60 protein-coding genes (1 of these 60 running past the window's edge) are annotated in these 57,671 nt (G+C 47.0%); 23 read left to right on the forward strand and 37 right to left on the reverse strand.

The features are described from left to right. Positions 1-422 precede the first annotated feature (422 nt). Positions 423-971: a gamma carbonic anhydrase family protein gene (locus NB463_RS12555; protein ID WP_047010297.1), complete on the forward strand. Its 549-nt coding sequence runs from the start codon at positions 423-425 to the stop codon at positions 969-971. Between the two features lie 7 nt (positions 972-978). On the opposite strand, the gene NB463_RS12560 is transcribed toward NB463_RS12555, so the two are convergent. The 4 genes from NB463_RS12560 to NB463_RS12575 form a co-directional block, all read right to left on the reverse strand. Further along, entirely contained in the window at positions 979-1,242 is a 264-nt protein-coding gene (locus NB463_RS12560; protein ID WP_047010296.1) for a DUF1488 domain-containing protein, read from the reverse strand. A 3-nt stretch (positions 1,243-1,245) separates the two neighbouring features. Continuing rightward, positions 1,246-2,079: a shikimate dehydrogenase gene (gene aroE / locus NB463_RS12565; RefSeq protein WP_025796004.1), complete on the reverse strand. Its 834-nt coding sequence runs from the start codon at positions 2,077-2,079 to the stop codon at positions 1,246-1,248. Positions 2,080-2,180: 101 nt separating this feature from the next. Continuing rightward, positions 2,181-3,098 (reverse strand): oxygen-dependent coproporphyrinogen oxidase, encoded by a 918-nt coding sequence (hemF, locus tag NB463_RS12570; protein WP_045607943.1) that lies wholly within the window; start codon positions 3,096-3,098, stop codon positions 2,181-2,183. Positions 3,099-3,145: 47 nt separating this feature from the next. Next, positions 3,146-3,703, reverse strand: coding sequence for an L-threonylcarbamoyladenylate synthase (locus tag NB463_RS12575; RefSeq protein ID WP_047010295.1), 558 nt, complete (start codon positions 3,701-3,703; stop codon positions 3,146-3,148). 199 nt (positions 3,704-3,902) lie between these two features. On the opposite strand from NB463_RS12575, the gene purE reads away from it, so the two are divergent. After that, positions 3,903-4,388 (forward strand): 5-(carboxyamino)imidazole ribonucleotide mutase, encoded by a 486-nt coding sequence (gene purE / locus NB463_RS12580; protein ID WP_047010294.1) that lies wholly within the window; start codon positions 3,903-3,905, stop codon positions 4,386-4,388. A 4-nt stretch (positions 4,389-4,392) separates the two neighbouring features. Then, on the forward strand, positions 4,393-5,514 hold the full coding sequence (locus NB463_RS12585) for a 5-(carboxyamino)imidazole ribonucleotide synthase (protein WP_258431325.1): 1,122 nt from the start codon (positions 4,393-4,395) through the stop codon (positions 5,512-5,514). Positions 5,515-5,589: 75 nt separating this feature from the next. Here NB463_RS12585 and NB463_RS12590 read toward each other — a convergent pair whose 3' ends face one another. The 4 genes from NB463_RS12590 to NB463_RS12605 all read right to left on the reverse strand — a co-directional run bounded on the left by NB463_RS12590 (position 5,590) and on the right by NB463_RS12605 (position 8,905). After that, positions 5,590-6,159 (reverse strand): DNA topoisomerase family protein, encoded by a 570-nt coding sequence (locus NB463_RS12590; protein ID WP_258431326.1) that lies wholly within the window; start codon positions 6,157-6,159, stop codon positions 5,590-5,592. A 76-nt stretch (positions 6,160-6,235) separates the two neighbouring features. Continuing rightward, positions 6,236-6,715 (reverse strand): DUF494 family protein, encoded by a 480-nt coding sequence (locus NB463_RS12595; protein ID WP_005379074.1) that lies wholly within the window; start codon positions 6,713-6,715, stop codon positions 6,236-6,238. Between the two features lie 2 nt (positions 6,716-6,717). Further along, on the reverse strand, positions 6,718-7,827 hold the full coding sequence (dprA, locus tag NB463_RS12600; protein WP_258431327.1) for a DNA-processing protein DprA: 1,110 nt from the start codon (positions 7,825-7,827) through the stop codon (positions 6,718-6,720). Next, entirely contained in the window at positions 7,811-8,905 is a 1,095-nt protein-coding gene (locus NB463_RS12605; RefSeq protein ID WP_017635610.1) for a LysM peptidoglycan-binding domain-containing protein, read from the reverse strand. The genes dprA and NB463_RS12605 overlap by 17 nt, the downstream gene beginning before the upstream one ends. 138 nt (positions 8,906-9,043) lie before the next feature. On the opposite strand from NB463_RS12605, the gene def reads away from it, so the two are divergent. From def to NB463_RS12635, 6 genes are all read left to right on the forward strand, one after another. Next, complete coding sequence (gene def, locus NB463_RS12610) at positions 9,044-9,562, forward strand: peptide deformylase (RefSeq protein ID WP_005379068.1); 519 nt, start codon at positions 9,044-9,046, stop codon at positions 9,560-9,562. 33 nt (positions 9,563-9,595) lie between these two features. Then, entirely contained in the window at positions 9,596-10,543 is a 948-nt protein-coding gene (gene fmt / locus NB463_RS12615) for a methionyl-tRNA formyltransferase (RefSeq protein WP_005394039.1), read from the forward strand. 80 nt (positions 10,544-10,623) lie between these two features. Then, positions 10,624-11,907, forward strand: coding sequence for a 16S rRNA (cytosine(967)-C(5))-methyltransferase RsmB (gene rsmB, locus NB463_RS12620; RefSeq protein ID WP_025628789.1), 1,284 nt, complete (start codon positions 10,624-10,626; stop codon positions 11,905-11,907). A gap of 64 nt (positions 11,908-11,971) precedes the next feature. Further along, positions 11,972-13,348, forward strand: coding sequence for a Trk system potassium transporter TrkA (trkA, locus tag NB463_RS12625; RefSeq protein WP_005394041.1), 1,377 nt, complete (start codon positions 11,972-11,974; stop codon positions 13,346-13,348). 9 nt (positions 13,349-13,357) lie between these two features. Continuing rightward, a complete protein-coding gene (locus NB463_RS12630) occupies positions 13,358-14,803 on the forward strand; it encodes a TrkH family potassium uptake protein (RefSeq protein ID WP_006742925.1) in 1,446 nt (481 codons plus the stop codon). Between the two features lie 25 nt (positions 14,804-14,828). Next, on the forward strand, positions 14,829-15,413 hold the full coding sequence (locus NB463_RS12635) for a DUF3157 family protein (protein ID WP_185090727.1): 585 nt from the start codon (positions 14,829-14,831) through the stop codon (positions 15,411-15,413). Between the two features lie 38 nt (positions 15,414-15,451). Here the strand turns inward: NB463_RS12635 and trhA are convergent, their stop codons facing one another. Together trhA and NB463_RS12645 are read right to left on the reverse strand one after the other, a co-directional pair. Beyond that, entirely contained in the window at positions 15,452-16,105 is a 654-nt protein-coding gene (trhA, locus tag NB463_RS12640) for a PAQR family membrane homeostasis protein TrhA (RefSeq protein ID WP_005394044.1), read from the reverse strand. Positions 16,106-16,175: 70 nt separating this feature from the next. Then, positions 16,176-16,982, reverse strand: a complete 807-nt coding sequence (locus tag NB463_RS12645; RefSeq protein WP_005394045.1) for a sporulation protein — start codon at positions 16,980-16,982, stop codon at positions 16,176-16,178. Positions 16,983-17,278: 296 nt separating this feature from the next. Here NB463_RS12645 and NB463_RS12650 point away from each other — a divergent pair, with 296 nt between their 5' ends. The 5 genes from NB463_RS12650 to NB463_RS12670 all read left to right on the forward strand — a co-directional run bounded on the left by NB463_RS12650 (position 17,279) and on the right by NB463_RS12670 (position 21,291). Then, positions 17,279-17,446: a hypothetical protein gene (locus tag NB463_RS12650; protein ID WP_005379043.1), complete on the forward strand. Its 168-nt coding sequence runs from the start codon at positions 17,279-17,281 to the stop codon at positions 17,444-17,446. 166 nt (positions 17,447-17,612) lie between these two features. After that, positions 17,613-17,879, forward strand: a complete 267-nt coding sequence (locus NB463_RS12655) for a YihD family protein (RefSeq protein WP_048625604.1) — start codon at positions 17,613-17,615, stop codon at positions 17,877-17,879. 313 nt (positions 17,880-18,192) lie between these two features. Continuing rightward, the gene (gene ccoG / locus NB463_RS12660; RefSeq protein WP_258431328.1) at positions 18,193-19,614 is read left to right on the forward strand and encodes a cytochrome c oxidase accessory protein CcoG; all 1,422 of its coding nucleotides are present in this window, start codon (positions 18,193-18,195) and stop codon (positions 19,612-19,614) included. Positions 19,615-19,667: 53 nt separating this feature from the next. Further along, positions 19,668-20,654, forward strand: a complete 987-nt coding sequence (locus NB463_RS12665) for a serine/threonine protein kinase (protein WP_258431341.1) — start codon at positions 19,668-19,670, stop codon at positions 20,652-20,654. Between the two features lie 34 nt (positions 20,655-20,688). After that, positions 20,689-21,291, forward strand: coding sequence for a thiol:disulfide interchange protein DsbA/DsbL (locus NB463_RS12670; protein WP_005379036.1), 603 nt, complete (start codon positions 20,689-20,691; stop codon positions 21,289-21,291). Between the two features lie 45 nt (positions 21,292-21,336). On the opposite strand, the gene NB463_RS12675 is transcribed toward NB463_RS12670, so the two are convergent. Next, positions 21,337-22,215, reverse strand: coding sequence for an acyltransferase (locus tag NB463_RS12675; protein ID WP_046874593.1), 879 nt, complete (start codon positions 22,213-22,215; stop codon positions 21,337-21,339). Between the two features lie 149 nt (positions 22,216-22,364). Here NB463_RS12675 and NB463_RS12680 point away from each other — a divergent pair, with 149 nt between their 5' ends. Continuing rightward, a complete protein-coding gene (locus tag NB463_RS12680; RefSeq protein ID WP_258431329.1) occupies positions 22,365-23,321 on the forward strand; it encodes a DUF2860 domain-containing protein in 957 nt (318 codons plus the stop codon). Positions 23,322-23,378: 57 nt separating this feature from the next. Here the strand turns inward: NB463_RS12680 and NB463_RS12685 are convergent, their stop codons facing one another. Continuing rightward, positions 23,379-24,902 (reverse strand): YifB family Mg chelatase-like AAA ATPase, encoded by a 1,524-nt coding sequence (locus NB463_RS12685; RefSeq protein ID WP_006742918.1) that lies wholly within the window; start codon positions 24,900-24,902, stop codon positions 23,379-23,381. 464 nt (positions 24,903-25,366) lie between these two features. On the opposite strand from NB463_RS12685, the gene ilvG reads away from it, so the two are divergent. The 5 genes from ilvG to ilvA are packed head-to-tail and all read left to right on the forward strand — an operon-like array spanning position 25,367 to position 31,666. Further along, positions 25,367-27,013 (forward strand): acetolactate synthase 2 catalytic subunit, encoded by a 1,647-nt coding sequence (ilvG, locus tag NB463_RS12690; RefSeq protein ID WP_005394061.1) that lies wholly within the window; start codon positions 25,367-25,369, stop codon positions 27,011-27,013. Between the two features lie 11 nt (positions 27,014-27,024). Beyond that, positions 27,025-27,309, forward strand: coding sequence for an acetolactate synthase 2 small subunit (gene ilvM, locus NB463_RS12695; protein ID WP_005378958.1), 285 nt, complete (start codon positions 27,025-27,027; stop codon positions 27,307-27,309). Positions 27,310-27,321: 12 nt separating this feature from the next. Continuing rightward, positions 27,322-28,260: a branched-chain-amino-acid transaminase gene (ilvE, locus tag NB463_RS12700; RefSeq protein ID WP_005378953.1), complete on the forward strand. Its 939-nt coding sequence runs from the start codon at positions 27,322-27,324 to the stop codon at positions 28,258-28,260. A gap of 14 nt (positions 28,261-28,274) precedes the next feature. After that, entirely contained in the window at positions 28,275-30,116 is a 1,842-nt protein-coding gene (gene ilvD, locus NB463_RS12705; protein WP_176319953.1) for a dihydroxy-acid dehydratase, read from the forward strand. Positions 30,117-30,118: 2 nt separating this feature from the next. Then, positions 30,119-31,666: a threonine ammonia-lyase, biosynthetic gene (gene ilvA / locus NB463_RS12710; RefSeq protein ID WP_134648225.1), complete on the forward strand. Its 1,548-nt coding sequence runs from the start codon at positions 30,119-30,121 to the stop codon at positions 31,664-31,666. A gap of 55 nt (positions 31,667-31,721) precedes the next feature. Here ilvA and punR read toward each other — a convergent pair whose 3' ends face one another. Beyond that, positions 31,722-32,624, reverse strand: a complete 903-nt coding sequence (gene punR / locus NB463_RS12715) for a DNA-binding transcriptional activator PunR (RefSeq protein WP_005394068.1) — start codon at positions 32,622-32,624, stop codon at positions 31,722-31,724. A gap of 152 nt (positions 32,625-32,776) precedes the next feature. Between punR and punC the strand changes: the two genes are divergently transcribed. After that, on the forward strand, positions 32,777-33,982 hold the full coding sequence (punC, locus tag NB463_RS12720) for a purine nucleoside transporter PunC (protein WP_031780373.1): 1,206 nt from the start codon (positions 32,777-32,779) through the stop codon (positions 33,980-33,982). A gap of 45 nt (positions 33,983-34,027) precedes the next feature. On the opposite strand, the gene NB463_RS12725 is transcribed toward punC, so the two are convergent. Further along, positions 34,028-34,804, reverse strand: a complete 777-nt coding sequence (locus NB463_RS12725) for a transporter substrate-binding domain-containing protein (protein WP_005394073.1) — start codon at positions 34,802-34,804, stop codon at positions 34,028-34,030. Positions 34,805-34,919: 115 nt separating this feature from the next. Here NB463_RS12725 and NB463_RS12730 point away from each other — a divergent pair, with 115 nt between their 5' ends. Beyond that, entirely contained in the window at positions 34,920-35,660 is a 741-nt protein-coding gene (locus NB463_RS12730) for an amino acid ABC transporter permease (RefSeq protein WP_006742913.1), read from the forward strand. Between the two features lie 81 nt (positions 35,661-35,741). Here the strand turns inward: NB463_RS12730 and glmU are convergent, their stop codons facing one another. The 23 genes from glmU to NB463_RS12845 all read right to left on the reverse strand — a co-directional run bounded on the left by glmU (position 35,742) and on the right by NB463_RS12845 (position 55,980). Beyond that, entirely contained in the window at positions 35,742-37,103 is a 1,362-nt protein-coding gene (gene glmU / locus NB463_RS12735) for a bifunctional UDP-N-acetylglucosamine diphosphorylase/glucosamine-1-phosphate N-acetyltransferase GlmU (protein WP_005394079.1), read from the reverse strand. A gap of 149 nt (positions 37,104-37,252) precedes the next feature. Beyond that, entirely contained in the window at positions 37,253-37,675 is a 423-nt protein-coding gene (locus NB463_RS12740; protein ID WP_005378937.1) for a F0F1 ATP synthase subunit epsilon, read from the reverse strand. An 18-nt stretch (positions 37,676-37,693) separates the two neighbouring features. Continuing rightward, the gene (atpD, locus tag NB463_RS12745) at positions 37,694-39,097 is read right to left on the reverse strand and encodes a F0F1 ATP synthase subunit beta (protein ID WP_005383849.1); all 1,404 of its coding nucleotides are present in this window, start codon (positions 39,095-39,097) and stop codon (positions 37,694-37,696) included. A gap of 35 nt (positions 39,098-39,132) precedes the next feature. Continuing rightward, a complete protein-coding gene (gene atpG / locus NB463_RS12750; RefSeq protein WP_005394082.1) occupies positions 39,133-39,999 on the reverse strand; it encodes a F0F1 ATP synthase subunit gamma in 867 nt (288 codons plus the stop codon). Positions 40,000-40,043: 44 nt separating this feature from the next. After that, positions 40,044-41,585 (reverse strand): F0F1 ATP synthase subunit alpha, encoded by a 1,542-nt coding sequence (gene atpA, locus NB463_RS12755; protein WP_005394084.1) that lies wholly within the window; start codon positions 41,583-41,585, stop codon positions 40,044-40,046. Positions 41,586-41,598: 13 nt separating this feature from the next. After that, positions 41,599-42,132, reverse strand: coding sequence for a F0F1 ATP synthase subunit delta (atpH, locus tag NB463_RS12760; protein WP_005394085.1), 534 nt, complete (start codon positions 42,130-42,132; stop codon positions 41,599-41,601). 14 nt (positions 42,133-42,146) lie between these two features. Beyond that, a complete protein-coding gene (gene atpF, locus NB463_RS12765) occupies positions 42,147-42,617 on the reverse strand; it encodes a F0F1 ATP synthase subunit B (RefSeq protein WP_031780375.1) in 471 nt (156 codons plus the stop codon). A 74-nt stretch (positions 42,618-42,691) separates the two neighbouring features. Then, a complete protein-coding gene (gene atpE / locus NB463_RS12770; RefSeq protein WP_002540812.1) occupies positions 42,692-42,946 on the reverse strand; it encodes a F0F1 ATP synthase subunit C in 255 nt (84 codons plus the stop codon). Between the two features lie 57 nt (positions 42,947-43,003). Further along, entirely contained in the window at positions 43,004-43,816 is an 813-nt protein-coding gene (gene atpB, locus NB463_RS12775; protein WP_005378922.1) for a F0F1 ATP synthase subunit A, read from the reverse strand. Positions 43,817-43,824: 8 nt separating this feature from the next. After that, the gene (locus NB463_RS12780; RefSeq protein ID WP_005378921.1) at positions 43,825-44,214 is read right to left on the reverse strand and encodes a F0F1 ATP synthase subunit I; all 390 of its coding nucleotides are present in this window, start codon (positions 44,212-44,214) and stop codon (positions 43,825-43,827) included. Positions 44,215-44,403: 189 nt separating this feature from the next. Further along, positions 44,404-45,285 carry a ParB/RepB/Spo0J family partition protein gene (locus NB463_RS12785; RefSeq protein WP_005394090.1) on the reverse strand — a complete coding sequence of 294 codons (882 nt, stop codon included), beginning with the start codon at positions 45,283-45,285 and terminating at the stop codon, positions 44,404-44,406. 24 nt (positions 45,286-45,309) lie between these two features. Then, positions 45,310-46,083 carry a ParA family protein gene (locus NB463_RS12790; protein WP_005383838.1) on the reverse strand — a complete coding sequence of 258 codons (774 nt, stop codon included), beginning with the start codon at positions 46,081-46,083 and terminating at the stop codon, positions 45,310-45,312. Positions 46,084-46,093: 10 nt separating this feature from the next. Further along, positions 46,094-46,729 carry a 16S rRNA (guanine(527)-N(7))-methyltransferase RsmG gene (rsmG, locus tag NB463_RS12795; RefSeq protein WP_005378902.1) on the reverse strand — a complete coding sequence of 212 codons (636 nt, stop codon included), beginning with the start codon at positions 46,727-46,729 and terminating at the stop codon, positions 46,094-46,096. A 1-nt stretch (position 46,730) separates the two neighbouring features. Further along, positions 46,731-48,626, reverse strand: a complete 1,896-nt coding sequence (gene mnmG, locus NB463_RS12800; RefSeq protein WP_258431332.1) for a tRNA uridine-5-carboxymethylaminomethyl(34) synthesis enzyme MnmG — start codon at positions 48,624-48,626, stop codon at positions 46,731-46,733. A 477-nt stretch (positions 48,627-49,103) separates the two neighbouring features. Next, positions 49,104-49,538 (reverse strand): FMN-binding protein MioC, encoded by a 435-nt coding sequence (gene mioC, locus NB463_RS12805; protein ID WP_005394096.1) that lies wholly within the window; start codon positions 49,536-49,538, stop codon positions 49,104-49,106. Between the two features lie 100 nt (positions 49,539-49,638). Beyond that, a complete protein-coding gene (mnmE, locus tag NB463_RS12810; protein ID WP_012841264.1) occupies positions 49,639-51,000 on the reverse strand; it encodes a tRNA uridine-5-carboxymethylaminomethyl(34) synthesis GTPase MnmE in 1,362 nt (453 codons plus the stop codon). Positions 51,001-51,117: 117 nt separating this feature from the next. Next, on the reverse strand, positions 51,118-52,740 hold the full coding sequence (yidC, locus tag NB463_RS12815; protein ID WP_258431333.1) for a membrane protein insertase YidC: 1,623 nt from the start codon (positions 52,738-52,740) through the stop codon (positions 51,118-51,120). Between the two features lie 2 nt (positions 52,741-52,742). Continuing rightward, complete coding sequence (yidD, locus tag NB463_RS12820) at positions 52,743-53,000, reverse strand: membrane protein insertion efficiency factor YidD (protein ID WP_005378822.1); 258 nt, start codon at positions 52,998-53,000, stop codon at positions 52,743-52,745. Continuing rightward, on the reverse strand, positions 52,967-53,290 hold the full coding sequence (gene rnpA, locus NB463_RS12825; protein WP_005394102.1) for a ribonuclease P protein component: 324 nt from the start codon (positions 53,288-53,290) through the stop codon (positions 52,967-52,969). Before rnpA ends, yidD begins: the two co-directional genes overlap by 34 nt. A gap of 46 nt (positions 53,291-53,336) precedes the next feature. Beyond that, positions 53,337-53,471 carry a 50S ribosomal protein L34 gene (gene rpmH, locus NB463_RS12830; protein WP_005378825.1) on the reverse strand — a complete coding sequence of 45 codons (135 nt, stop codon included), beginning with the start codon at positions 53,469-53,471 and terminating at the stop codon, positions 53,337-53,339. A gap of 242 nt (positions 53,472-53,713) precedes the next feature. Beyond that, entirely contained in the window at positions 53,714-54,451 is a 738-nt protein-coding gene (locus tag NB463_RS12835) for an amino acid ABC transporter ATP-binding protein (protein ID WP_005378827.1), read from the reverse strand. Continuing rightward, on the reverse strand, positions 54,448-55,119 hold the full coding sequence (locus NB463_RS12840) for an amino acid ABC transporter permease (RefSeq protein ID WP_005378829.1): 672 nt from the start codon (positions 55,117-55,119) through the stop codon (positions 54,448-54,450). Before NB463_RS12840 ends, NB463_RS12835 begins: the two co-directional genes overlap by 4 nt. A gap of 114 nt (positions 55,120-55,233) precedes the next feature. After that, positions 55,234-55,980 carry an amino acid ABC transporter substrate-binding protein gene (locus NB463_RS12845; RefSeq protein ID WP_005378831.1) on the reverse strand — a complete coding sequence of 249 codons (747 nt, stop codon included), beginning with the start codon at positions 55,978-55,980 and terminating at the stop codon, positions 55,234-55,236. 412 nt (positions 55,981-56,392) lie between these two features. Here NB463_RS12845 and dnaA point away from each other — a divergent pair, with 412 nt between their 5' ends. After that, a protein-coding gene (dnaA, locus tag NB463_RS12850; protein ID WP_005378835.1) for a chromosomal replication initiator protein DnaA crosses the window boundary here: on the forward strand, positions 56,393-57,671 show its 5' portion. 128 nt of this gene lie beyond the right edge of the window; the window shows 1,279 of its 1,407 coding nt (coding positions 1-1,279); its start codon is at positions 56,393-56,395; its stop codon lies beyond the right edge, outside the window.

Genomic DNA, 57,671 nt, shown 5'->3' on the forward strand with positions numbered 1-57,671 from the left:
ATTCAATGGTCACTTCGTATCATTGAAACCTAATTTGATACCGAAGTATCGAATTGGATTATCATCAACGAGTGCCCACACAGATTGATAGGTCTATATTGTTAAAGAGCTTTTCCTGTTGAGCTTTGCTCAAAACAGGACGGCCATTTTAGCGAGTTAAAGTTTAGTGTCAATCACTTTTTTCAAACTTTCTTCAAGCGTTTCCGCTTGGCTAATTTGGCTTGCTAACCTCAACTTCGTTTCTTTCGAAGCGTTGCCGTGTCAGCGAGGTGGCATTATAGAGATTGCGATCACATTGGCAAGCCCTTTTTCACGTTTTTTTTGATTTTTTTATCGTTTGGGTGTTTTTTATTCTAAAAGGCGAGTTTTCACTACTATTCTACCTCCATGTCCCCTGTACTCGCCTCTAATAAGGAGAAAAGATGAGCTCAATTAGAAGCTACAAAGGTATAAAGCCTCAACTTGGTGAGCGTGTTTACGTTGACTCAACCTCAGTGTTAGTCGGAGATATCCGTATTGGGGACGATTCTAGCATTTGGCCATTAGTAGCGGCACGAGGCGATGTGAACCACATTCACATTGGTGATCGAACTAATATTCAAGATGGCAGTGTTTTGCATGTCACCCATAAGAACGCCGAAAACCCAAACGGCTACCCACTTATCATTGGCAATGACGTTACGATTGGCCACAAAGTGATGCTGCACGGTTGTGAGATCCACGATCGTGTTTTGGTTGGTATGGGAGCTATTGTTTTAGATGCTGTTGTAATTGAGTCAGAGGTGATGATCGGAGCAGGCAGTTTAGTGCCACCTGGGAAAGTATTAGAAAGTGGCTACTTATATGTTGGAAGCCCAGTAAAGCAAGCTCGCCCTCTATCAGAAAAAGAACGAGCTTTCTTGCAAAAGTCTGCCAATAACTATGTTCAAAACAAAAACGACTACTTACATGAAATAGAAGACTTGAACTAAAGGTCTGTTAGCCGATGATAATATGGCCTTCTTCGTTGAAGGCTTCACCTTCTATTAACTCTTCTGCTATTTCTTCCAGATCAAATCGGTAGTCAATAAAAGCAGAGATCACGGCCTGCTCCGTATCTAACTCTGAGCCAGATAACTTTTCTAACTTTTGTTTCGTCACAAAGCATTCTATTAGCGCACCAGATTGTTGCGCCGCAAAGTTTACTGATTGTGATACTTCATCCCATGATTGCATGTCTGGGAATAAGATGGATTGATTCATCGCTTATTGACCTTCAAGGTTCTTTCTTAATTCACGCAAAATCTGTTTGGCTCCAGGACGAAGACCGCGCCATAACATAAAACTCTCAGCAGCTTGGCCAACTAACATACCTAAACCATCATAAGCATGTGCCGCACCGTGTTGCTTAGCCCATTGGTTAAATGTGGTATCACCTTTGCCATACATCATGTCGTAGCTTGTACTATTGGCGGCGAACACCGAGGAAGAGATCGCAGGTAACTCACCACTCAATGATGCAGACGTAGAGTTGATTATGACATCGAACTCTTCAGCAATGGTATTCATCTCTTTTGCTGTAACAGGGCCATACGCAGAAAACAATTCTGCCAATTCTTCGGCTTTAGAAAATGTACGATTAGTTATCGTTAGAGATGTTGGTTTTTGATCGAGCAATGGTTTAATCACACCTCGAGCGGCACCACCAGCTCCTATGATCAGGATACGTGCACCTTCTAAAACGACTTGATGCTGCAACAAGTCTTGCACTAAGCCTGCACCATCGGTGTTATCACCAATGATTTCACCATCATCAAGCTTCTTAAGTGTATTCACTGCTCCAGCAAGCTGAGCACGCTCGGTCAAACGGCTGGCAAATTGATAGGCATCTTCTTTAAAAGGCAAGGTCACGTTACAGCCTTTGCCGCCGTCAGCAAAAAATGCTTTCGCCGCCTCGATAAATCCACCCACAGGCGCACATTCTGCGGTGTATGTTAGGGACTGATTAGTTTGGCGAGCAAAGAGTGTATGGATAAATGGCGACTTGCTGTGCCCGATAGGGTTACCAAACACGGCGTAACGATCGATTTGCAGGGTCATTTCCTTACCTTTATTCCTTACTTAGATATAGAGAAAACAGGGCCATCTGATTACAGATGACCCTATCACTATCTATCTATATAGAAAAGGAGATTCCGTGCTTACCATTCGCGTGGTTTCAGGTATCGATCGTAAAGTTCGGCTTCAGGCGTTCCTGCTTCTGGTTCGTAGCGGTACTCCCATCGCGCTAACGGCGGCATCGACATCAGAATCGACTCGGTACGCCCACCACTTTGTAAACCGAATAAAGTGCCACGGTCGTACACTAAGTTGAACTCAACATAACGACCACGACGGTAAAGTTGGAATTCACGTTCGCGCTCGCCATATTCGATGTCTTTACGACGAGACACGATCGGCAAATAAGCTTGGCAATAGCCTTCACCCACCGCTTTGATGTAATCAAAACACTTATCAAACTCCCAGTGATTCAAATCATCAAAGAACAAACCACCAACACCACGAGTTTCATTTCGATGTGGCAAGAAGAAGTACTTATCACACCACGCTTTGTGTTCAGCATATACTTCTTCACCAAATGGGGCACAGATTGCCTTAGCTGTATCGTGCCATGACTGACAATCTTCTTCGAAAGGATAGAAAGGAGTCAGGTCGAAACCACCACCAAACCACCAAATTGGGTCTTCGCCCTCTTTCTCGGCGATAAAGAAACGCACATTCGCATGAGAAGTTGGGACGTAAGGGTTTTTGGGATGGATAACCAAAGAGACCCCCATCGCTTCAAAACGGCGACCCGCTAGCTCCGGACGATGTGCCGTCGCAGATGCTGGCATTTCTTTCCCTTCCACATGCGAGAAGTTCACCCCACCCTGCTCGAAAACAAGGCCATCACGCAGAACACGTGAGCGACCACCGCCACCAAGACGTTCGCCCGGTTCACGATGCCATGCATCCTCGACAAAGACGGCCTTTCCATCTTCTTGTTCTAACTGCTGACAAATGGAGTCCTGAAGTGACATCAGGAACTGCTTTACGGCGTACTTATCGATTGCTGACATACGTTATTACCTATTACGTGATACCTATTGATGGCTGGCAAGCAGGGTTAGCCCTGTCTTAATATTTGTGAAGTTTTGGCGTCACGAATCTCGCTGGGTTTATCACGGCCGCTGGTTTCACCACGAAGAATGGCCACCAGCTTGTCACCCAATTGCTGCTCTACCTCTTCCGTGGTCATACATGGTGGTAAGCCGGAAAGATTCGCGCTGGTAGAGGTTAACGGCTTTCCGAATGCATTACACATCTTTTGAACCAAAGGATGATCAGTCACACGAACTGCAATTGAATCAAACTGCCCTGAAACCCAGTTGGAGACTTTATCGCTCGCAGGCATGATCCAAGTGTATGGACCTGGCCAAGTTGCATGAACGGTCGCTAATTGTTCTCGAGTCAGTTGAGATTCATCAATATACGGCAAGAGTTGCTCATAACTTGCAGCGATCAGAATCAGCCCTTTTTCCACCGGGCGCTGCTTGATCTCCAGCAGTTTTTGAATTGCTTCTGGGTTATCTGGATCGCATCCGACACCAAAAACCCCTTCTGTTGGGTAGGCAATCACTTCGCCTTGTTGTAGTGCGTTGAGCACTTGTTCAAAGTTATCCACCGATTACTTCCTGATTGTCTGACTGTATTATTTTCACTAAGTGTACAAATATTCATTATCAGACACTAAAGCAATTTTTTTATAAAATGTATCAATAGCGACAACAACAAGACGCAAACGTTTGCTTGAGATAAAAATCCCCGTATAATGCGCACAAATTTATCAGCTCACCTAATTTTGCAGCTTGAAGGAGTTTGAGATGAAAGTCGGTATCATCATGGGTTCTAAATCCGATTGGCCAACCATGAAACTAGCAGCATATATGCTAGACCAATTTGGCGTACCTTACGAAACAAAAGTCGTGTCAGCACACCGAACTCCTCAATTACTGGCGGACTACGCCAGCAGCGCGAAAGAACGTGGTATCAAAGTGATCATCGCTGGTGCAGGCGGTGCGGCTCACCTACCAGGTATGGCAGCTGCATTTACTAGCATACCTGTACTCGGTGTTCCAGTTCAGTCTCGCGCACTAAAAGGCATGGATTCACTGCTCTCTATTGTACAGATGCCAAAGGGAATTGCGGTTGGTACATTGGCGATTGGCGAAGCGGGCGCAGCAAACGCCGGTATCCTAGCAGCGCAAATCCTAGGCACTCATGATGAAAACATCATGGCGAAGGTAGAAGCATTCCGTAATGAGCAAACGGAAACAGTTCTCGCAAATCCAAACCCTGCAGAGGATTAATCAGATGCATGTACTGGTTCTTGGTGCGGGTCAGTTGGCTCGTATGATGTCTCTGGCTGGTGCGCCACTGAATATTCAAATTTCAGCTTACGATGTCACCAACGGTGATGTAGTTCATCCTTTAACTCAACAGGTACTTGGCCATGGCTTGGAAAATGCGATTACGCAAGTTGATGTGATTACTGCCGAGTTCGAGCATATTCCACATGACGTGCTTAAGGTTTGCGAAGCGAGCGGCAAGTTCCTACCAAGTACGCAAGCCATCAAAGCAGGTGGTGATCGCCGTATTGAAAAAGCACTGCTTGATGATGCTGGCGTGCGTAATGCCAAGTACTACGTGATTGAGACACGTGAGGATTTTGAACGCGCAATTGAACATGTTGGCATGCCTATGGTGCTGAAAAGTGCATTGGGTGGTTACGATGGTAAAGGCCAATGGCGCTTGAAAGAAGCGGCTCAGATCGAGACGATCTGGGCAGAAATGACGGAGTGCATTGCAGCAACACCAACTCAAGCCATTGTGGCTGAGGAGTTTGTTCCTTTTAACCGCGAAGTATCACTTGTAGGTGCTCGCGGTAAAGATGGCAGCGTTGAAGTGTACCCTCTAGCAGAAAACGTTCACATCAATGGCGTACTGAGCTTATCCACCGCAATTGATGCGCCAGAACTTCAAGCGCAAGCCAAGCAGATGCTCACGGCCGTCGCAGATAGCCTAGATTACGTTGGTGTATTGGCGCTCGAATTCTTTGATATCGATGGCACACTGTTAGTGAATGAGATTGCCCCACGAGTGCACAACTCTGGTCACTGGACACAGCAAGGTGCAGAAACCTGTCAGTTCGAGAACCACCTGCGCGCCGTATGCGGCTTGCCGTTAGGCAGCACCAAACTGATTCGCGAAACCTCGATGGTGAATATTCTTGGTGAAGATACGTTGCCAGAAGCGCTTCTCGCCATGGATGGTTGTCACATCCATTGGTACGGCAAAGAGAAGCGTGAAGGGCGAAAAATGGGTCACATCAACGTATGCGGTGACTACCCAGGAGAATTACACCGTAGGTTGTGCGCTCTCGCGGATGTCTTAGATCCAATGGCATTCCCAGCCGTGCACGAGTTTGCGAAATAAGCATAACGCTAAAATCTAGCCCCAAAAACCACAAAGGGTCGCACGATGCGACCCTTTTTAATTCCTTTGATGTATTTACCCTTGTTGGGTGTGCTGGCACTTACGGTTGGCACATTGCAATTTCACACCACTGGCGAGTTTCTTCTCCACCAACAAAGTAAAACCACATTCTTCGCATCTCCCTTTAACCGGAGGGAGATTCACTGCAAATTTGCATTTAGGGTAGTTATCACATGCGTAGAAAGTTTTACCAAAGCGCGTCTTACGTTCAACTAAATGACCTTTACCACATTCAGGACACGCGTGTTTCTCTTGCGGCTGCTTTTCTGGCTCAGGTTGATTAATCGACTCAATATGATGGCAAGCCGGATAGTTACTGCAACCAACAAACATGCCATAACGCCCTTGCCGTAATACCAACTCGTTACCACAATCTGGACAAGGAACGCCAAGCTCTTTGACGATGTGTCCATCATTGTTGTGCAGGGCTTTGATGTAATCACAGCTTGGGTAGTGGCTACAGCCAAGAAAGGGACCGTGTTTGCCATGTTTGAGGATCAATTCACTGCCACATTTAGGACACGGCTCGTGTTCCAAAGCGTGTTCATGGGCAGAGAAAAGGGTGTTGTCGATTTTACTACTCATACTTACCGTTTCGTGAAAAACACACAAAAAGACAAGCTCGCGTTTATTCTAGCTAAACTCGAACTTGCCCAGATGGTTAGTGAAGAATCCCTTGTTCCTTGGTGTACAACAGCTCTTCCATTAGCGTGTAAGCGTTTTCGTTGCCAGGCACATTAAACAGCACCATCAGAATGATCCATTTGAGGTCTTCAAGCTCAAACTCACTCGTTTCTAATCCCATCACTCGGTCAATCACCATTTCGCGAGTTTCTGTGGTTAACACATTGATTTGCTCGAGAAACAATAGAAACCCTCGGCATTCCAAATCTAAACGCTGCATCTCTTTCGCTGTGTAGATACGAGTTGATGACGAAGCCATGCAAGTCGAGATTGCAGAAGAGGTGTCACTTTGCTGCAATGCGGCAAGCTCTTCTAACCAGACAAGGGCTTTGTAGATATCTTTTTGTTGGAAGCCTGCACGAAGCAACTCTTCTTCCAACTCGTCTTGTTCGACCTGTAACTCTGCATCGCTATGGATGTAGGTTTCGAATAGATACATCAGTATATCCATCATCATAGCTAGCCCCTCCCCTTTCGAATATAGCCACCTGAAACCGCAACGACATGCCCAGAGAGTTCTAACTCTAAGAGCTGCATCATGACTTCTTGGACAGGTATATTGGTCCTGTTTGCAAGAATATCAACCGGTGTAGCTTCACTTCCTACGTTAGCTAACAGCTGAGGAAATGGCAATTCTTCTTCTTCATTTAACGTAGAAAATAAATCGGTACTCTGATTAATAGACCAATCAAGCAAGGACTGTATTTCATCTAAGACATCTTTCGTCTTTTCTACGAGGCAAGCGCCATGACGTATCAACTGGTTTCCACCGCAGGCATTGGGGGCATTGATTGACGCTGGCAGCGCAAATACTTCTCGACCTTGCTCAAGCGCGTAACGAGCTGTAATTAACGAGCCGCTCTTTTTCGCCGCCTCGACGACCAGTACACCAAGCGATAATCCACTAATAATACGATTACGACGCGGGAAGTTTTCTGGGCGCGGCTTGGCATTAGGCCGAAACTCAGACACCAAAGCCCCGTGTTCAATAACACGTTGCGCTAAACTACGATGACGTGCTGGATAAATATTTGCTAAACCAGATCCTAGCACCGCAATCGTCTTACCACCCGCTTGCAACGCACCATCATGCGCATGACCATCAATGCCTAAAGCGAGACCACTGGTGACAATAAAATCGTGCTGAACAAACTCTGCAGCAAACTGACGTGCATGCTGTAATCCATCAATACTCGCATTTCGACTGCCAACCATCGCGATTTGTGGCTGAGAGAGACAAGTAGGGTTTCCTTGAACAAAAAGTAGAGGTGGCGGTGCAACGATTTGTTTGAGTTGAGGTGGATAACGCGGGTCAGTCAGTGTCAGGATATGATGATTTGTAGAAGCCTCAAGCCAGCTTAAACAAGCATCGACTTCTTTATCTGTTGAAGCCCAAGCTTGAATTTGCTTAGTTGTTAACCCAAGTTGTTGTAGCTGTTCAGGAGAGAAGTTTACGATGTTACGTGGCGTGTCTCTTGCCAGTAGCTTATTCATTTTGACGCCGCCAATGCCTGGTAAACAACTCAGTTTTAACCAGGCAGCGAGATCATCGTTATTTCGTCGATTCATCGATGGTTAATTCGTCCGCCAACGGTGACACCACCGAAATATCTTGGTTAATGGGTTTAGTACTGTTAGTGATCAGTGCCAAGCTAAAGTACTCATAAGGACGAATGACCAGCAACTCACCAACTTTGCTTTGAGGCAAAGTAATTTTCTTATCAAGCACGCCAAACTCTTTCTTGAACTCATCGCCGTCTTTGTAAACTGGGTGCGCGTCTTCTTTTAAATCAAACACACTGCCTTGCTTCAGATTGTCTGACGTGCCTTTATCAATCACCACGACTTGGTTAGTTGAACTAAAGCGAATACCTTCGATATTACCTAGCAACTTTGCCGAACTGCCTTGTGGCGACGGCAGCGGGTAGAACGTAGTCGTGAAGTCAGTATTCTCAACCGATTGATTTGGCAACGCGATATCGTTACGTAGAATTTCTTGCATCTGCGATGTAAGCTTCAAACCTGAATAATCACTCGAAGCTTCAACGAGCTCGCCTTTGGCAATCAAACGCAGCGCGGTAATCTCTTCGGACACATCGTCACGCGAAAAGGTAGCTACTGGTCGGTAAATAGCCCAACCTGTCGCGGTCTGATTACCATTGATATACAGCACATCTTCTGCAGTCAGATACTTACTGCCTTTGCTGCTACCCATCACTTTTGCTGCACTGTTCAACGCATCTTGATCCAGCAACCGATCCGATTTGAGGTAAGGCATCACCAAACCTTCCGCGACCGTTGGTACCGCTTTCTTTTCCGTGATACGTGCTTTCGGGCTCAGCTTCTTAACCGGTTTTAGGCTCAATACGGGCTGACCGTTAATCCACACCAAAGACAGCTTGTCACCGGGATAAATTAAATGAGGGTTGTCGATTTCCGGGTTTACTTGCCATAAACGAGGCCACAACCACGGGCTATCCAAGTACATGGCCGAAATATCCCATAGCGTATCGCCCTTCACGACTACATATGTTTGTGGCGCATCATCTTTAACAGTCAGTGGGTTTGCATCCACATTTGCTACAGCGTTGAAAGAGAAAAGTAACGGCAACGTAACACTGGCAACGTTGCGGAAAATTCGATTCATGACCCTCGTCCTTGGTCTATTAAGCAGGAACCAGAATGGAAATTGGTGCAAGGATGCTGTCATTTAGGCTATAAAATGTCTAGAATTGAGCCAACAAGGTTTGTGCTGTTTCGGCACAGTTCAATATTTCGAGTGAATATGTCTGTATTACAAGTATTAACATTCCCGGATGATCGCCTGCGCACAGTCGCAAAGCCTGTTGAAGCGGTGACGCCTGAGATTCAAAAAATCGTCGATGACATGATTGAAACCATGTACGACGAAGAAGGTATTGGCCTTGCTGCAACGCAGGTTGATATCCACAAACGTATCGTAGTGATTGATATTTCAGAAACTCGCGATGAGCCGATGGTGCTAATCAACCCTGAGATTCTGGAAAAGCGTGGCGAAGATGGCATCGAAGAAGGCTGTCTGTCGGTACCAGGTGCACGCGCACTTGTGCCTCGCGCTGCAGAAGTTACCGTTAAAGCACTGGATCGTGATGGCAAAGAGTTCACCTTTGAAGCCGACGACCTGCTAGCGATTTGTGTTCAACACGAGCTTGATCACCTACAAGGTAAGCTATTCGTGGATTACCTATCGCCACTGAAACGCAAACGCATTCAGGACAAGCTAGCAAAAATCAAACGCTTTAACGAGAAGCAGCAAAACGCTTAATCTCGAACCATACCAATTAGAAGGAAGCCTACCTTGAGTCAGTCTTTACGTATTGTCTTTGCAGGTACTCCGGATTTCGCCGCCCGTCACTTGGCGGCGTTGTTGTCTTCGGAGCATGAAGTCATCGCGGTTTACACAAACCCAGATCGTCCAGCGGGTCGTGGCAAGAAATTGGCTGCGCCACCGGTAAAACAACTGGCGCTGGAACACAACATCCCGGTTTACCAACCTGAAAGCTTTAAGTCCGACGAAGCGAAACAAGAACTTGCCGATCTGAACGCCGATCTCATGGTTGTCGTGGCGTACGGTATGCTACTGCCACAAGCGGTTCTTGATACCCCTAAACTGGGTTGTATCAACGTACATGGTTCTATCCTACCTCGTTGGCGTGGTGCGGCTCCAATCCAACGCTCTATTTGGGCGGGCGATGCAGAAACGGGCGTGACCATCATGCAGATGGACATCGGTCTCGACACTGGTGATATGCTGAAGATTGCAACTCTGCCAATCGAAGCGACAGATACCAGCGCTTCAATGTACGAAAAATTGGCTGAGCTTGGCCCAGAAGCCCTGATTGACTGCTTAGCCGACATTGCTGCGGGTAAAGCAGTGCCAGTGAAGCAAGACGATGAGCTAGCGAACTACGCGAAAAAACTCAGCAAAGAAGAAGCACGCATTAACTGGAACGACGATGCGGCTCACATTGAGCGCTGCGTTCGTGCATTTAACCCATGGCCAATGAGCCACTTTGAGGCGGCAGAAAACAGCATCAAAGTATGGCAAAGCCGTGTGGCAGAGCAAACCAGTGACAAGCCAGCCGGCACCATCTTGCAAGCAGATAAAACCGGTATTTATGTTGCGACAGGCAACGGCGTACTGGTGCTAGAACAACTGCAAGTTCCTGGCAAAAAAGCCATGTCAGTTCAGGATATTCTGAATTCGCGCGCGGCTTGGTTTGAAGTTGGTACTCTGCTGGTTTAAGCCATACTAGGGGTTATCATCCCCAATAATACGAACTTTTAGAGGGCAGAGATGCCCTCCTTTACTTTAAGGTACTCATCATGAATGTTCGCGCTGCGGCTGCTAACGTCCTGTATCTTGTCGTCGACAAGGGCCACTCACTTTCAAGCGCTCTTCCAGCGGCTCAACAAACGGTACGACCTCGTGACCACGCTCTGCTACAAGAGATCTGTTACGGTGCGCTACGTTACCTACCTCGCCTAGAAATGATCGCAAACCAGTTGATGGATAAGCCGCTCAAAGGCAAACAACGTGTATTCCATCACCTAATTCTGGTTGGTATTTACCAACTGAGCTTCATGCGTATTCCTGCGCACGCAGCTGTCGGTGAAACGGTTGAAGGCACTAAAGAGCTGAAAGGTCCTCGTCTGCGTGGTTTGATTAACGCTGTATTGCGTAACTACCAACGCAACCAAGAAGAACTCGACCAAATGGCCGTCAGCAACAACGCTGGCAAGTACGGTCACCCAAGCTGGTTACTAAAACTGCTGCAAGAGGCCTACCCACAGCAATGGGAAAGCATTGTTGAAGCGAACAACCAAAAAGCACCAATGTGGCTGCGTGTGAACCATCAGCACCACACTCGTGATGAATACCTTGCGCTACTCAAAAATGAAAACATTGATAGCACGCCACACACAGAAGCAATGGACGCCATAAAATTGGCCGCGCCATGTGACGTGATGAAGCTACCTGGTTTTGAGAAAGGTTGGGTTTCAGTGCAAGATGCGGCAGCGCAGCTCTCGATCAACTACCTAAAACCACAAGACGGCGAACTGATTTTAGATTGCTGTGCAGCGCCAGGTGGCAAGACGGCACACATTCTAGAGCGCACGTCGGGCAGTGAAGTGGTCGCGATTGACTGCGACGACACACGCTTGAAACGTGTGCATGAAAACCTGAAGCGTCTCAACCTTCAGGCAAAAGTGGTTTGCGGTGATGCGCGTAATCCACAAGAATGGTGGCAAGGCGAGCAATTTGATCGCATTTTGCTGGATGCCCCATGTTCTGCGACTGGTGTGATTCGTCGTCACCCAGACATCAAATGGCTACGTCGTGCAGACGACATCGCCGCACTAGCAGAGCTACAAAGTGAAATTTTTGATGCCATGTGGACGCAACTGAAACCCGGCGGCACAATGGTTTACGCGACTTGTTCAATCACACCGCAAGAAAACGTGGAGCAAGTAAAAGCGTTTTTAGCACGTACCGCGGATGCGCAACTGCTGGATTCTGATCCCGACCAGCCTGGTCGTCAAATTCTACCAGGCGAAGAAGACATGGATGGTTTCTACTACGCAGTGCTAACCAAAACACACGCGTAACAGCATGCTAAATAGGGCGATTGGAGTGATTTCAATCGCCTTTTTCAGATAACGAGAAAAGAGTATGAAGATCATTATTCTTGGTGCAGGTCAGGTTGGCGGCACACTGGCAGAAAACCTAGTGGGTGAAAACAACGACATCACCATCGTCGACAACAATGCCGACCGACTGCGTGAATTGCAGGACAAATACGACCTGCGTGTGGTCAATGGCCATGCGAGCCACCCCGACGTGCTGCATGAAGCTGGCGCGCAAGACGCCGATATGCTCGTCGCGGTGACCAACACTGATGAAACCAACATGGCCGCCTGCCAGGTCGCGTTCACTCTATTCAACACCCCAAACCGCGTTGCACGTATTCGCTCTCCAGAATATCTGGCCGAAAAAGAAGCCCTGTTTAAATCTGGCGCCATTCCTGTCGATCACCTTATCGCCCCAGAAGAACTCGTTACCAGCTACATCGAACGTCTGATCCAATACCCGGGCGCGCTGCAAGTGGTGAGCTTTGCTGAACAGAAAGTCAGCCTAGTGGCGGTAAAAGCCTACTACGGTGGCCCGTTGGTGGGTAACGCGCTGTCTGCTTTGCGTGAGCACATGCCACACATCGATACCCGTGTGGCAGCGATTTTCCGTCAAGGCCGTCCGATTCGCCCGCAAGGCACTACCATCATTGAAGCCGACGATGAAGTGTTCTTCGTTGCAGCAAGTAATCATATTCGCTCAGTGATGAGTGAACTTCAGCGCCTAGAAAAACCGTACCGCCGCATCATGATTGTTGGCGGGGGTAACATTGGTGCCAGTCTCGCAAAGCGCTTAGAACAAAACTACAGCGTGAAGCTGATTGAACGTAACTACCAACGTGCAGAAAAACTGTCAGAAGAGCTAGAAAACACCATCGTGTTCTGCGGCGACGCGGCAGACCAAGAGCTTCTCTCGGAAGAGAACATCGACCAAGTCGACGTCTTCATCGCGCTGACCAACGAAGATGAAACCAACATCATGTCTGCGATGTTGGCAAAACGCATGGGTGCGAAAAAAGTAATGGTGCTGATCCAACGTGGCGCTTATGTAGATCTGGTACAAGGCGGCGTAATTGATGTGGCCATCTCACCACAGCAAGCGACCATTTCCGCCTTGCTGACGCACGTGCGTCGCGCTGATATCGTAAACGTGTCCTCACTTCGTCGCGGCGCTGCGGAAGCAATTGAAGCCGTCGCTCACGGTGATGAAAGTACATCCAAAGTGGTTGGACGTGCGATTGGAGATATTAAGCTCCCACCTGGGACCACCATTGGTGCTATCGTTCGTGGCGAAGAAGTCCTTATTGCCCACGACCGTACAGTCATCGAGCAGGATGACCATGTGGTGATGTTCCTGGTCAACAAAAAATACGTATCAGACGTCGAAGCGCTATTCCAGCCGAGTCCATTCTTCCTCTAGGATTTTCCTATGGTCAACTTACGTCCCGTACTGTTTGTTATCGGGCTGGTTTTATCCAAACTGGCCCTGTTTATGTACGTGCCGACTTTGGTCGCTTTCTTTACCGGTACGGGGGGATTCCTCGATTTCGCCCAAGCCGTTGTGATCACGCACCTTGCCGCCTTCATTTGCCTAACGATCGGTCGAACCGCCAAGTTCAAACTCAGCGTACGCGATATGTTCCTCATCACCAGTTTGGTTTGGACCATCGCCAGTGCGTTTGCCGCCTTGCCGTTTGTGTTCATCAACCACATCAGCTTCACCGACGCCTACTTCGAAACGATGTCGGGTATCACCACGACGGGCTCAACGGTGCTCAGTGGCCTAGACAACATGGCGCCGAGCATCTTGCTGTGGCGCTCTATTTTGCAGTGGCTTGGGGGGATTGGTTTTATCGTAATGGCGGTGGCGGTGCTACCTATGCTCAATGTCGGTGGTATGAAGCTATTCCAAACCGAATCATCCGATTGGTCGGATAAAAGTAGCCCGAGAGCGAAAACGGTCGCCAAAAACATCGTAGCGGTTTATTTGATGCTTACTGGCTTATGCATTGTAGGCTACTTGGTCACCGGCATGAACCTGTTTGAAGCGATCAATCACGCCTTTACCACGCTATCAACGGGCGGATACTCTACATCTGACGGGTCGATGAACCACTTCTCTAATGGCGCACATTGGGTAGCAACCACCTTTATGTTCCTAGGTGGCTTGCCATTTTTGCTCTTCATCGCCGCGTTACGTAAACGCCGTATTGATGTATTGGTTAACGACGCTCAAGTTCGAGGATTCGCGTACCTGTTCGTGTTCTCAAGCTTAGTGATTTCAGCCTGGCTAGTGATTCGAGATGGATACACCATTCTGGATGCGCTGCGAGTGTCGATGTTTAATATCGTCTCAGTCGTCACCACAACCGGCTTTGGCTTAGAGGACTTCACCGCGTGGGGCGCATTACCCACAACTCTTTTTGCCTTCTTAATGATGGCGGGTGCATGTTCGGGGTCAACGTCTGGTGGGATCAAAATCTTCCGTTTCCAAATCGCAATGACACTGCTGAACAAACAGATGATGAAATTGATTCACCCTTCAGGTGTGTTTGTACAGCGCTACAACCAACGCCCAGTGAATGATGACATTGTTCGCTCGGTGGTCGCGTTTGGCTTGATGTTCTTTATCACCATAATCTTCATCGCGGGTTGCTTGAGTGCGCTGGGTTTAGACCCCATCACTAGCATCTCTGGTGCCATCACTGCGGTAGCCAACGTCGGCCCGGGTATGGGAAGCGTGATTGGACCGACGGGTAACTTCGCGCCTCTGCCAGATACCGCCAAGTGGCTTCTGAGCTTTGGCATGTTGATGGGCCGCTTGGAAATTCTGACTATTCTTGTACTGTTCTTCCCTGCGTTTTGGCGCCGTTAAGCAGACACAAATAAAAGGTATAACAATGAAAACATGGATCACTCTGGCGACCCTACTTGCCGCCTCATCCACATACGCCGCTGAAGTCATCACTTTAGCCGATGGTCGAGAAGTGAAGTTAAACGATGACTTTACTTGGGAATACGTCATGAAAAAACCTGCGCAGCAAGCAACAGAGACGCAAGCAACAACAGGTGCGGTTGAAACGATCGCAGCTCCCGCAATTGCGACAATTCCAGTAGTGACGAAAACTGTTGGCACTACCGTGGTAGTAAACGCCAAAAAGCCAACCATGCAGCTGTCTGACTCTGGTGTCGACGTACTGATTGGCTCCGCGAGCTATCAAGATGGTGAGCTCGTACTGCCAACGTCCATTACCAATCAAAGCTCACAATCGGTGATTCAAGTTGAAGTGGAAGTTCAGGTATTTGATATGTCTGGCCAGCAACTGGCGAAAGAAAAAGTCACAGTTTGGCAATCCATCAAGCGAATGGCGGATACTTACCTGCGACCAAAACAAGCAGAACAGGGTAAAAGCATCAAACTGGCAGTGCCGCAGTCTCAGCAATACCAGTTTTCAGCCAAAGTGTTAGAAGTGAAAACTCGTTAATGTGATAACACATGTTTTGTCGAGCTCATATCTATCCGTTAGATAGGCTCGACAAAATAATAAATTGCGAAGAAGTGACACACACAACCCGCTAAAACGAAGCCGTGCCAAATCGCATGATTGAATGGGATACGCTTCGCAACGTAGAAAATCACTCCCAGTGAATACACTATCCCACCAGCTGCGAGTAATGTCAGTCCGCCAATATCCAAGTTGATCGCCAACTGATAAATCACAATCAACGACAGCCAGCCCATGACCAAATACGTCATTAAGGAAAGCTTTTTAAATCGGTAAACAAACGCGACTTTCATTATGATGCCGAGTAGAGCGATGGTCCAGATAACAATCATCAAACCAAACGCGAGCGGCGTACGTAAACTCACCAACAAAAAAGGCGTGTAACTGCCAGCAATGAGCAGATAAATGGCACAGTGATCGAAGGTTTTTAGCCATCGTTTAGCGTTGGGGTGCGGAATTGCGTGATACAGCGTCGAAGCCAAAAATAGCACGATAATACTCGCACCGTAGACAGCCATACTGGCCAGCGTCAGCGTATCAGCTTGCTGGTCTATGGCTTTGATTAGCAGCAGTATCAGGCCAACAATACCAAAAATCATCCCAATGCCATGAGTGATGGTATTAGCCAGTTCTTCGCGTTGACTGTATTGAGGTTTCTGCAGTTCAGACATCAATGCGCCTATACTAGAGTTTGAAATTTGCTCTAGTATGGCACATTAGGCTTACACGTGTAAGCTTAAATTAAGACTCATGAACGGCCGTGGTTTGATCGAGATAATTAAGTACAAGTTCGCCCACTTGATCAAGTTTAGTCGTGGCTGGAATGGTCAACTCTCGTTTGAGTTTTCCGCTACCCAGTAAGCTTGCGAGCATGCCACCCTCGCCCTTGCGTGTGCGGTCAACTTCAAACCATAATTTGAGTTCTTGCTCGCTACGATGAGCGACAAATTCTAACTCACGCCACACGCCATGGTATGGCCCGTCAGTCGGCACCATCTCAAATTCTTGCACAAATGGCAGGTCGAACCCTTTCACTTCCTCACACTCCACTTGGCGAATACGCAAACCTTGCGCTTCAAATGCGGATAACACCGCATCCATTAGTGGATCAGGTCGAACGGTGAGGATGTCTTTATCGGTCGGGTCTAAAGCAGCAGCAACGTCCAAGCCGGTTTCGAGCCACACTTTGGCGTCACCAATGGTGACAGGCGTATTCCAAGGCACATCGAGCTGAACATCGAAGGTACGCTCTTCGCCGGAATGGATGGTAAACGCATAAGGGAGGCTCCACTTAGCAAGCACATGAGTCTGAGGTACTCGGCGCATGCTGTGTCCTTCTCGCGCACCACGATCATCAGGAGCTTCCGCGATATAGCGGCAACACAGTTTTAAATCGATGTTGTCGATCGCTTGTTCAGTAGCACCACCATAAACATGGATAGACACATCCACACTTTGACCAGGATATAGCACGTCTTGATTTAGGATTGAGTCAACCTTAGCGCTCCCAATCCCAAAGCTGGCAAGTGTCTTCTTCAAAAATGACATAGGCACCTCCTTCGTCGAGATCTCATACTACTACTGCTGATCGAGGGATCAAACAAAAATTGCCTCGATCATCGCGACAAAATGACAAAATCTAAACAATTCAATTGCTCAACTATCGACCAATTATTACAAGGATGCTAATCTTATACGTGATATGCATGCATATCGGTATTCCTGATTCATTAACTGGATTGGCGAGAGCCAGAAGAGTGATTCTTCAATCTTGTTGGAGCCTAGCTCATAATGATTCAGGCCATTACATCGGCAATGGATATGCCTGACAGTTAGGTAAATTAATGCGCCCAACAACAGTCAGGTTCGCACACACTAATACTAGTGCAATGCGCCGCCGCAGTGGCTTTACTACTGCACCAAAGGCAAAGCAAGTTGCGCCAGCAATGACATTGGTTGAGAAGACAGCAATGATGTCGAGTGTTCCGGCCAAAGTTATCAAAGCAGCTTAATCAAAAGCGCGGCGCCAGCTGCGCTTTTTTCTTTGCACGCGACTCAAACCACCTCAACGACTTAGAGCAAAACACAGTGAAATAGATAGTTTTTCCTATTTGGTCTTCGCAAAGCAATTTGGTACCTTTACAGCTAATTACACCTATAAATTCTGTGGAGAAAGAAATGAAGTGTCATCGCATTGAAGAGCTGCTTGAGCTACTAGAGCCTGAATGGCATAAAGACCAAGAAATGAACCTACTGCAGTTCATCGTGAAGCTAGCGAAAGAAGCAGGCTACGAAGGTAAGCTAGAAGATCTGACCGACGACGTGCTGATCTACCACCTTAAAATGCGTAACAGCAGCAAAGACGAAATGATCCCAGGTCTTAAGAAAGACCAAGAAGATGATTTTAAAACTGCGATTCTGCGCGCTCGTGGCATCATCAAATAACCGGCTCAACAACCCAGTATTCTTTAAGCGACTCCCTCAAATGAGTCGCTTTTTTATAACTAAAATTTTTAGTCCCACAGTTGGTTATAACTGTTCAGCCAATTATCAGGTTAACTGTACTGACTTTTGTTGTTAAACGTTGACTGCGTTAAAGAAAAGGAATTGTTATTGATTGTATAATCGCCGTTCATCAGTATTTACTAAAATAATTATGTCCGGTCATGATTTATGATAAGGACGAAGTAGCAATGTCATCGAGCGACATCAATAGAAATGACGCCATACATTATAAAAGCCTAAGAAGGATGAGTGCATGAGTCAGGATAAGATCGATATCAAAGATGTGACTCCTAAAACCTACAACCCTAAGACTCATAAAGGGAATGGGGATCGGTTCAACCCAAGTAATCGCATCTATGTACGCGAAAGCAAAGGGACTTACCAGAAACTGCGTCGTTACGGTGGTTGGTTCTTACTGCTTCTCTTCGCTTTGATACCGTGGATTCCTTACGGTGAACGTCAAGCGATCTTGCTCGATATTGGCAACCAGCAGTTCAACTTTTTCGGTACCACGTTGTATCCGCAAGATCTTACCCTACTCGCCTTGCTATTTGTGATCGCAGCGTTTGGGTTGTTCTTTATTACCACCTTCTTAGGTCGAGTTTGGTGTGGCTATCTCTGCCCACAAACCGTCTGGACCTTCATGTATATCTGGTTTGAAGAGAAACTGGAAGGTAGTGCCAATAAGCGTCGTAAGCAGGACTCCAATAAGCTGACGGCGAATTTAGCGATGCGTAAAACCGTCAAACATATAGCTTGGTTTGCCATTGCGCTCGCCACTGGTTTTACTTTTGTTGGCTACTTCGTTCCAATGAAGCAATTGGTTATCGACTTTTTCACTTTTAACGCCAACTTCTGGCCCGTCTTTTGGGTAATGTTCTTTGCCATTTGTACTTATGGTAATGCTGGTTGGATGCGTTCCATCATGTGTATTCACATGTGTCCTTACGCGCGCTTCCAGTCTGCCATGTTCGATAAAGACACCTTTATCGTTGGCTATGATGCAAAACGTGGTGAAAAACGTGGTCCACGTCCACGCAAAGCCGATCCAAAGCAACTTGGTTTGGGGGATTGTATTGATTGTGATTTGTGTGTGCAGGTGTGCCCAACAGGTATCGATATTCGTGACGGCTTACAATATGAATGTATTAACTGTGGCGCCTGTATTGATGCGTGTGACAACACCATGGATCGCATGGGCTACGAGAAAGGCCTAATTAGTTACACCACCGAGCACCGCTTATCGGGTAAGAGTACCAAAGTCATGCGTCCGAAGCTGCTGGGCTATGGAGCTGTGCTACTGGTCATGATTGGTCTGTTCTTTGCCCAAATTGCAGCGGTAGACCCAGCCGGCATGAGTGTTATTCGTGACCGTAACCAACTGTTCCGCGTAAATAGCTCGGGAGAAGTAGAAAACACCTACACCCTCAAGGTGATCAACAAAACTCAGCAAGTGCAAGAGTACTCGTTGGATGTTGAAGGGCTATCCGATGTAAGCTGGTATGGTAAGCAGACAATTCAGGTACAGCCAGGTGAGGTATTGAACTTACCAATGAGTCTTGGTGCGGATCCTGACAAGCTAAACTCTGCGATTACGACAATTCAGTTTATACTCACCGATAAGAGCAACGAATTCACCACTGAAGTAGAAAGCCGCTTTATAAAAAAACTATAGCGCTACTTCAGTGACTAACGGAAAAAGGCTCAGTAATGAGCCTTTTTGTTTATATGTCCCAAAGCATGTTTAACTTTGACGCCCTTACCCCAGACTTCATGTGGTACGCGTTAGAAAGCATCGGCGTTCGCGCAGAATCAGGCTTTCTTCCCCTCAATAGCTACGAAAACCGTGTTTATCAATTCACTGACGAAGAGCGTCGTCGTTATGTCGTCAAGTTCTACCGCCCTGAACGTTGGAGCAACGAACAGATCCAAGAGGAGCACGACTTCACTTTAGAACTAATTGGTAACGAAATCCCCGTCGCACCACCTGTGCGCATCAACGGTGAAACCCTGCATCACTATCAAGGCTATGCCTTTGCGCTGTTTGATAGCGTGGGTGGTCGCCAATACGAGGTTGACAATTTAGATCAGCTCGAAGGTGTAGGGCGTTTCCTTGGTCGCATCCACAAAGTGGGTAGCCGCCAAGCCTTCCAACATCGCCCAACGATTGGCTTGCAAGAATACCTGTATCAACCAAGAAAGATTCTGCAAAACGCCAACATGATTCCAATGCACTTGGAGAACAGCTTCTTCAATGACTTGGATATGCTGATCAAATCGATTGAAAGCCACTGGCAAGAAGGCTTCAATACCATTCGGCTGCATGGCGATTGCCACCCAGGCAACATTTTGTGGCGAGATGGCCCTATGTTTGTTGATTTGGATGACGCTCGTAACGGCCCTGCTGTGCAGGACTTATGGATGCTGCTTAATGGGGAGCGCCAAGACAAACTGATGCAGCTGGATATTGTTTTAGAAGCTTATCAAGAGTTTTGCGACTTTAACCCCGCAGAATTGAAACTAATTGAGCCACTTCGCGGTCTACGAATGGTGCACTATATGGCATGGCTAGCAAAACGTTGGCATGACCCAGCGTTTCCTCTCGCTTTTCCATGGTTTAATGAGCCAAAATACTGGGAAGGTCAGGTCCTTGCATTTAAAGAGCAGATCGCCGCTTTAGAAGAAGCACCGCTGTCTTTAATGCCTCAATGGTAAGTCAGGCCACAAATTCAAAAATGGAGATATTTCGATGAAAAAACTGTTCGCACTGTTTTCTATGCTGATGCTAAGCCTGTCGGCACATGCAGCGCAATTCAAAGAAGGTGAACATTACAAAGTATTGGATCTTGAGGCATCAAAAAAACCTCTTGTGACGGAGTTTTTCTCTTTCTACTGCCCGCACTGTAATAGCTTTGAACCTGTTATCCAGCAACTGAAAAAGCAGTTGCCAGAAGGCACTAAACTACTAAAAAACCACGTTTCTTTCATGGGTGGCAACATGGGCCCATCAATGAGCAAAGCCTACGCGACCATGGTTGCACTAAAAGTGGAAGACAAAATGGTGCCAGTGATGTTTAACCGCATCCACAATCTAAAGAAGGCGCCACGTAACGATGAAGAGCTTCGCCAAATCTTCCTTGATGAAGGTGTAGACGCGAAGAAATTCGACTCTGCATTCAAAGGCTTTGCGGTTGATTCCATGGTTCGCCGTATGGACAAGCAATTTGAAAACAGCGGTCTAACCGGCGTTCCTGCGGTTATCGTTAACAACAAATACCTAGTTCAAGCACAAAGCATCAAGACGATGGATGAGTACTTCTCTCTGGTGAACTACTTGCTGACACTAAAATAAGCGCATCGATATCAATCAAAAGGGGAGCTCATCGCTCCCCTTTGTTTATTTGTAAATCTCTTGTAGCAACCGATCTTTTTCTTGCCACACATCACCCAACCATTGCTGAAATTGTCGCTTATAGGGCTTATCGTTAAAGTAATCACCAAGCACTCGTTCATCGACGGGCAACACATTCACACGCACAACAACCTTGCCCATTCGGCCCATTAATAAATCCTTGAATGGCTTATTTGTATTTTCTGGGTACGCAAGCGTCACATCGATAATGTTCTCGAACTGCTCCCCCATTGCCGCTAACGTGTATGCGATCCCGCCCGATTTTGGTTGCAGCAAATATTGGTAGCTCGTCTTACTCTTACGCTGTTTTTCTTCGGTAAATCGAGTGCCTTCGACATAATTAACCACTGTGGTTGGTGCATGTTTGAACTTGGCGCACGAGCGACGTGTCGTCTCTAAATCTTGACCTCGTTTGTGCGGGTTGCGGATCAGATACTCTCGCGAATAACGACGCATAAATGGCATGTCGAGCGCCCAACACGCCATCCCAATGAAAGGCACATACAACAGTTGTTGTTTGAGGAAAAACTTCGGCATAGGTATGCGGTCTTTAAACACGCAGCAAAGCACCACAATATCGGTCCAACTGAGATGATTACTGATCAGCAGATACCACCCGTCTTTTTTCAGCGCCTCACCGCCCTGAACATCCCAGTCAACACGGTTAGAAACAGCCAGAATGCCCGCATTAACGGTAGCCCATAACCACATCACCTTGTTGGCACAAGCGGTCGCTTTCGCTTTTAGCTCCACGCTTGGAAGCAATACTTTAAACACAGCGATAATACAAATTGCGAGTGAACACAGCGCAGAATTGAGAATCACAAAAGAAGCGTTAAAAAAAAATAACAAATATGCCAACATGATAGTCAAACAACAGTGATAATGTGTGAAGAATAAAACAGCGTGTAATTATACTGCGCCTTTGCCACACTGGAATATGCGTGGGAATGGTCAGATTTGTTACCTCAACCAATATTTGCACCACTCATTCGACAATAAGGAGATAACGAATGAAACCAAGGCTAATTCTCTTGCCTTTGGCCTTTGTCGTCAGTTCTGCTCAGGCTCAACTCGCTGAAACCGCAGGTTTTGGCGGTGAAATTTCGCTGAATGCCGGATTTGTATCATCAGAATCCAACTTCAATACGGAAAATAGTAACACCATCGATTCTCTCGATAAGCGCGCCGATAGTGACAGTTCCGTTATCGCTGCGCCGCTAGGAAGCATTACTTACACTTTTGGTAACCGACTCAATCACCAAGTGTACGCGGGTACCACACGTTCCGATGTCGCGGTTGGTACACTCGCTTTTCAGCTGGGCTATCAACACGAGTTGCCATCCGGCACCGTGCTCGATATTTCCTATCTACCGACCGTGCTCAAAAGCGAAACTTGGCGTAACCCATATCAAGTCGGAATCGCCCGTCAAGAAACGGATGTGGACGGCAATGCCTATCGCTTTCAAATCAAGGGATTGATTGATAAAAACTTCAACCTTGATCTCGCTTATGCTGATAAAGACATTGAGCAAGAAGAAGTAACGGACCGTTCACTCGCTCGCGATGCGAGCCTTTACTACGTTAAAGGTGACTATCGGATTTCACTTAATCAAACATCCATGTTGCAACCGGCGTTTACCTACATTAATCAAGATGCCGACGGTAAGGCGGAATCATTTAATTCGTACGGGTTTGACATCAGTTGGTTTAAATTTATCAACCGCCATCGGTTGGCCCTCACCGCAGGTTATGCATGGAAAGACTATCAAGCCGCTAGCCAAACTTTTGCTAAAACACGAAATGACGACACCGTCAGCCTATTTGCAGCCTATGAATATCAAAACGTATTTGACTGGCAAAACTGGTCGTTTATCTCTTTAGCTGGCTACAGCCAAACGGAATCCAATATCACGTTCTATGATGAGAAAGAGTACCTGTTGTCTCTTGGTCTCAACTACACCTTCTAACGTCCTTCATCGCAACAAGACACTTACAACACTTGTTGCGGTGATATTTGCACGTCTCTATACCGCTTGCGCCGTGAGTTGTTTCAGTAAGCGATCCATCGCTCGATACCCAAGCGCCTCGGCTAAGTGCGCTCGTTCAATCTGCTCCGCCCCATCAAGATCTGCTATCGTTCGTGCTACTTTGATAATGCGATGATACGCGCGAATCGAAAGCCCCAAACGATGCAAAGCGGTTTCAAGAAACTCCGCATCACTTTTGTGTAAGGGGCAAAACGCCTCGATTTCTCGACTGCCTAACAAAGCATTTACCTTACCGCTGCGGTTCAACATATTGGTACGCGCATGATTCACACGTTCTTTAACGATAGCGGTCGGCTCGCCGCGATCACCACCTTCTGCTAATGTCCCTTTGGGCAGAGCAGGGATTTCTAAAGACATATCAAAGCGATCTAACAATGGTCCAGATAATCGACCAAGGTAGCGCAAAATAGCTTGTGGATTGGTGCGAGCTTGATTGCCTTCATAATATCCTGTCGGACTTGGGTTCAATGCTCCAACTAATTGGAAGCGAGCCGGAAAGCGTGTTTTACCTTGCGCTCGAGAGATAATGATCTCGCCAGATTCGAGCGGTTCGCGTAACGAGTCTAGAACTTTACGATCAAATTCGGGCATTTCATCGAGAAACAACAAGCCGTTGTGGGCTAAAGAGATCTCCCCGGGTCTGGGTACCGAGCCACCGCCAACTAATGCAGCCATTGAACTTGAATGATGCGGAGAGCGAAACGGACGCGACTTCCAATTGTGCTCATTAATTTCACTCTGCGTCAGCGACGCCACCGAAGCGGTTTCCATTGCTTCTTCGTCACTCATCTCCGGTAGTAAGTCACACAAACGCGAAGCCAACATGGTTTTCCCGGTACCTGGCGGGCCAAGGAAAAGTAAGTTGTGGTTTCCTGCAGCAGCAATCTCCAGTGCGCGCTTACCTTGTTGTTGGCCAATAATATCTTGTAAGTCTCGACCATGTTTTTCGACTATTTTGCGCTTAGGCGTTTGAAAAAGATTCAGCCGATGTTGGCCACAAAGCTCGGCACATACTTCCAGTAGAGATTGAGCCGATTTATGTTGTTCCTTCCCCACTAGCGCCGCTTGATCGCCATTCACATGTGGGACCACTAAATGACGCTGAATTTTACTGGCTTCCAACGCAGCAGGCAGCACACCTTTTACAGGTCTCAGACCACCAGATAGCGCTAACTCACCCACAAATTCGTAGTTTTTGAGCTTATCTGTCGCGATTTGCTCCGAAGCGGCCAAAATTCCCAATGCAATAGGAAGATCAAAACGCCCTCCCTCCTTGGGTAGATCTGCCGGAGCCAAGTTCACGGTGATCCGCTTAGCTGGAAACTGAAAATTAGAATTAATGATCGCGCTACGAACGCGATCTTTGGACTCTTTTACCGTCGTCTCTGGCAAGCCTACTAAGGTAAACCCTGGCATGCCATTGCTGATATGAACTTCTACACTAACCGATGGCGCTTGCACCCCGACGCTTGCTCGACTATGAATGATTGCCAGCCCCATACGTTCCTCAATTTATTGAACACTCTGTAAACAAATGTTTTATCTAGTTGGTTATGTTATATACCGCGTCTCAATTGAGAGTTAATGTGAAAAAAGAATGACTTTTTGCTTGTCATGCAGCGGAATTGTGTGATACCACTAATGACGCAAACAATTTCGTAGAACATTACACAACATTTTTTAACGAAAAAAGAACGACAGACAGATGAACCTTTTCGCTCATATCAACGCACTGCTAGCCCTGATTATCGTGGTCATTATTGGCACCGCGCGGGGTATTGTGGGCGAAAGGTAACCACAAATTACAAAAAACCCCCGCACTGAAAAGTCCGGGGGTTTTTTTACAACTACAAGTTGTCATCTGTCTAACCCTCGGACAGTTTAACGGGAAGAATGGGAGTGCACATGAAGTGCAATAAATATGGCAATCGCTACGAGCCACAACGTAGCAAAGGAGGTTTACGATGACTGGTGCACAACTTGTCGTAGCCGCTTTAAGACAGCAAGGCATCGAAACCGTTTTTGGCTACCCTGGCGGGGCCATCATGCCAATCTACGATGCTTTGTATGACGGAGGGGTGGAGCACATCCTATGCCGTCATGAGCAAGGGGCTGCCATGGCCGCCATCGGTATGGCTCGTTCCACTCAAGACGTTGCCGTGTGCATGGCAACTTCCGGCCCAGGGGCCACTAACCTTGTTACCGGCCTTGCCGACGCTTTCCTTGACTCCGTACCTCTAGTTGCCATCACAGGCCAGGTTGCTAGCTCTCATATCGGTACCGATGCATTCCAAGAAATGGATGTGATCGGAATGTCCCTAGCCTGTACTAAGCACAGCTATCTCGTGACCGAAATTGAAGACCTAGCGCCAACGCTAGCCGAAGCGTTTGAAGTGGCCAAAACGGGTCGTCCGGGTCCAGTCATTGTCGATATCGCCAAAGACGTTCAACTGGCTCAAACCCCAACAGATCTACTGCCTCCATATGTTGCGCCTGCAATCGAAGATGTCAGCGCTGAAGATATCAAACGTGCGCAAGATGTACTGGCAGCCTCAACTCGCCCAGTGTTGTATGTTGGTGGTGGCGTGCAACTCGCGAAAGCAACCGATGCAGTACGCGAATTCCTTCGCTTAAACCCAATGCCAGCAGTTAGTACACTAAAAGGCCTCGGTACCATTGAACGCCATGACCCTCACTATCTTGGTATGTTGGGCATGCACGGCACCAAAGCCGCTAACCTAGTGGTTCAAGAAGCCGATCTATTGATTGTGGTTGGCGCGCGTTTTGATGACCGTGTGACGGGTAAGCTCGACACGTTTGCACCAAATGCGAAAGTGATTCACATCGACATTGATGCTGCGGAGATTCATAAACTGCGCCACGCCAACGCACCATTACGTGGCGACATCAACACCATTCTTCCTCAGCTAGAGCTGACTCAAGATATCTCACCGTGGGTTCATCACAGTGAAAGTCTGCGCAGCGGCTTTAAGTGGCGTTACGACCACCCGGGCGAGTTAATCTACGCACCGCTATTGCTTAAACAACTGTCAGACATGATGCCAGACAGCTCAATTGTCTCGACTGATGTCGGTCAGCACCAGATGTGGGCAGCGCAACATATCCAGCCACGCGAACCACAAAATTTCATCACTTCTGCTGGCCTTGGCACCATGGGCTTTGGCTTGCCAGCAGCGATGGGGGCAGCAGTCGCACGTCCTGATGATCAGTCTATCCTTATTACAGGTGACGGTTCATTTATGATGAACGTGCAGGAATTGGGCACGCTGAAGCGTCGTCAGATTCCAGTGAAGATTGTCCTTCTTAATAACCAACGTCTTGGCATGGTTCGCCAATGGCAATCGCTGTTTTTCGACGGTCGCCACAGTGAAACCATTCTTGATGACAACCCAGATTTCGTGATGCTAGCCAAAGCGTTCGATATCCCGGGCAAGACCATCACCAAGAAAGAAGAAGTGGAGCCAGCGCTGAAAGAGATGCTAGCGAGTGAAACTTCTTACATGCTTCACGTTTTGATTGATGAAGAAGAAAACGTGTGGCCATTGGTGCCACCTGGCGCATCAAACAGTGATATGTTGGAAAATACATAGGAGACAATCGCATGGACAGATATTTACTCGACATCAAAGCCGATGACAAACCGGTACTGTTGGAGCGCGTTCTACGTGTGATTCGTCACCGAGGCTTCGTGATCAAACAAGTCGCTGCTACGCAAAACCATGAAAGTAAAGTAGCCAGCGTCGAGATCATTGTCGACAGCGATCGACCAATCTCGTTTTTGATCAATCAAATAGAGAAGTTGTGGGACGTTCGTAAGGTTGAGGTGCTAAAAATCCGCAACGATGAACTGCCAAATCACAACTTACAACAACACGTAAGTGCATAAGGAAGGCAACAAATGGCAACGAAAACTGCAGATTTCATTTGGTTTAATGGTGAGATGGTTCCATGGGCAGAGGCGAACGTTCACGTTCTAACTCACGCAATGCATTATGGTACATCCGTGTTTGAAGGCGTGCGCTGTTATAACACACCAAAAGGCCCAATTGTCTTCCGTCACCGTGAGCATGCACAACGTTTAAAAGATTCCGCCAAGATTTACCGTTTCCCGATCCCTTTTTCTGTAGAAGAAATCATGGAAGCGACCCGCGAAACACTGCGCCAAAACAAACTCGATAGCGCTTACATTCGTCCATTAGGTTTTGTCGGTAATGTTGGTTTGGGCGTGTGCCCACCAGTTGGCACTGAAATGGATCTAATCATTGCGGCATTTCCTTGGGGCTCTTACTTAGGCGAAGAAGCGCTAGAGAAAGGCGTGGATGCGATGATTTCAAGCTGGAACCGCGCGGCACCAAACACCATCCCGACAGCAGCCAAGGCCGGCGGTAACTACCTATCTTCACTACTGGTTGGTGGTGAAGCCCGTCGTCACGGATACGACGAAGGTATCGCACTGAGCGTTGATGGTTACCTATCTGAAGGGGCTGGCGAAAACATCTTCGTTATCAAAGATGGCGTGATCACCACACCACCAGCAACCAGCGCGATTCTGCCAGGCATCACTCGTGATTCGATCATGACGATTGCACGCGATAAAGGCTACGAAGTACGTGAAGCCAATATTGCACGTGAAGCGCTTTACCTTGCCGATGAAGTCTTCATGACAGGTACGGCAGCTGAAATTGTGCCAGTGGCAACCATCGACAAAATTGAAGTGGGCACAGGTAAACGCGGCCCAATCACTAAAGAACTACAAGCAGCCTACTTTGGCCTATTTGACGGCACCACGGAAGATAAGTGGGGCTGGTTAGACTATGTGTACCCAGAACAGAAGTAAGAAGGATTTAAGAAATGCCAAAATATAGATCAGCAACCACAACACATGGTCGTAACATGGCGGGTGCACGAGCACTATGGCGTGCAACGGGTGTGAAAGAAGAAGACTTCGGTAAACCAATCATTGCCGTCGTAAACTCGTTTACTCAATTTGTTCCGGGTCACGTACACCTAAAAGACATGGGTCAGCTTGTAGCGCGTGAAATCGAAAAAGCCGGCGGCATCGCAAAAGAATTCAACACCATCGCGGTTGATGATGGTATCGCAATGGGTCACGGCGGCATGCTGTACTCACTGCCTTCACGCGAACTAATCGCAGACTCAGTAGAATACATGGTCAACGCGCACTGTGCCGATGCCATGGTATGTATCTCTAACTGTGACAAAATCACTCCGGGAATGTTGATGGCATCTATGCGTCTCAACATCCCGGTTATCTTTGTCTCTGGTGGTCCAATGGAAGCGGGTAAAACCAAGCTTTCTGATCAGATCATCAAACTAGACCTTGTTGATGCGATGATCCAAGGCGCGGATCCAAAAGTGTCTGATGAGCAAAGTGAGCAGATCGAACGTAGCGCATGTCCAACGTGTGGATCGTGTTCAGGCATGTTCACCGCAAACTCGATGAACTGTCTAACAGAAGCCCTGGGGCTTTCTCAGCCGGGCAACGGTTCTATGCTGGCGACGCACGCAGACCGTGAACAGCTGTTCCTTAATGCAGGTCGTCGCATCGTTGAACTGACTCGTCGTTACTACGAGCAAGATGACGAATCAGCACTGCCTCGCAACATCGCTACGTTTGATGCCTTCGAAAATGCAATGGCACTGGATATCGCCATGGGTGGCTCAACCAACACCATTCTGCACCTACTGGCCGCGGCGCAAGAAGGTGAAGTGGATTTCGATATGGAAGATATCGATCGCCTATCACGTCAAGTACCACACCTATGTAAAGTGGCACCATCTACCCAGAAATATCACATGGAAGACGTACACCGCGCAGGTGGCGTAATGGCGATTCTTGGTGAATTGGATCGTGCTGGTCTACTGCACAATGATGCTCGCACCGTACTGGGTCTTTCAATGAAAGAGCAGTTGGCAAAATACGACATCATCCAAACGGAAGACGAAGAGGTACTTAAGTTCTACCGCGCAGGCCCAGCGGGTATTCGTACCACCCAAGCGTTTTCGCAAGATTGTCGTTGGGATCGCCTTGATGACGACCGTGCAGAAGGTTGTATTCGCGCGAAAGACAACGCCTTCAGCCAAGAAGGTGGCCTAGCCGTTCTATCAGGCAACATCGCATTGGATGGCTGTATCGTTAAGACAGCCGGTGTTGATGAGAGCATTCTTAAGTTCACTGGTCCAGCTGTGGTATTTGAGAGCCAAGAAGATGCGGTGGAAGGCATCTTGGGTGGCAAAGTCAAAGCAGGTGACGTGGTTGTTATCCGTTACGAAGGCCCTAAAGGTGGTCCGGGCATGCAAGAAATGCTTTACCCAACCACTTATCTAAAATCGATGGGCTTAGGTAAAGAGTGTGCGTTATTAACAGATGGCCGCTTCTCTGGAGGTACATCAGGACTCTCTATCGGCCATGCTTCTCCTGAAGCCGCTAACGGCGGTGCTATTGGACTGGTGAAACCGGGCGATATGATCGCGATTGATATTCCGAACCGTTCAATTTCACTCGAAGTGTCTGAACAAGAACTTGCAGAGCGCCGTGCAAAACAAGACGAACTTGGCTGGAAACCTGTTGATCGTCAAAGAGAAGTTTCCTTTGCACTTAAAGCGTACGCGAGCATGGCCACCAGTGCTGACAAGGGTGCAGTACGAGACAAGTCGAAGCTAGAGGGCTAGCAATGATGGAATCTCAACCCGAAAAGAAAGTAAATCAAACTGGCGCAGACTATCTGCGCCAAATCCTCCGCGCTCCGGTGTATGAAGTCGCAACAGTAACACCACTGCAAGAAATGCCTCGTTTATCTGCACGTATTGGTAACAATGTGCAAATCAAGCGCGAAGATCGCCAACCTGTGCACTCATTTAAATTACGCGGTGCGTACAACATGGTGGCAAGCCTAACTGAAGCACAGAAAGCCGCGGGGGTGATTGCAGCATCGGCAGGTAACCACGCTCAAGGCATGGCGCTGTCTGGCACTAAGCTAGGCATCAAAACCACCATCGTGATGCCAAAGACCACGCCGGATATCAAAGTCGACGCCGTACGCAGCTTTGGTGGCAATGTGGTGCTGCACGGCAGCAACTTTGATGAAGCAAAAGCAGAAGCCGAACGTTTGTCAGAGCAATATGGCTATACTTTTGTGCCCCCCTTTGATCACCCACTGGTGATTGCAGGTCAAGGCACCATCGGCATGGAAATGCTGCAGCAAAATGGTCACCTTGATTACATCTTCGTCCCTGTCGGTGGCGGCGGTTTAGCTGCCGGTGTTGCGGTACTCGTGAAGCAGCTCATGCCAGAAATCAAAGTCATTGCGGTCGAGCCAGAAGATTCATCATGCCTCAAAGCAGCATTGGATGCTGGTGAGCCAGTGGTACTAGACCAAGTCAGCATGTTTGCCGATGGCGTTGCAGTAAAGCGCATTGGTGAAGAGACTTTCCGTCTGTGCCAGAAGTACATTGATGGCCATATTGCAGTGTCCAGTGATGAAATCTGCGCAGCAGTAAAAGACATCTTTGAAGATACCCGTGCGATTGCTGAACCTTCGGGTGCGCTTGCTCTGGCGGGTTTGAAGAAATTTGCTGAGCAAAACAAATTGCAAGGTAAGAATCTAGGTACAGTATTGTCTGGCGCAAACACCAACTTCCACGGTCTACGTTATGTTTCTGAACGCTGCGAGCTTGGTGAAAAACGTGAAGGTCTGCTTGCCGTCACCATCCCTGAGCGTCAAGGTGCTTTCTTTGAGTTCTGTAACCTCATTGGCGGCCGTGCAGTTACGGAGTTTAACTATCGTTATAACGATGACGAACTCGCTAATATCTTTGTCGGTGTTCGTCTGCAAGGTGGTCAAGAAGAGTTGGAAAACATTATTCACGATCTACGTGAGGGTGGCTATCCGGTGGTTGACCTTTCTGACGATGAAATGGCGAAGCTACACGTTCGCTACATGATCGGCGGGAAGCCATCGAAGCAACTCAAAGAGCGACTCTACAGCTTTGAATTTCCAGAGTACCCAGGTGCCTTGCTGAAATTCTTAAGCACTCTTGGTACCCATTGGAATATTAGCTTGTTCAACTACCGTAACCACGGCGCAGACTACGGACGCGTTTTATGTGGTTTCGAGTTAGATGAAGGGGATTTAGCTCAATTTTCGGCACATTTGCGCGAACTTGGCTATCAATGCAAAGACGAAACAGACAACCCGTCTTACAAGTTCTTCCTGTCATAAAAAGCCACACTCCAAACATATCAAATAAAACACCTCGCTATTGCGAGGTGTTTTTTTATGACTGTAACCAATCTTGATGTAGCTGATTAGGCGATCCTAGGTAATCCACCATCCATTGGATCAATTTATGATTATCATCTTTGCGCCAGACCAAGCAACAATGACTGAGCGGCTTATCATCTGGCATCACCTTCTCCACCAGCACACCATCATTGATCAGTGGCGTTGCAATATGACGTGGCATGTAACCCACGCCAACTCCATTTTTCAAACATTCAATTGCACTGTACCAGTTGGGTAGTAACAATCGGCGTTGTTGCGGGTAATGGCCAGTATGGCGCTTTGGCAGCACGTTTGAAGTATCATCAAGGCAGATCGCCGGAAATTGACTCACAAACTCTTCAGTAAGCACTTGTTGGCGAACACAGGGATGAGCGGGAGACATCACAAATGCCCAATCCAATACGCCCATATCTTTGACTTCAAAATCCCCACCAACGGGAACCGCAGACGTGGCTCCAACGACTATATCAGCTCGTCCTTGTGCTATAGCCTCCCAAGAACCATTGAAGACCTCCATATTGATCTGCAATTCAGCAAATTCAAACTCGCGATAAAAATCTTCCACCAAAGGTTTGAGCTTCTCTAACTTCACCACGTTATCTAAGGTCAGCTTTAACGTGCTCTTCCATCCTTGAGCTGCTCGGCGTGTTTGTGCTTTCACCTCTTCCATTTGACGCAGCAAAGAGCGAGCCTCAGCCATAAAAAGTTCACCTGCTGGAGTTAACTCCACTTTCCTCGGTAAGCGTCGAAACAGCACCACATCTAAATCTTGCTCGACCTGCCTTACTCCATAACTGATGGCTGAAGGGACTTTATGCAGCACCTCAGCCGCAGCGGTGAAACTGCCTAAACGGGCAACCGTATCCAGCATTTCCAGAGACGCTTTAGAGAACATGATTTAACCTTTCAAAAAATTTGATTGATAACCAACAATTTTAGCGTTTTATTTTCTTAAAATCGAAAAATAGAATAATAAGGTAAATAAATCAGGGTTGGCGCCAACTGATGTTGATTAAAAAATGATTAAATAATTTGACTGGTTGAATCATGAAAATATCAAAACTACAGCTCATTTATCTGGCAGCATTATCGATGCTTGGCTTCGTTGCTACCGATATGTATCTGCCAGCATTCAAAGCGATGGAAATCGACTTTGCAACAGGCCCAGAGCAAATAGCGCTCTCTTTAACGGTATTCCTAGTTGGTATGGCGGTTGGCCAGCTAATGTGGGGATTGGCATCCGATAAATTTGGCCACCGCAATACACTCGCGGCCGGGTTAGTGCTGTTTACTATCGCGTCATTCGGTTTGGCTTTCTGTGACCAAGTATGGCAACTACTGACACTGCGCTTTATCCAAGCTATCGGTGTATGTGCACCAGCAGTGATCTGGCAAGCTATGGTCATTAAACGCTACTCAAGCAGCAGTCAGCAAATTTTCGCAACGATCATGCCGTTAGTCGCGCTATCACCAGCGCTAGCACCTCAATTAGGGGTAGTGTTGGCAGATAACTTCGGCTGGCACAGTATCTTTATTACGCTAACACTAGTTGGTGTCTTCTTGGTCTTTGCGACAATGGCCCAAAAAGACGAGAAAGCAGAAATCAAACAAACCAGTATGTCTGCCGACATCAAAGCGCTGCTGAGTTCTAAAAAGTACCTTGGCAACGTGTTTATGTTTGCGACGGCTTCGGCTGCATTCTTTGCTTACCTAACTGGTATGCCAGAAATCATGGCGCAACTAGGCTATGAAGCAAAAGATATTGGTTTGAGCTTTATCCCACAAACTATCGCGTTTATGGCTGGTGGTTACTTGGGTAAAGTCGGCGTTCGTAAATTTGGTGATGAAAAAGTTCTACGTCAATTGATTGGACTATTTAGTGTCGCGGCAATAATGATATTCATTGCCTCACAATGGGAACTGTCTTCTATCTGGCCAATTCTAGCGCCTTTCTGTTTAATTGCGGTAGCCAATGGTGCGCTATACCCAATCGTAGTAAACCGCGCGTTGGCAAGTGCTAAGCAAAGCCCTGCAACAGCTGCAGGCCTGCAAAACAGCTTACAAATTACTGTGAGCAGTCTATCAAGCGCATTAGTTGCTGCAATGGCAAGCCAAGCTCAAATGGTAACGGGCGTTGCAATCATCATCTGTATGGGTGGTCTTTGGATGGGTTACATCTTATCTAACCGTGAATTGTCTCAGCACTTCACGACTCCAGACAATGCTCGTGTAGTGAGTGAAGACGAACTTTAATTGTTCAGACAATAAAAAAGAGCCGCGTAATGCGGCTCTTTTTGTTTATAAGCTTTTCAACCCCCATTTCTTGGCAGTCAGCTTGAAAAAGCCTTGGGTCTTTTTCAGCTCAACCCAATGGTTGATGTAATTAATCCATACTTGATCGTCTTGCGGCAACAGCATCGCAATTGGTGTCGGTTTACGCGGAGCGGTCACTGGTACTATCGCCAGTTGTTTAAACTTGTCCACCAACGTCGCTGCTTCCACATTGGACGTCACCGATACATCGGCCCTGCGAGCTAGTAATTCTTGGAAGTCGCGCGCTGGCGCTTCAATCACAATGTGTTGAGCCAGCGGGAAAAACTCTTTCACCATTTTTTCTTGCACCGTTCCTAGTGTCGCCGCGACTTTCACATCAGGCGTATTAAAATCTGCCCAATCAGAGAATTTGGCGAGATCTTTCTTTTGCACAACGGGTACAAAGGCAAGGTAGAAATACGGTTGGCTGTATCCAGCGACTTTCGCGCGCGACATATTCAGGGACGCGCTGCCAGTAATATCGTATTTGTTGGCAGTAATGCCATTGACTAGCGTTTTCCAATCCGTGGCTACATACTCTACTTTTACACCGAGATCTTTAGCAAGTTCTGTCGTTACGTCGATATCAAAGCCACGATAACTGTTGGTTGCAGGGTCTTTCATCGTCATCGGATTCCAATCTCCCGTCGTTCCAACTCGGAGTACACCACTGTCTAAAATGGATTGAAGACGGCTTTCAGCATGAGCAATTTGAGTTGCAGCAAGTAAACACATTCCTAGCGCTAGTAAAATCTTTTTCATTTTTATTCCCTTAAAAATAATGACCTTATACGGTTTAATGATTAACCTTTATTAAAGCTCTATTGATAACATAGCAGCAACAATGGAAGTTTTTTAGTTAATTCAGGGAGTAAATGTGACCTTTCGAACTCTATGGCTGATTTCGCTGCTGTTGCTCACAGGTTGCTCAGATTATCAATGGGGCTGGTATGTACTCGATCCTTCTACGGAGCAAGGACTCACCAATCTGAAGTTTTTAATCGCCGGATTTAGTGACACCATCCAAGTATCACTCCTCAGTATGTTATTTGCCATGACCTTAGGTTTAATCATCGCCCTACCGGCTCTGTCGAACTCTCCCTACTTGAAGTGGATCAACCGCATTTATGTCGAGGTAGTCCGTTCAGTGCCTGTTTTAGTCTTACTACTTTGGGTGTATTACGGCATGCCAACGCTGTTGGATGTCTCACTCAATCACTTTTGGGCGGGTGTTATTGCCCTGACCATTGCTGAGAGTGCGTTTATGGCGGAGGTGTTTCGCGGCGGAATCCAAGCCATCAGTCGTGGCCAGCATGAAGCGGCTGAATCTTTGGGCTTAAGCTATTGGCAAAAGATGCACTTGGTAATTCTTCCCCAAGCGTTTCGACAAATTCTCCCACCATTGGGCAATCAATTTGTGTATATCCTGAAGATGAGTTCTTTGGTTAGTGTGATTGGTTTGAGCGATCTCACTCGCCGTGCCAATGAGCTGGTGGTGAATGAGTACTTACCCCTAGAGATTTATACCTTCCTCGTTTTGGAGTACTTGTTGCTCATTCTATTCGTATCCCAAGCTGTTCGTTGGCTCGAAAAACGCATCGCCATTCCCAGTTACTAACGATGAAGCCTTTAGCTAGAAACAACAAAGCCGCTCTTGTTGAGCGGCTTTGACAATATAGCGACAGAGTGCAGGTACTGCTTATTTCTGTTTTACAGGGCGTTGCCAGCCATTAATTTTGCGCTCTTTGACGCGAGTAATCACTAACTCGCCTTCTTCAACATCTTTTGTCAGCGTCGTGCCTGCACCGATGGTTGCGCCATCAGCGATAGTGACAGGAGCCACCAACTGGCTATCAGAACCAACAAAGACATCATTACCGATGATGGTTTTAAACTTGTTCGCACCATCGTAGTTACAAGTAATCGTACCGGCACCGATGTTCGTACGTTGACCGATTTCAGCATCACCAAGGTAAGTTAGATGGTTCGCTTTTGAGCCTTCTCCGATACGCGCATTTTTCACTTCTACGAAGTTACCCACATGGGAATCGTTACGCATCTCAGCACCAGGACGAAGGCGAGTAAATGGACCAACGGTACATTCTTCACCAACCGTTGCACCTTCAATCACACTGTAAGGGCGAACGATGGTGTTGTCGTCGATTTCGCAATCTTTCAGTACACAGCCAGCACCGATAACCACGTTATCACCGAGTGATACTTTACCTTCAATGATAACATTCACGTCAATTTCACAGTCCATACCGCACTGCAACTCACCACGCAAATCAAAGCGTGCTGGATCGCGTAGCATCACACCTTGCTCTAGTAGCTTCTGAGCTTGCATTGATTGGAAGGCACGCTCTAGACGAGCCAGTTGAGCACGGTCGTTGACCCCTTCCACTTCAATCGCGTTTACTGGGTGTACTGCCTCGACGGCGCGACCTTCATCGTGTGCGGCTGCAATAACGTCAGTTAGGTAGTACTCGCCTTGCGCGTTGTTATTGTTTAAGCCAGACAACCAACGCTTAAGATCCCCACCAGTCGCAACCATCACGCCAGTGTTGATCTCTTTAATTTGCTTTTGTTCTTCCGTTGCGTCTTTTTGCTCAACAATCGCAACAACAGGACCATTTTTACGAATAATACGACCATAACCTGTAGGGTTATCAAGCATCACTGTAAGCAGTGCAATACCACCAGTTGGTTGAGCATCCAACAAGTTCTCGATGGTTTCGGCTGAGATTAATGGCACATCACCATAAAGCACGAGGATTTTCTCATCATCTTCAAAGCGAGGAGATGCTTGGTCAACCGCATGGCCAGTTCCCAACTGATCCGCTTGCAGCACCCAGTTTACTGGCTCTTCAGCAAGAGTGGTTTGCATTTGATCACCACCGTGACCAAATACTAAGTGAATATTTTGTGCACCAAGACCAGTACATGTATCAATCACATGTTTTGCCATTGGCTTCCCTGCCAAAGTGTGTAGCACTTTAGGCATGTTCGAATGCATACGGGTACCTTTACCCGCAGCAAGAATCACAGCACTGAATTTCATTGAGAACCTATTGACGTTTTATGTTAATTGGCCGTTATTTTAAACAGCTCTTTTAAAATAGTTAATGGAGTAAGGTAAATTTCCAACTAAAATTAATCAAAAAGGCGACCATTTGGCCGCCTTTTGTCATGCAACGTTGCTAATTGAGCTTAGCGACGCTTTTTTGTCAGCTCGATAACTCGTAGCTGAGCAATGGCTTTAGCCAGTTCACTGGCCGCTTGTGCGAAGTCCATGTCACCATGCTGATTCTGGATTTGCTCCTCAGCGCGGCGCTTGGCTTCTTCTGCCTTCGCTGCGTCTAGCTCTTCACCACGGATAGCGGTATCAGCCAGTACAGTCGCTGTACCAGGCTGAATCTCTACCATACCACCAGAAACATAAATGATTTCTTCGTGGCCGTGCTGTTTCACAATACGCACCATACCAGGCTTGATAGCGGTCAGCAGCGGTGTGTGACCATGGAAAATACCAAGTTCACCTTCGCTACCGGTCACCTGAAACGTTTCAACACGACCAGAGAAGATTTTCTTCTCAGCGCTTACTACGTCTAGGTGAAAGGTTATTGCTGCCATATCGCCTCCTAGTTAGCCTTATAGCTTCTTCGCATTCTCAATAGCATCGTCGATGCTACCGCAGTACATGAATGCCTGCTCAGGAATGTCGTCGTATTCACCAGCTAGTAGACCTTTGAAGCCACGTAGAGTCTCTTTTAGAGGTACGTAAATACCAGGGTCACCTGTAAATACTTCTGCTACGTGGTAAGGCTGAGTTAGGAAACGCTCAATCTTACGTGCACGAGATACAACTTGCTTATCTTCTTCAGATAGCTCGTCCATACCTAGGATAGCAATGATGTCTTTCAGCTCTTTGTAGCGCTGAAGTGTCTGCTGAACGCCACGAGCAACTTCGTAGTGATCTTGACCAACTACTAGTGGATCAAGCATACGAGATGTTGAATCTAGTGGGTCGATCGCAGGGTATAGACCCATTGCAGCGATGTTACGGTTAAGTACAACCGTTGCATCCAAGTGCGCGAACGTGGTTGCTGGAGACGGGTCAGTCAAGTCATCCGCAGGTACGTATACCGCCTGTACAGACGTGATAGAACCTGATTTCGTTGACGTGATACGCTCCTGAAGTACACCCATCTCTTCTGCAAGAGTTGGCTGGTAACCTACCGCAGAAGGCATACGACCTAGCAGTGCCGATACCTCTGTACCTGCAAGTGTGTAACGGTAGATGTTATCAATGAACAGTAGTACGTCACGACCTTCGTCACGGAAACGTTCTGCCATTGTTAGACCAGTCAGTGCAACACGTAGACGGTTACCTGGTGGCTCGTTCATCTGACCGTAAACCATCGCTACTTTCGATTCTTCAGGCTTCTCAACGTTTACAACGCCCGCTTCCTGCATCTCGTAGTAGAAATCGTTACCTTCACGAGTACGCTCACCAACACCCGCAAATACGGATAGACCTGAGTGCTGTAGTGCGATGTTGTTGATAAGTTCCATCATGTTAACGGTCTTACCTACACCTGCACCACCGAATAGACCGATTTTACCACCCTTAGCGAATGGACAAATTAGGTCGATTACTTTAACGCCCGTTTCTAGAAGTGCGATCTCGTTTGATTGTTCTTCGTAGCTTGGTGCGCTGCGGTGGATAGAGTAAACCTCTTCCGCGCCCACTTCACCACGCTCATCAATCGCGTCACCTAGGACGTTCATGATACGACCTAGAGTTTTAGTACCGACTGGTACTGAAATTGGAGCGCCAGTGTTAACCACTTCAACTCCACGACGTAAACCATCAGAGCTACCCATTACGATACAACGAACTACGCCACCGCCTAGCTGTTGTTGAACTTCAAGAACTAGACGCTCTTTTGAGTCCGTTACGTTTAGAGCGTCATATACACTAGGTACATTGCTCTGTGGGAACTCTACGTCGACTACCGCACCGATGATCTGTACGATCTTACCTGTAGCCATCGTTAATCCTCTAAACTATTTCGTTTTACCTAAGCTTAAACCGCAGCAGCACCACCAACGATTTCCGATAGTTCTTGTGTGATCGCAGCCTGACGGGCTTTGTTGTACACAAGTTCCAAATCGTCAATCAAGTTGGTTGCGTTATCCGTTGCAGCCTTCATCGCAATCATTCGAGCCGCTTGTTCACAAGCAAGGTTCTCAACCACACCTTGGTATACCTGAGACTCTACGTAACGCACTAGTAGCGTATCCAGTAGAGGTTTTGGCTCAGGCTCATAGATGTAGTCCCATGAGTGCTCACGCTGCATCTCTTCGCTGTCCGATTTAGGCAAAGGTAGCAATTGATCGATCGTTGGTTGCTGAACCATAGTATTCACAAACTTGTTGAATACTACGTATAGACGGTCCAGTTCACCTTCATCGTATTTCTTCAGCATTACGCCAACAGAACCGATTAGGTCTTCTAAGCTTGGGTTATCACCCAGGCCAGAAACCTGTGCCGCAACTTTTGCGCCACCATGTTTAAAGAAAGCTGTTGCTTTTGAGCCAACAACGGCAAGCTCAATCTCAGCACCTTTCTCTCTCCATGCTTGCATGTCTGTAACGGCTTTTTTGAACACGTTAATGTTCAAACCACCACACAGACCACGGTCTGTCGAAACGATGATGTAACCAACACGTTTAGCTTCACGCTCTTCTAGGTACGGATGACGGTACTCTAGGTTTGCGTTAGCCACATGACCGATCACTTTACGCATTGTTTCAGCGTATGGACGAGAAGCTTCCATTGCATCTTGAGAACGACGCATTTTTGAAGCTGCTACCATTTCCATCGCTTTCGTAATTTTCTGCGTGCTTTTAACACTACCGATTTTATTACGTATCTCTTTTGCGCCGGCCATCGTTACTCTCCGTTAGTTGGTGGCAGAAACTGCCACCGACCTAATTACCAAGTTTGGGTTGCTTTGAAGTCGTCAGTCAGTTTCTTCAACTGAGCTTCGATTTCATCGTTGTAAGCGCCAGACTTGTCGATCTCAGCTGCTAGTTCAGCGTATTGACCGCGAGCGTACGATAGTAGAGCCGCCTCGAAATCTAGAACTTTGTTAAGTTCTACATCATCAAGGTAACCGCGCTCTGCCGCGAAGATAGTTAGAGCTTGGTCAAATACAGACATTGGAGCGTACTGCTTCTGCTTCATTAGTTCTGTTACTTTTTGACCATGGTCTAGCTGTTTCTTCGTTGCTTCATCAAGGTCAGAAGAGAACTGAGCAAATGCTGCTAGTTCGCGGTATGCAGCTAGTGCTGTACGGATACCACCTGATAGTTTCTTGATGATTTTCGTCTGAGCTGAACCACCTACACGAGATACTGAGATACCTGGGTCAACCGCTGGACGAACACCGGCGTTGAATAGCTCAGTTTGTAGGAAGATCTGACCATCGGTAATCGAGATTACGTTAGTCGGTACGAATGCTGAAACGTCACCTGCTTGAGTTTCGATGATAGGAAGAGCAGTCAATGAACCAGTCTTACCTTTCACTTCACCGTTAGTGAAACGTTCTACGTACTCTTCGTTTACACGAGCTGCACGCTCTAGTAGACGCGAGTGTAAGTAGAATACGTCACCTGGGAATGCCTCACGGCCTGGTGGACGTTTAAGTAGTAGAGAGATCTGACGGTAAGCTACCGCTTGCTTAGATAGGTCATCGTAAACAATCAGTGCGTCTTCACCGCGATCGCGGAAGTATTCACCCATCGCACAACCTGCGTATGGCGCTAGGTATTGCAGCGCTGCAGATTCAGAAGCTGATGCAACTACAACGATAGTGTTTTGTAGTGCGCCGTGCTCTTCTAGTTTGCGAACTACGTTAGCGATAGTCGATGCTTTCTGACCAATTGCTACGTAGATAGAGAAAATACCAGAGTCTTTCTGGTTGATGATCGCGTCGATCGCCAGTGCTGTTTTACCAATCTGACGGTCACCGATGATAAGCTCACGCTGACCACGACCGATTGGGATCATTGAGTCAACTGACTTATAACCAGTTTGCACAGGTTGGTCTACCGATTTACGGTCGATTACACCTGGTGCGATCACTTCTACAGGCGAAGTCATTTTCGCTTCGATTGGACCTTTACCATCGATAGGCTCACCCAGCGTGTTTACTACGCGGCCTAGTAGTTCTGGACCAACTGGCACTTCAAGAATGCGGCCAGTACCTGTAACTTTCATGCCTTCCTTAAGGTCAGCATATGGGCCCATTACAACCGCACCAACCGAGTCACGCTCAAGGTTAAGTGCCAGTGCATAACGGCCACCCGGTAATTCAATCATTTCACCTTGCATCACGTCCGCTAGGCCGTGGATGCGGATGATACCATCGCTTACCGATACGATAGTACCCTCGTTGCGAGCTTCACTAACAACTTCGAAAGATTCGATGCGTTGTTTGATTAGATCGCTAATTTCCGTGGAATTAAGTTGCATGCTCCAATCCCCATTAAGACTGCAATGCATCGCTCAGGCGGTTCAAACGACCACGCGCTGAGTCATCGATGACTAGGTCTCCGGCTCGAATAATAACCCCACCAAGTAGGGTCTCATCTACACTGCAATTCAGCTTCACTTTGCGTTCAAGACGCTTTTCAAGTTTGCTGCCAATGTTTGCAAGTTGCTCATCAGAAAGTTCTGTTGCTGAAATGACTTCAACATCGATTTCTTTCTCATGCTCTTTCTTCAGAGTGTAAAACTCTGTGCAAACATCAGGAAGGGCCGCTAAACGACCATTCTCAGCCATCACCTTCAAAAGGTTTTGACCGTGCGTATCAACTTGTTCGCCGCAAACTGCAACAAAAATCTCTGCCATTTTATCAGCAGAAACCGAACCGGTTAGAAGTTCGTTCATTTGTTCGTTTTTGGCCACTTCAGCAGCAAAAGATAACATTTGGCCCCATTGGTCCAACTGGTCTTTCTCTAAAGCAAAGTCGAAGGCTGCTTTAGCATAGGGGCGTGCGATAGTAGTCAAATCAGACATATGCGCCCCCAGACTTAAAGTTTTGCAGTAATGTTGTCGAGAATATCTTTTTGCGCATCTTTATCGATAGAACGCTCAAGGATTTTCTCAGCACCAGCTACAGCCAGAGTAGCAACTTGTTTGCGCAGGTCATCGCGCGCACGATTGCGTTCAGCTTCAAGTTCTGCTTCTGCTTGCGCTAGGATTTTCTGGCGTTCTGCCTGAGCTTCCTCGCGAGCTTCATCAAGAATTTGAGACTTGCGCTTGTTCGCTTGTTCGATGATCTCAGTTGCTGTGCGCTTCGCTTCTTTCAATTGATCAGAAGCGTTGGCTTGTGCTAGATCCAAGTCTTTCGCAGCACGTTCTGCTGCTTGAAGGCCATCAGCAATTTTCTTCTGACGCTCTTCGATCGCTTTCATCAATGGTGGCCATACATACTTCATGCAGAACCACACAAATAGTGCAAACGAGATTGCTTGACCTAGCAGAGTTGCGTTTATGTTCACAACAGCTACCCCTCTATTTGGACTTAGTGTTAATCAGTGACAAGCGCTAATCGCTCGTCCCGAGTTAAAGGTGATTAACCTAGTTGACCAACGAATGGGTTTGCGAAAGTGAATAGTAGCGCGATTACGATACCGATCATTGGAACCGCATCAAGTAGACCCGCGATGATGAACATCTTAACTTGTAGCATAGGAGCCATTTCTGGTTGACGTGCAGCACCTTCTAGGAATTTACCACCTAGCAGTGCGAAACCAATCGCTGTACCAAGAGAAGCAAGACCGACGATAATACCTACGGCGATTGCAGAAAAGCTCAGTAAAGTTTCCATTACTATCTCCAATTTATAGTTGTTGGCTTAGTGCCCAAATAAAAAGCTTTAAAAAAATTAATGATCAGGATCTTCGTGTGCCATTGACAGGTAAACAATTGTCAACATCATGAATACGAAGGCTTGAATCGTAATAACCAAGATATGGAAGATTGCCCACGGTAGTGAACCCATCCATTGTAAGTACCATGGTAGCATTGCCGCACAAAGAATGAATACAACCTCACCCGCGAACATGTTACCGAATAGACGCATACCAAGTGATAGAGGTTTCGCCAGTAGCGATACCACTTCAATCAGTAGGTTAAACGGAATCATAAGTGGGTGATTGAATGGATGTAGTGCAAGTTCTTTTGCGAATCCACCTAGACCTTTCACTTTGATGCTGTAGTAAATCATCAATGCAAAAACGCCTAGAGCCATAGCCATGGTGATATTCACATCAGCAGACGGTACAACCTTAAGGTAAGGGATACCTAGCCAATGTTCTGCTGGGTACGGTAAGAAGTCGATAGGAACTAAGTCCATCACGTTCATCAAAAATACCCAACAAAAGATAGTCAGTGCTAAAGGCGCGATCAGTGGGTTGCGTCCATGGAACGTGTCTTTGACGTTATCGGCGACAAATTCAACGATCATTTCTACAGCACACTGAAGCTTACCCGGTACACCCGCTGTTGTTCTCTTCGCTACTTTGTAAAAAATTCCGAGGAAGATTAAACCAGTAAACCAAGAAAAAAACAGGCTATCGATATGTACGTTCCAGAAACTTGTCTCCGACCCTACTAAACCCAACTTATACAGCGATAGGTTAGAAAGGTGGTGGGCAATGTAACCGGACGATGTTAGCGCTTCACCTGGCGCAGCCATAACTCATCCTATTTTTTGTTGTTAATGAATAGCACTGGTGCACAGATATTAATACCTAGTACCAGCAAATAGGTTAGTTTGAGGGGAACAAGTTCCACCTGCATATACATGTAGGCAACATAGAACAGTGCAACCGTGATGAGAATTTTCAGTACTTCACCCGTATAGAAGGAAGCCGCGATGCGCTTGGCAGCGCGAGCCCCACTAAACATGAAAGCACACAGCGCGAATACTGCATTGGCAACAACAAAAATGCCTCCGCCAATCAGCGCTGAAAATCCCCAGTCAGGATTTATGGCTACCGCCATTCCTGCTGCCACAAAAATAACCGCGCCAGACTGGATCATTAACAATTGCCTTGCGAGCTCTCGTCCTGGTCTAGCTAACGCAGCTACCATGTATTCGTACCTCTAGTAATATCCACTTCGCACTAAACTCTCTGTGCTGGGAAATTGGCGAAAATTATACGTTCAGTTCAACGTAAAGCAATTCGATTGCATCAAAAACTTACAGTTTTGTTTACAAAACGACAACTTTCGCACAAAATTCGATTAATTAGATTAATTGACCTAAATCAATTATCTCATCTAGGCCTCAAGCTTGGCAATTAGTTGGTCCAATTTGTGAGGCTCATCAAGACTTATCGTCAATTTCGCTTTTCCGTTTGCAGAACGGGTCAGAGAAACTTTTGCATCAAGCAGCTGACTCAATTTATGCGACATTTGCTCAGCTTCGGTATCTTCTTGTTGCCCTTTTTGCTCATTTTGTGGGGCTAAGCACTTTTTTACTAACTGTTCGGTTTGACGAACAGTCATTTGCTTTTTCGCGACTTGTTGAGCAACCTCAACCTGCTGTTCACCCTGCAAGGCCAATAGCGCTCGCGCATGACCCATTTCTAGCAATTTATCCGCAACCAAGCTTTTCACATCGGACTCAAGCTGGTTTAAACGTAACAAGTTACTGACCGTCGTTCTCGACTTACCAATCACTTCTGCGACTTGTTGATGCGTAAGCGTAAATTCGTCTTGTAAGCGCTCAAGCGCTTGTGCTTCTTCAATCACATTCAAGTCTTCACGTTGAATGTTCTCAATCAACGCCATGGCAATCGCCGCGCGATCTTCGACTTTCTTCACCAAACACGGCACGCGTTTTAAACCAGCCTGCCTTGCCGCACGCCAGCGGCGCTCACCTGCGATGATCTCAAACTGGCCGTTTTCAACCTGGCGAACCACAATTGGCTGAATAATGCCTTGTGACTGAATCGAAGCCGCTAATTCTTCTAGCGCTTCAGGCGCCATATCTTTACGCGGTTGGTATACGCCCGGTTGCAATTGACCAATCGCTAAGTCGGTTAACTCACCGTCTGCCGATAATTCTTGGCTATGCGATGCAATATGCTGTTTTTCACGAGCAAACGAACTGGTCGACAATAACGCATCCAGTCCTTTTCCGAGACCACGCTTAGACATGGGATTGAATTCCTTAGGTTAGAGTTAAACTGGGATTTCTTCGCGGCGGAGCATTTCGCCCGCTAGAGCAAGATACGCTTTGGCCCCTGCAGAGTACTTATCGTAGTACATCGCTGGTTTACCGTGACTTGGCGCTTCAGCCAAACGCACATTACGCGGAATGACGGTACGGTAAACTTTATTGCCAAAGTGTTTTTTAAGTTGATCGGACACTTCATTCGATAGGCGGTTGCGCGGGTCGTACATAGTACGCAGTAAACCTTCGATTTTGAGGTTTTCATTAACCACAGCCGCTAACTTGCTGATTGTGTCCATAAGAGCAGTTAAACCTTCTAACGCAAAGTATTCACATTGCATCGGCACCAGCACAGAATCAGCTGCCGCCATCGCATTGATTGTAAGAAGGTTTAGAGAAGGAGGACAATCAATAAAGATGAAATCATAGTTATCGCGAACTGACGACAATGCATTTTTTAAACGCACTTCGCGAGCGAACACTTCCATCAATTTGATCTCTGCCGCGGTTACGTCACCGTTCGCCGCGATCAAATCATACTTCCCTGTAGTTTGGGTACATACGACTTGATCGAACGGTGTATCTTCGACCAAAAGATCGTATGCGGTGGCATCGACCATATACTTATCCACGCCACTGGCCATCGTAGCATTGCCTTGCGGGTCGAGATCGATCACCAAAACCTTGCGCTTTGTTGCCGCCATCGAAGCCGCTAAGTTAATGCACGTTGTTGTTTTGCCGACCCCACCTTTCTGGTTGGCGATTGCTACAATTTTACCCACGATTACCTCGCTAATTTTCCTTGCGCGATAAGATTACTAGATGACGATCACCTTCCAACTCAGGAACAGCTAAAGATATGATCTCTGTCACACTGCACCATTCAGGAAGCTGATCCATTTCATCTTTAGGGTGCTGTCCTTTCAGCGCTAGAAACACCCCATGCTCTTGTTTCGGCAAATGGTGGCACCATTCCACCATGTCTGTCATTGAAGCAAAAGCTCGACTCAAAACGCCATCAAATTTTTCTTCAGGTTGGAATTCTTCGACGCGACTTTGAATTGGTGTCACGTTTTTCAGCCCTAATGTGTGCACGACTTGCTTGATAAAACGGATGCGTTTGCCAAGACTGTCGAGCAAGAAGAAGGTCTTCTCAGGGTTCATGATTGCCAAAGGTATGCCCGGTAAGCCCGGACCAGTACCAACATCAATAAAGCGCTCACCGGGCAGGTGTGCGCTCACCACGATGCTATCAAGAATATGTTTCACTAACATATCAAGCGGATCGCGCACCGACGTTAAGTTGTACGCTTTGTTCCACTTGTCGAGCAGTTCGACGTAACCGACCAATTGCTCTCTTTGTTGCTCTGACACTTCTAAATCGGTTTTCGCGATCAGTGAGTCCAGTTTTGTTCGCAATGCGCTCATTTTATTCTTCCTCACCTTTCTTCAGCAAACCATGCTTTTTCAAGTGAACAAGAAGAATAGAGATTGCTGCAGGCGTAATACCAGAAATGCGCGATGCAATACCGATGCTCTCTGGTTTGGCCTCACTCAATTTAGCAACGACTTCGTTTGATAAACCTTTTACATCGCGGTAATCCAAATCAGCAGGTAACTTGGTATTTTCGTGACGCAATGATTTTTCGATCTCTTCCTGCTGACGCTTGATGTAACCATCGTATTTTACTTGAATTTCAACTTGCTCCGCCGCTTGCTGATCTTCAAGTGCAGGAGCAAACGCTTCAAGTTGCGTCAGTTGCGAATAAGTGATCTCTGGACGACGCAGAAGATCCTCACCACTCGCTTCACGTGCCATTGGGGTTTTCAGCAGCTTGTTCAGCTCATCAACGCCTTCTGATTTCGGATTCATCCACGTTGATTTCAAACGCTGACGTTCCGTTTCCATGTTATTGATTTTCTCGTTAAAGCGAGCCCAACGAACATCGTCAATCAAGCCTAACTCGCGTGCTTTTTCCGTTAAACGTAAATCGGCGTTATCTTCACGTAGCAACAAGCGGTATTCCGCACGAGAAGTGAACATGCGGTACGGTTCTTTCGTACCCATGGTCGATAAATCATCAATCAATACGCCCATATAAGCTTGGTCACGTCGTGGGCTCCAGCCTTCTTTGTCTTGGCTGTACAAGCTTGCGTTTAGACCCGCCATCAAGCCTTGCGCTGCGGCTTCTTCGTAACCAGTCGTACCATTAATCTGACCAGCAAAGAACAGACCATGAATAAACTTGGTTTCGTACGTTTGCTTCAAATCACGTGGATCGAAGAAATCGTATTCAATCGCATAACCAGGACGAACGATATGCGCATTTTCAAAGCCTTTCATTGAGCGAACGATTTGTACTTGCACATCAAATGGCAAGCTAGTCGAGATACCGTTAGGGTATAGCTCGTGCGTCGTTAAACCTTCTGGCTCAATGAAGATTTGGTGGCTATTTTTATCCGCAAAACGCATAACTTTGTCTTCAATCGACGGGCAGTAACGCGGACCAATGCCTTCAATCACACCCGCGTACATCGGACTGCGATCCAAGTTGCTACGGATCACGTCGTGCGTTTGCTCATTGGTGTGCGTAATAAAACATGGGATCTGACGCGGGTGTTGTTCGCGTTTACCCATGAATGAAAATACAGGGGTAGGGTTATCACCGTGCTGAGCTTCAAGCACTGAAAAATCAACAGTGCGAGCATCAATGCGCGGTGGGGTACCCGTTTTTAAACGATCCACACGGAATGGCAGCTCACGTAATCGATCCGCTAATGCGATCGACGGTGGATCCCCTGCACGTCCGCCTGAAGAGCTCTCCATGCCAATGTGGATCTTACCACCAAGGAACGTACCTACCGTTAGTACGACGGCTTTCGCATGGAAGCGAAGTCCCATTTGAGTCACCACGCCAACCGCGCGGTCTTGCTCAACAATCAGATCATCCACTGACTGCTGGAACAGCGTTAAGTTAGGTCCATTTTCTAATGCGTTACGGACGTACGCTTTGTACAGAGCACGATCCGCTTGAGCTCGAGTCGCTCGAACTGCAGGACCTTTGGAGGCATTTAGCGTACGGAATTGAATACCTGCATGGTCGATGGCTTCAGCCATCAAACCGCCCATAGCATCCACTTCTTTTACTAAGTGACCTTTACCAATACCACCAATCGCCGGGTTACAAGACATCTGGCCTAATGTATCGATGTTATGGGTAAGGAGAAGCGTTTTTTGTCCTGTGCGTGCAGATGCGAGCGCGGCTTCCGTTCCTGCGTGTCCGCCACCGACAACAATGACGTCAAAGTTTTCGTGATAAAGCATGAACTGACCTCAGGTATTCAAAGGGATTTAATGGACAGATAAAGGAGCGGTATTTTACCTGCTTTATGCCACAGAGAAAAACGTTTTCTCGTTTTATCCGTTTTAATCTTCAAGATAAATATATATAAGATCTATATATATGATCTTTTATTAGATCTACTATTAGGATCGACCATTTCTGTGGATAACCTAAAAATGATCAACAAGATCATGGATCTTCTTTGGATCATATCTTGTGATCATGATTGGATCAGATCGAGGATTACCTGGGATCAAAAGTGGTAGTTATACACAGGGGTTAAAATTGATCAAAGTTGTTATTGGGATAACTAAAGGAAAATCACTGGATCTTATCGTAGTTATCCACAGTTCGTTTGGTTGGTTTTTGAGCAGTTAAACAAAATAATTTGACGGGAGTTATTCACATTGGGGAAAGCAGAGCCGAATTTCGACTCTGTTGAAGGGAAAGCGGGGAGCTTAAAAGCGTTCGATATTCTCTTTTAACCATGCCTCTGCGGCGTCTTCGGGTACTGCATGGCTCAGTACATCAATCTTAAGACAATCAGCGAGCGGTGTGGCGCCAATGTCCTCTAGTAAATCATAAGCGTGTTGACCAGCGGCGCAGAACGTATCATAGCTTGAATCACCAATCGCAATCACTGCGAACTTTACGTCGGTCATTTTCGGCGGGGTATTTTGTAATGCCGCGATAAAAGGTTGAATATTGTCAGGGTACTCACCAGCCCCATGGGTTGAGGTGATCACCAACCACGTTCCTTGATTTTCGATCTCATCGAGGGACGGTTGGTTGTGGATCGTTGTTTCAAATCCATTCTCGTTGAGTAGATCACTCAGGTGATCCCCTACGTATTCTGCGCCACCTAGCGTGCTGCCTGTAATAATGTGGATCATACTTCTTCCTTATTGAATGCGACGGCTAAAGCTCATGGATGGCTTGCCGTACAAAAAGAAACGCGGTGTGAGTTAAGCTCAGCACCGCGCGTTCGATTATTTACTTCCCGATACAGAATGAAGAGAAGATTCGGCCCAGTAAGTCGTCAGAACTGAACTCGCCGGTAATCTCGTTGAGATGCTGCTGGGTGATGCGCAGCTCTTCTGCCAGTATCTCGCCAGCCATATAGCCTTCAAGCTGTTCCTGGCCTATTTGAAGGTGCTGTGCGGCGCGTTCCAACGCATCGAGGTGACGGCGACGAGCCATAAAGCCACCCTCACTGTTGCCAGAGAAGCCCATGCATTCTTTGAGGTGTTCACGCAGAGCTTCAACTCCTGCACCAGTTTTCGCTGACAAGCGGATGAGGGTAGGGTTATTGACGTGGCAGATCCCCATTTCTTCACCCGTTTGATCCGCTTTGTTTCGGATCACGGTTATGCCGATATTGTCAGGTAGGCGATCTACAAAGTCTGGCCAGATATCTTTCGGATCGGTGGCATCGGTTGTGGTGCCATCCACCATGAACAAGACGCGGTCTGCTTGAGCTATTTCATCCCACGCGCGCTCGATACCGATTTTCTCGACTTCGTCGGAGGCATCACGCAGACCTGCCGTATCAATGATGTGCAGTGGCATGCCATCAATGTGGATATGCTCACGCAGGACGTCACGCGTGGTACCTGCGATGTCGGTTACGATTGCAGACTCTTTGCCTGATAGTGCGTTCAGTAGGCTTGATTTGCCCGCATTTGGACGACCAGCAATCACGACTTTCATCCCTTCACGCATGATTGCGCCTTGGTTGGCTTCTTTGCGCACCGCATCTAGGTTGTCGATGATGGCTTGTAGGTCACCAGCCACTTTGCCGTCGGCCAGAAAGTCGATCTCTTCTTCTGGGAAGTCGATGGCTGCCTCAACATAGATACGCAAATGAATCAGCGACTCAACTAAGGTATTAATGCGCCCTGAAAAGGCGCCCTGTAAGGATTGCAGCGCCGATTTTGCTGCTTCTTCAGAACTTGCATCAATGAGGTCTGCAATTGCTTCTGCTTGAGCGAGGTCGAGTTTATCGTTCAGGAACGCGCGTTCAGAGAACTCACCAGGGCGAGCTGCTCGAATACCATCAATACCTAGAATGCGTTTTATCAGCATATCCATCACGACGGGGCCGCCATGGCCTTGCAGCTCAAGTACGTCTTCACCTGTAAATGAGTGCGGGTTAGGGAAGTACAGAGCGATGCCCTGATCAAGCACAGTGCCATCTTCTGACTTAAACGGCAGGTACTCTGCATAGCGGGGCTTTAGTGTCTTACCCGTGACTTCTAACGCCACTTGGTTGGCTTTAGGGCCTGATACTCGAATAATACCGACACCGCCACGACCAGGCGCGGTCGCTTGAGCGACAATCGTATCTGTAGTCATAATTTTGCCTTTTGAGCTGGGCTCAAATTGAGCCATAACTTTAGTTAGCTGAATTGTAATCAGCCAAAAACAAAAAGGCGACCTTTTGGCCGCCTTTCTCAATCATTTCCTAAAAGGTTACTTGCTGTGTAAGCCTTTTTTCTCTAACCCTTTGTAGATCAGAGTTTGCTGGATAAGCGTTACGATGTTCGACACCAACCAGTACAGAACGAGACCTGATGGGAAGAACAAGAAGAAGAAGGTAAACATAACCGGCATAAAGGTCATGATCTTCTGCTGCATTGGATCCGTTACTGTTGTCGGGCTCATCTTCTGGATTAGGAACATAGACGCACCCATCAATAGCGGCAGGATGTAGTAAGGGTCCTGCGCTGACAAGTCGTGAATCCAACCAAAGAATGGTGAGTGACGAAGCTCTACCGATTCCATTAGCGCCCAGTATAGTGCGATGAAGATAGGCATCTGTAGGATAAGAGGTAAACAGCCACCGAGTGGGTTCACTTTCTCTTTCTTGTACAGTTCCATCATTTCTTGGCTCATGCGCTGACGGTCATCACCGATACGCTCACGCATTGCTTGCAGCTTAGGCTGTAGCATACGCATTTTCGCCATAGACGTGTATTGCGCTTTTGTTAGTGGGTACATTGCACCACGAACGATGAAGGTCAGACAGATGATTGCCACACCCCAGTTACCAACAAAGCTCTGGATGAATGAAAGCAACATATGAAGAGGCTTCGCAATGAACCATAACCAGCCGTAGTCCACTACTAGGTCTAGGTTAGGCGCCACTTCTGCCATTTCATCTTGCAGTTTTGGACCAACCCAAAGTGTTGCTTCAAATTTAGCCTGATCGCCTGTTGCGATAGTTTTGTTCGGCATACGAACGCCGATGTCGCCTAGGTTGCCAATTACACGAGTGTATAGGTTGGTACCTGGTTCGTTACGTGGGATCCAAGCTGCGGCAAAGTAGTGCTGAATCATTGCTGCCCAACCTTGACCATCGGCTAGGTTTAGAGACAGGTTGCGATCCTGCATATCATCAAAGCTGTACTTCTTGTAACGCGTATCTTCTGTTGAGTATGCGCCACCACGGTAAGTAGGCATTGTGATGCTACCACCATCGTCCATTAGGTTTTGACGTAGGTGAGCGTACATACCAAATGTTGCGTTATTGCCTGAGTTGTTCACTACATCGTATTCAACATTAAGCGCGTAGCTGCCGCGTTTAAAGATGTAAGTTTTGGTGTATTCGATGCCGTTTGCAGTGAATGTCATCGGAACACGAAGTTCATCTTGACCGTCAGCTAGAGTGAAGCTGTCTGCACTTACGTTGTAGTGAGGGCGATTTGTGCTGCTCAAGTCGATACCTTGAGGACCCACTAGACCGCTTTGAGCGATAAATTGGTGACCTTGAGCGTCTTTAAGCAGAACAAAAGAATCTGATGAATCTAACTCAGCAGAGTGTTCGTTAAGGTTGGCATGTACCACATCGCCACCAACGGTGTCGATCGACAGAGTTAAAACATCAGTCGTTACTGTGATAGTTTTTGCAGAAGCTTGCTGTTGGCCAGGAACTGGGTCAAGTTCATCAGCAAAAGATGGTGCAGGTAGAGTGCTGCTTGATTGAGCCTGTTCAACTGCTTGAGGTTCTGGATTCTTTGCAACTTGCCATTGTTGAAACAGCAAAAAAGAAACCAGGGCCAAACCGATGAGCAGGATATTACGTTGAGAATCCATCGTTAGTTATCTCTGTCTTGTTTTTGGACTGGTGGAACGGGGTCATACCCCCCTTCATTCAAAGGGTGGCATTTTAATAGACGTTTGCCTGATAACCAACATCCTTTTACAAAACCGTGAGCTCTCAAAGCTTCTAGCGCGTAAGTGGAACAAGTTGGTGTGAACCGGCAACGAGGACCAATCAAAGGGCTGATAAACCAGCGATACAGATAAACGAGCCCAATGGCTATCCACGTGAAGGGCGAGACAGGCGTTGCCATAGCTTATCAAACAACTTAAAAATTTCCTCATTGCTTAAATCTTGCGCGCTTTTCTTCGCAATCACAACAAAATCTTTGTTTGGAAGCTGATGTTGATTGTTACGAAAGCTTTCACGAGCCAAACGCTTAAATCGGTTACGACCGACAGCCGTTTTGATTTGCTTTTTTGGAACCGCTAAACCTAATCGTGGATGAGAAAGTTTGTTATTGCGAGCAATGATGGTGAAATGAGGCGAGCCAGCTCGATGAGCTTGCTGGAAGACGTTTTGATAATGCTCGGGAGTTAACAAACGTAACTCCCGATTAAACGCGTACGTGTTCAAAATAAACTAGCGATTATTTTGATAGGCGCGCACGGCCTTTTGCACGACGTGCGTTGATAACTTTACGACCGTTCTTAGTTGCCATGCGAGCACGGAAGCCGTGAGTACGCTTGCGCTTTAGAACTGTAGGTTGAAAAGTGCGTTTCATGATAATTACCTTTACTGATCAGTAGTTTTAGGTTCTTGTTAAACCCGGCGTGGGTATTTGCTTTCTTATATAAAGAAGCTCTTTATATAGAGAAGGACAACCGACGCCTCTCAACAAAGAGGCGGAATTGTAATCACACTCACATAATGTGTCAATGACTCAATGAGTACGAAATTCCGGCCGGGCGATTATACGTAGTGTGAGTAAAATCTCAAGGATCAATCGATCCTGATGCTTGATCGTTACTCTATTCCTACTTGGTTAAGGAATTTTTTCAAACGAGGATCTTGTGGATTATCGAAGATATCCTGTGGAGAACCTTGCTCTACGATATTGCCTTCCGCCATGAAGATCACTCTATCAGCGACTTCTTTCGCGAATTGCATCTCGTGCGTCACCACCAGCATGGTTTGATGCTGATTAGCTAACTTCTTCATTAATGAGAGAACTTCACCGACCCATTCAGGATCCAGCGCAGAAGTTGGTTCGTCAAATAACAGCAGTTCTGGTTGCAGCGCCATCGCTCGGCCGATACCCACACGTTGTTGTTGGCCGCCAGACAATGCCGCTGGATAACTATCGCCTTTATCCCCAAGGCCGATGTCATCCAGAATTTGTTGCGCTCGTTTGAGAGCATCGGCTTTTTTCCAGCCTCGAACGGTCACTAGACCTTCGGCAATGTTCTGGCGCGCATTCATGTGGGCAAACAGGGCATAGTTTTGGAACACAAAGCCAGTTCGACGACGCAGCGCTAATACTTCGGCTTTAGTGTGTTTTTGAGTATCAACGGAGATGTCATCTATCGTGATACGACCTTCATCTGCTTGTTCTAGAAAGTTCACCGTACGCAGCAAGGTTGATTTACCCGTGCCACTTGAGCCGATAATCACGATGATCTCACCTTGCTTAATATCGAGGTCGATGCCTTTCAGCACTTCAGTCTCACCAAAACGTTTGTGAATATTTTCTAACTTAATCATCGTACGTACGCCTTATTCAGTTTTGCTTCTGCCCAGATTTGTACGCGAGTCAGAATCACCACCACGCCCCAGTAAATAAGAGCAACCGCAAGGAAAGCTTCAAAGAAACGGAAACTTGATGAGGCTTCCATCTGTGCTTTCGCCATGATTTCGGCCACACCAAGCGTGAAAGCGAGAGACGTTGACTTGATCATATCGATGAAATAGTTCATCAATGAAGGCAGTGCGACACGCGTTGCTTGAGGTAAAATCACTCGGCGCATTGCTTGGGATGTCGTCATACCGACCGATAAGCTCGCTTCCATTTGGCTGCGATCAATACCAATAATGGCGGCACGAATACTTTCCGCCATATAAGCGGCAAAGTGCAGCGTTAAACCGATCACCGCTGCTGAGAAGGCATCAATACCCACCATCAATGGGAAGATTTGTGGTAAGCCATAATAAAGCAAGAAAAGCTGAACTAAGAGTGGGGTGCCACGGAAGAAGCTGATGTACAGTTGGCTTAATTGATCCAGAACTGGCAGTTTAAATACGCGAATATTGGCTAAAATGACGGATAAAATCAGTGAAAACACCAATCCCCACGTCGCCATTTCCATGGTAGTGCCAAGATATTTCAGCAATATCGGCAGCAGTTCCAACATGTAATTAAAGTCAAATCCCATACGGCTTACCTAAAGGCTAGAGAAAAGAAAAGGTGGAAAACAAGTTCCACCTTTACGTAAGTTTATTTTAGTCCGAGAGTGATACCACTTTGCGGCCTAAAGTACAAAGAGTTCTTATTTCGTGATGTCAGCGCCAAACCACTTCACGGAAATTTTCTCTACTGTACCATCTGCGCGCATCTCAGCCAGTGCTTTGTTTACTTCTTCTTGCAGCTTACGACCTTTCTCGTTGTCCACGAAAGGCCATGCGTTTTGAATGGTCTCAAACGGTTCGCCCGCCAATTCCAGAGGAAGACCGGTTTTCTTAATCAGCTCTAATGCAGAAAGACGATCCATTACAAATGCATCTGCACGACCGAGTGCCACATCATGTTCGATACCAGTGTCGTACGTTTTGATGTTGATCTTGCCATCTTTGTCGTACTGACGAAGCAGTTGCTCGAAGTTAGATCCTAGGTTCACAGCAACGGTTTTACCCGCGAGATCGTCAACACCTTTGATGCTGTCGTTGCCTTTACGCACGGTAATTTGTGCGCCATCTACAACGTAAGGGTCTGCGAATAGGTATTTGGCTTTACGCTCATCAGTCATGGTGATTTGGTTGGAGATCGTATCGATGCGACCGGTTTCTAGCAGACCAAATAAACCAGAGAAGTTGGCTGTTACGTATTCGATTTTGTAATCGTTGCGTTTGCCGATTTCATCCCACATGTCGACTTCAAAGCCTTGTAGCTTATCTTGCTTTACAAAAGTAAACGGGAAGTAGCGACCTGACATACCAACTTTGACTTCAGTAGCGGCTTGTACGGTTGCTGCCGACAGTGCAATGGCTGCAACGGCAACCTTAATCCAGTTTTTCATAATACATCTCCATAATTTTATGGTTGGAAATACTACTGTTAGTTAGCTCAATTAAATAAATAACCAAGAGCAATAACCTAGACCTGTGAGTTATTAGATAATAGAAGAAGAATGTTAAATGTGACGAAAATGCGAACTGAACCAGGGGAAATGATCGACAAAATCAGCATTGGGAATAAAATAATACACAGACTTATCACCAATCACTCGATCTTGTGAATTTTGCCCAATTGTGGATCGTTGTGTGGGCAAATTTGGGGCAAGGTGTGTTGATCTCATCAAGTTTGCAGAAATAATTGTGAATAACTTGGATCTTATTCACTGGATCGTCGATCAATCGCTGGCGATCTTGGTTATCAACAGGTAAAATTGCCAGTCTTTTCCGATAATTCAATTACTCAGTGGGGGCACCGTGTCATCTTCGCTTTGGCTGCAATGTTTGCAGCAGCTTCAAGAAGAGCTACCAGCTACAGAATTCAGCATGTGGGTTCGTCCGCTACAAGCGGAGCTCAATGACAATACTCTCACTCTATTCGCGCCAAACCGCTTTGTGTTGGACTGGGTGCGTGATAAGTATCTGAACAATATTACTCGTTTACTACAGGAATACTGTGGTGGCGACATTCCTAACTTACGCTTTGAAGTGGGGAGTCGACCTGTCTCTGCTCCAAAACCAGCGCCGACACGTACGCCTGCAGATGTGGCTGCGGAGTCATCTGCACCTGCGCAATTACAGGCGCGTAAGCCAGTACACAAAACCTGGGATGACGACGCTCAAGCGATTGCGGCGATCAATCACCGCTCAAACATGAATCCAAAACACAAGTTCGACAACTTTGTTGAAGGTAAGTCGAACCAACTGGGTTTGGCTGCGGCGCGTCAGGTATCGGATAACCCTGGTGCAGCTTACAACCCGCTGTTCCTATACGGCGGCACGGGTTTGGGTAAAACCCACTTATTGCATGCGGTGGGTAACGCGATTGTGGATAACAACCCGAACGCGAAAGTGGTCTACATGCACTCAGAGCGTTTTGTACAAGACATGGTGAAAGCGCTGCAAAACAATGCGATTGAAGAATTCAAACGCTACTACCGCAGTGTGGATGCACTCCTTATCGATGACATCCAATTCTTTGCTAATAAAGAACGTTCGCAAGAAGAATTCTTCCATACCTTCAACGCACTATTGGAAGGTAACCAGCAGATCATCTTAACGTCTGACCGTTATCCTAAAGAGATTAATGGCGTTGAAGATCGTCTTAAATCTCGCTTTGGTTGGGGTCTTACTGTTGCGATCGAGCCGCCTGAGCTTGAAACGCGTGTGGCGATCTTGATGAAAAAAGCCGAAGATCACCAAATCCACCTTGCTGATGAAGTGGCATTCTTCATTGCCAAGCGTCTGCGTTCGAACGTTCGTGAGCTAGAAGGTGCACTGAACCGCGTTATCGCTAACGCGAACTTTACTGGCCGCCCAATTACGATTGATTTTGTTCGTGAAGCGCTGCGCGATCTGCTTGCTCTACAAGAGAAGCTGGTGACGATCGATAACATTCAAAAGACCGTGGCGGAATACTACAAGATAAAAGTGGCTGACTTGCTGTCCAAACGTCGCTCTCGTTCTGTAGCGCGTCCTCGTCAGCTGGCCATGGCGTTAGCAAAAGAGCTAACCAACCACAGCTTGCCTGAAATTG

Origin of the sequence: Vibrio sp. RM-41-2B, from assembly GCF_024744415.1 — a bacterium.
Taxonomy (GTDB): Bacteria; Pseudomonadota; Gammaproteobacteria; order Enterobacterales; family Vibrionaceae; genus Vibrio; species Vibrio diabolicus.

Excerpts from the sequence above, each read along its gene's own strand:
- punC (WP_031780373.1), top strand. The coding sequence starts at position 32,777 with ATGAAAATATCAAAACTACAGCTCATTTATCTGGCAGCATTATCGATG.
- NB463_RS12780 (WP_005378921.1), bottom strand. The coding sequence starts at position 44,214 with ATGGTAGCTGCGTTAGCTAGACCAGGACGAGAGCTCGCAAGGCAATTG.
- def (WP_005379068.1), top strand. The coding sequence starts at position 9,044 with ATGTCTGTATTACAAGTATTAACATTCCCGGATGATCGCCTGCGCACA.
- atpB (WP_005378922.1), bottom strand. The coding sequence starts at position 43,816 with ATGGCTGCGCCAGGTGAAGCGCTAACATCGTCCGGTTACATTGCCCAC.
- hemF (WP_045607943.1), bottom strand. The coding sequence starts at position 3,098 with ATGTCAGCAATCGATAAGTACGCCGTAAAGCAGTTCCTGATGTCACTT.
- NB463_RS12725 (WP_005394073.1), bottom strand. The coding sequence starts at position 34,804 with ATGAAAAAGATTTTACTAGCGCTAGGAATGTGTTTACTTGCTGCAACT.
- trhA (WP_005394044.1), bottom strand. The coding sequence starts at position 16,105 with ATGTCTGAACTGCAGAAACCTCAATACAGTCAACGCGAAGAACTGGCT.
- NB463_RS12605 (WP_017635610.1), bottom strand. The coding sequence starts at position 8,905 with ATGAATCGAATTTTCCGCAACGTTGCCAGTGTTACGTTGCCGTTACTT.
- atpD (WP_005383849.1), bottom strand. The coding sequence starts at position 39,097 with ATGGCTACAGGTAAGATCGTACAGATCATCGGTGCGGTAGTCGACGTA.
- punR (WP_005394068.1), bottom strand. The coding sequence starts at position 32,624 with ATGTTCTCTAAAGCGTCTCTGGAAATGCTGGATACGGTTGCCCGTTTA.
- yidD (WP_005378822.1), bottom strand. The coding sequence starts at position 53,000 with ATGGCAACGCCTGTCTCGCCCTTCACGTGGATAGCCATTGGGCTCGTT.
- trkA (WP_005394041.1), top strand. The coding sequence starts at position 11,972 with ATGAAGATCATTATTCTTGGTGCAGGTCAGGTTGGCGGCACACTGGCA.
- NB463_RS12635 (WP_185090727.1), top strand. The coding sequence starts at position 14,829 with ATGAAAACATGGATCACTCTGGCGACCCTACTTGCCGCCTCATCCACA.
- NB463_RS12845 (WP_005378831.1), bottom strand. The coding sequence starts at position 55,980 with ATGAAAAACTGGATTAAGGTTGCCGTTGCAGCCATTGCACTGTCGGCA.
- NB463_RS12835 (WP_005378827.1), bottom strand. The coding sequence starts at position 54,451 with ATGATTAAGTTAGAAAATATTCACAAACGTTTTGGTGAGACTGAAGTG.
- mnmG (WP_258431332.1), bottom strand. The coding sequence starts at position 48,626 with ATGCTTTATCACGAAAACTTTGACGTCATTGTTGTCGGTGGCGGACAC.
- NB463_RS12655 (WP_048625604.1), top strand. The coding sequence starts at position 17,613 with ATGAAGTGTCATCGCATTGAAGAGCTGCTTGAGCTACTAGAGCCTGAA.
- NB463_RS12740 (WP_005378937.1), bottom strand. The coding sequence starts at position 37,675 with ATGGCAGCAATAACCTTTCACCTAGACGTAGTAAGCGCTGAGAAGAAA.
- NB463_RS12785 (WP_005394090.1), bottom strand. The coding sequence starts at position 45,285 with ATGTCTAAGCGTGGTCTCGGAAAAGGACTGGATGCGTTATTGTCGACC.
- yidC (WP_258431333.1), bottom strand. The coding sequence starts at position 52,740 with ATGGATTCTCAACGTAATATCCTGCTCATCGGTTTGGCCCTGGTTTCT.
- glmU (WP_005394079.1), bottom strand. The coding sequence starts at position 37,103 with ATGAAATTCAGTGCTGTGATTCTTGCTGCGGGTAAAGGTACCCGTATG.
- atpE (WP_002540812.1), bottom strand. The coding sequence starts at position 42,946 with ATGGAAACTTTACTGAGCTTTTCTGCAATCGCCGTAGGTATTATCGTC.
- NB463_RS12680 (WP_258431329.1), top strand. The coding sequence starts at position 22,365 with ATGAAACCAAGGCTAATTCTCTTGCCTTTGGCCTTTGTCGTCAGTTCT.
- atpG (WP_005394082.1), bottom strand. The coding sequence starts at position 39,999 with ATGGCCGGCGCAAAAGAGATACGTAATAAAATCGGTAGTGTTAAAAGC.
- rpmH (WP_005378825.1), bottom strand. The coding sequence starts at position 53,471 with ATGAAACGCACTTTTCAACCTACAGTTCTAAAGCGCAAGCGTACTCAC.
- dprA (WP_258431327.1), bottom strand. The coding sequence starts at position 7,827 with ATGAATCGACGAAATAACGATGATCTCGCTGCCTGGTTAAAACTGAGT.
- mioC (WP_005394096.1), bottom strand. The coding sequence starts at position 49,538 with ATGATCCACATTATTACAGGCAGCACGCTAGGTGGCGCAGAATACGTA.
- ilvA (WP_134648225.1), top strand. The coding sequence starts at position 30,119 with ATGATGGAATCTCAACCCGAAAAGAAAGTAAATCAAACTGGCGCAGAC.
- NB463_RS12670 (WP_005379036.1), top strand. The coding sequence starts at position 20,689 with ATGAAAAAACTGTTCGCACTGTTTTCTATGCTGATGCTAAGCCTGTCG.
- ccoG (WP_258431328.1), top strand. The coding sequence starts at position 18,193 with ATGAGTCAGGATAAGATCGATATCAAAGATGTGACTCCTAAAACCTAC.
- NB463_RS12590 (WP_258431326.1), bottom strand. The coding sequence starts at position 6,159 with ATGAGTAGTAAAATCGACAACACCCTTTTCTCTGCCCATGAACACGCT.
- ilvE (WP_005378953.1), top strand. The coding sequence starts at position 27,322 with ATGGCAACGAAAACTGCAGATTTCATTTGGTTTAATGGTGAGATGGTT.
- ilvD (WP_176319953.1), top strand. The coding sequence starts at position 28,275 with ATGCCAAAATATAGATCAGCAACCACAACACATGGTCGTAACATGGCG.
- NB463_RS12595 (WP_005379074.1), bottom strand. The coding sequence starts at position 6,715 with ATGATGATGGATATACTGATGTATCTATTCGAAACCTACATCCATAGC.
- NB463_RS12840 (WP_005378829.1), bottom strand. The coding sequence starts at position 55,119 with ATGGGATTTGACTTTAATTACATGTTGGAACTGCTGCCGATATTGCTG.
- NB463_RS12675 (WP_046874593.1), bottom strand. The coding sequence starts at position 22,215 with ATGTTGGCATATTTGTTATTTTTTTTTAACGCTTCTTTTGTGATTCTC.
- NB463_RS12555 (WP_047010297.1), top strand. The coding sequence starts at position 423 with ATGAGCTCAATTAGAAGCTACAAAGGTATAAAGCCTCAACTTGGTGAG.
- rsmB (WP_025628789.1), top strand. The coding sequence starts at position 10,624 with ATGAATGTTCGCGCTGCGGCTGCTAACGTCCTGTATCTTGTCGTCGAC.
- rsmG (WP_005378902.1), bottom strand. The coding sequence starts at position 46,729 with ATGAGCGCATTGCGAACAAAACTGGACTCACTGATCGCGAAAACCGAT.
- purE (WP_047010294.1), top strand. The coding sequence starts at position 3,903 with ATGAAAGTCGGTATCATCATGGGTTCTAAATCCGATTGGCCAACCATG.
- aroE (WP_025796004.1), bottom strand. The coding sequence starts at position 2,079 with ATGACCCTGCAAATCGATCGTTACGCCGTGTTTGGTAACCCTATCGGG.
- NB463_RS12665 (WP_258431341.1), top strand. The coding sequence starts at position 19,668 with ATGTCCCAAAGCATGTTTAACTTTGACGCCCTTACCCCAGACTTCATG.
- ilvM (WP_005378958.1), top strand. The coding sequence starts at position 27,025 with ATGGACAGATATTTACTCGACATCAAAGCCGATGACAAACCGGTACTG.
- atpA (WP_005394084.1), bottom strand. The coding sequence starts at position 41,585 with ATGCAACTTAATTCCACGGAAATTAGCGATCTAATCAAACAACGCATC.
- NB463_RS12685 (WP_006742918.1), bottom strand. The coding sequence starts at position 24,902 with ATGGGGCTGGCAATCATTCATAGTCGAGCAAGCGTCGGGGTGCAAGCG.
- NB463_RS12630 (WP_006742925.1), top strand. The coding sequence starts at position 13,358 with ATGGTCAACTTACGTCCCGTACTGTTTGTTATCGGGCTGGTTTTATCC.
- mnmE (WP_012841264.1), bottom strand. The coding sequence starts at position 51,000 with ATGACTACAGATACGATTGTCGCTCAAGCGACCGCGCCTGGTCGTGGC.
- NB463_RS12585 (WP_258431325.1), top strand. The coding sequence starts at position 4,393 with ATGCATGTACTGGTTCTTGGTGCGGGTCAGTTGGCTCGTATGATGTCT.
- NB463_RS12645 (WP_005394045.1), bottom strand. The coding sequence starts at position 16,982 with ATGTCATTTTTGAAGAAGACACTTGCCAGCTTTGGGATTGGGAGCGCT.
- NB463_RS12560 (WP_047010296.1), bottom strand. The coding sequence starts at position 1,242 with ATGAATCAATCCATCTTATTCCCAGACATGCAATCATGGGATGAAGTA.
- atpH (WP_005394085.1), bottom strand. The coding sequence starts at position 42,132 with ATGTCTGATTTGACTACTATCGCACGCCCCTATGCTAAAGCAGCCTTC.
- ilvG (WP_005394061.1), top strand. The coding sequence starts at position 25,367 with ATGACTGGTGCACAACTTGTCGTAGCCGCTTTAAGACAGCAAGGCATC.
- NB463_RS12650 (WP_005379043.1), top strand. The coding sequence starts at position 17,279 with ATGCGCCCAACAACAGTCAGGTTCGCACACACTAATACTAGTGCAATG.